The sequence below is a fragment of the Peribacillus sp. FSL E2-0218 genome (assembly GCF_037992945.1).
GTDB lineage: Bacteria > Bacillota > Bacilli > Bacillales > DSM-1321 > Peribacillus > Peribacillus simplex_B.
This window is the reverse complement of the sequence record NZ_CP150304.1, coordinates 1,879,287-1,935,727: the sequence shown is the minus strand read 5'-3', so window position 1 is coordinate 1,935,727 and position 56,441 is coordinate 1,879,287. Positions and strand designations below refer to the sequence as shown.

The 56,441-nt window shown below is 37.3% G+C and carries 72 protein-coding genes (2 of these 72 cut by a window edge); 13 read left to right on the top strand and 59 right to left on the bottom strand.

Features of this window, described 5'->3' with window-relative positions; all coding sequences use genetic code 11:
* From MHI53_RS09365 to MHI53_RS09260, 22 genes are all read right to left on the bottom strand, one after another.
* Nucleotides 1-2,885, bottom strand: partial view of a peptidoglycan DD-metalloendopeptidase family protein gene (locus tag MHI53_RS09365; RefSeq protein ID WP_340373301.1) — the 5' portion only. The gene continues 1,444 nt to the left of window position 1, outside the view; the window shows 2,885 of its 4,329 coding nt (coding positions 1-2,885); it begins with the start codon at nt 2,883-2,885; its stop codon lies off the left edge, out of view.
* A 221-nt stretch (nt 2,886-3,106) separates the two neighbouring features.
* Nucleotides 3,107-3,469 (bottom strand): hypothetical protein, encoded by a 363-nt coding sequence (locus MHI53_RS09360; RefSeq protein ID WP_340373300.1) that lies wholly within the window; start codon nt 3,467-3,469, stop codon nt 3,107-3,109.
* 145 nt (nt 3,470-3,614) lie between these two features.
* The gene (locus MHI53_RS09355) at nt 3,615-4,298 is read right to left on the bottom strand and encodes a hypothetical protein (protein WP_340373299.1); all 684 of its coding nucleotides are present in this window, start codon (nt 4,296-4,298) and stop codon (nt 3,615-3,617) included.
* A gap of 126 nt (nt 4,299-4,424) precedes the next feature.
* Nucleotides 4,425-4,607: a hypothetical protein gene (locus tag MHI53_RS09350; RefSeq protein ID WP_340373298.1), complete on the bottom strand. Its 183-nt coding sequence runs from the start codon at nt 4,605-4,607 to the stop codon at nt 4,425-4,427.
* 3 nt (nt 4,608-4,610) lie between these two features.
* Complete coding sequence (locus MHI53_RS09345; protein ID WP_340373297.1) at nt 4,611-5,222, bottom strand: major tail protein; 612 nt, start codon at nt 5,220-5,222, stop codon at nt 4,611-4,613.
* A 43-nt stretch (nt 5,223-5,265) separates the two neighbouring features.
* On the bottom strand, nt 5,266-5,640 hold the full coding sequence (locus MHI53_RS09340) for a DUF3168 domain-containing protein (RefSeq protein ID WP_340373296.1): 375 nt from the start codon (nt 5,638-5,640) through the stop codon (nt 5,266-5,268).
* Nucleotides 5,640-6,032 (bottom strand): hypothetical protein, encoded by a 393-nt coding sequence (locus MHI53_RS09335; protein WP_340373295.1) that lies wholly within the window; start codon nt 6,030-6,032, stop codon nt 5,640-5,642. The genes MHI53_RS09340 and MHI53_RS09335 overlap by 1 nt, the downstream gene beginning before the upstream one ends.
* Nucleotides 6,029-6,376: a head-tail adaptor protein gene (locus MHI53_RS09330; RefSeq protein WP_340373294.1), complete on the bottom strand. Its 348-nt coding sequence runs from the start codon at nt 6,374-6,376 to the stop codon at nt 6,029-6,031. The genes MHI53_RS09335 and MHI53_RS09330 overlap by 4 nt, the downstream gene beginning before the upstream one ends.
* On the bottom strand, nt 6,357-6,620 hold the full coding sequence (locus MHI53_RS09325) for a head-tail connector protein (protein WP_340373293.1): 264 nt from the start codon (nt 6,618-6,620) through the stop codon (nt 6,357-6,359). The genes MHI53_RS09330 and MHI53_RS09325 overlap by 20 nt, the downstream gene beginning before the upstream one ends.
* A gap of 6 nt (nt 6,621-6,626) precedes the next feature.
* Nucleotides 6,627-7,994: a phage major capsid protein gene (locus tag MHI53_RS09320; protein ID WP_340373292.1), complete on the bottom strand. Its 1,368-nt coding sequence runs from the start codon at nt 7,992-7,994 to the stop codon at nt 6,627-6,629.
* Between the two features lies 1 nt (nt 7,995).
* Nucleotides 7,996-8,574: an HK97 family phage prohead protease gene (locus MHI53_RS09315; protein ID WP_340373291.1), complete on the bottom strand. Its 579-nt coding sequence runs from the start codon at nt 8,572-8,574 to the stop codon at nt 7,996-7,998.
* Entirely contained in the window at nt 8,543-9,754 is a 1,212-nt protein-coding gene (locus MHI53_RS09310; protein WP_340373290.1) for a phage portal protein, read from the bottom strand. Before MHI53_RS09310 ends, MHI53_RS09315 begins: the two co-directional genes overlap by 32 nt.
* Nucleotides 9,755-9,767: 13 nt before the next feature.
* Nucleotides 9,768-11,489, bottom strand: a complete 1,722-nt coding sequence (locus MHI53_RS09305; RefSeq protein ID WP_340373289.1) for a terminase TerL endonuclease subunit — start codon at nt 11,487-11,489, stop codon at nt 9,768-9,770.
* 53 nt (nt 11,490-11,542) lie between these two features.
* Entirely contained in the window at nt 11,543-12,016 is a 474-nt protein-coding gene (locus tag MHI53_RS09300; RefSeq protein ID WP_340373288.1) for a hypothetical protein, read from the bottom strand.
* 42 nt (nt 12,017-12,058) lie between these two features.
* Nucleotides 12,059-12,496, bottom strand: a complete 438-nt coding sequence (locus MHI53_RS09295) for a P27 family phage terminase small subunit (protein WP_340373287.1) — start codon at nt 12,494-12,496, stop codon at nt 12,059-12,061.
* Between the two features lie 85 nt (nt 12,497-12,581).
* Nucleotides 12,582-12,986, bottom strand: coding sequence for an HNH endonuclease signature motif containing protein (locus MHI53_RS09290; protein ID WP_340373286.1), 405 nt, complete (start codon nt 12,984-12,986; stop codon nt 12,582-12,584).
* The gene (locus MHI53_RS09285; RefSeq protein WP_340373285.1) at nt 12,983-13,348 is read right to left on the bottom strand and encodes a hypothetical protein; all 366 of its coding nucleotides are present in this window, start codon (nt 13,346-13,348) and stop codon (nt 12,983-12,985) included. Before MHI53_RS09285 ends, MHI53_RS09290 begins: the two co-directional genes overlap by 4 nt.
* 572 nt (nt 13,349-13,920) lie before the next feature.
* Nucleotides 13,921-14,703, bottom strand: coding sequence for a hypothetical protein (locus tag MHI53_RS09280; protein ID WP_340373284.1), 783 nt, complete (start codon nt 14,701-14,703; stop codon nt 13,921-13,923).
* A gap of 195 nt (nt 14,704-14,898) precedes the next feature.
* On the bottom strand, nt 14,899-16,161 hold the full coding sequence (locus tag MHI53_RS09275; RefSeq protein ID WP_340373283.1) for a hypothetical protein: 1,263 nt from the start codon (nt 16,159-16,161) through the stop codon (nt 14,899-14,901).
* A gap of 174 nt (nt 16,162-16,335) precedes the next feature.
* The gene (locus tag MHI53_RS09270) at nt 16,336-16,599 is read right to left on the bottom strand and encodes a hypothetical protein (RefSeq protein WP_340373282.1); all 264 of its coding nucleotides are present in this window, start codon (nt 16,597-16,599) and stop codon (nt 16,336-16,338) included.
* The gene (locus tag MHI53_RS09265) at nt 16,592-17,140 is read right to left on the bottom strand and encodes a hypothetical protein (protein ID WP_340373281.1); all 549 of its coding nucleotides are present in this window, start codon (nt 17,138-17,140) and stop codon (nt 16,592-16,594) included. The genes MHI53_RS09270 and MHI53_RS09265 overlap by 8 nt, the downstream gene beginning before the upstream one ends.
* A 90-nt stretch (nt 17,141-17,230) precedes the next feature.
* Nucleotides 17,231-17,689, bottom strand: a complete 459-nt coding sequence (locus MHI53_RS09260; protein ID WP_340373280.1) for a hypothetical protein — start codon at nt 17,687-17,689, stop codon at nt 17,231-17,233.
* Between the two features lie 187 nt (nt 17,690-17,876).
* On the opposite strand from MHI53_RS09260, the gene MHI53_RS09255 reads away from it, so the two are divergent.
* A complete protein-coding gene (locus MHI53_RS09255; RefSeq protein ID WP_340373279.1) occupies nt 17,877-18,044 on the top strand; it encodes a hypothetical protein in 168 nt (55 codons plus the stop codon).
* A 348-nt stretch (nt 18,045-18,392) separates the two neighbouring features.
* Here MHI53_RS09255 and MHI53_RS09250 read toward each other — a convergent pair whose 3' ends face one another.
* The 6 genes from MHI53_RS09250 to MHI53_RS09225 all read right to left on the bottom strand — a co-directional run bounded on the left by MHI53_RS09250 (nt 18,393) and on the right by MHI53_RS09225 (nt 21,513).
* On the bottom strand, nt 18,393-18,599 hold the full coding sequence (locus tag MHI53_RS09250; RefSeq protein ID WP_340373278.1) for a hypothetical protein: 207 nt from the start codon (nt 18,597-18,599) through the stop codon (nt 18,393-18,395).
* Between the two features lies 1 nt (nt 18,600).
* Complete coding sequence (locus MHI53_RS09245) at nt 18,601-18,819, bottom strand: hypothetical protein (protein ID WP_340373277.1); 219 nt, start codon at nt 18,817-18,819, stop codon at nt 18,601-18,603.
* A gap of 41 nt (nt 18,820-18,860) precedes the next feature.
* Complete coding sequence (locus MHI53_RS09240; RefSeq protein ID WP_340373276.1) at nt 18,861-19,112, bottom strand: hypothetical protein; 252 nt, start codon at nt 19,110-19,112, stop codon at nt 18,861-18,863.
* A 264-nt stretch (nt 19,113-19,376) separates the two neighbouring features.
* Nucleotides 19,377-20,381, bottom strand: coding sequence for a hypothetical protein (locus MHI53_RS09235; protein ID WP_340373275.1), 1,005 nt, complete (start codon nt 20,379-20,381; stop codon nt 19,377-19,379).
* Nucleotides 20,382-20,494: 113 nt separating this feature from the next.
* Entirely contained in the window at nt 20,495-20,938 is a 444-nt protein-coding gene (locus tag MHI53_RS09230; protein ID WP_340373274.1) for an ArpU family phage packaging/lysis transcriptional regulator, read from the bottom strand.
* 56 nt (nt 20,939-20,994) lie between these two features.
* On the bottom strand, nt 20,995-21,513 hold the full coding sequence (locus MHI53_RS09225; RefSeq protein ID WP_340373273.1) for a hypothetical protein: 519 nt from the start codon (nt 21,511-21,513) through the stop codon (nt 20,995-20,997).
* A 319-nt stretch (nt 21,514-21,832) separates the two neighbouring features.
* On the opposite strand from MHI53_RS09225, the gene MHI53_RS09220 reads away from it, so the two are divergent.
* Nucleotides 21,833-22,297, top strand: coding sequence for a hypothetical protein (locus MHI53_RS09220; protein WP_340373272.1), 465 nt, complete (start codon nt 21,833-21,835; stop codon nt 22,295-22,297).
* A gap of 1,084 nt (nt 22,298-23,381) precedes the next feature.
* Nucleotides 23,382-23,783, top strand: a complete 402-nt coding sequence (locus tag MHI53_RS09215; RefSeq protein ID WP_340373271.1) for a hypothetical protein — start codon at nt 23,382-23,384, stop codon at nt 23,781-23,783.
* A 31-nt stretch (nt 23,784-23,814) separates the two neighbouring features.
* Here MHI53_RS09215 and MHI53_RS09210 read toward each other — a convergent pair whose 3' ends face one another.
* The 14 genes from MHI53_RS09210 to MHI53_RS09145 form a co-directional block, all read right to left on the bottom strand.
* Entirely contained in the window at nt 23,815-24,036 is a 222-nt protein-coding gene (locus tag MHI53_RS09210; protein WP_340373270.1) for a hypothetical protein, read from the bottom strand.
* Entirely contained in the window at nt 24,029-24,166 is a 138-nt protein-coding gene (locus tag MHI53_RS09205; protein WP_340373269.1) for a DUF3983 domain-containing protein, read from the bottom strand. The genes MHI53_RS09210 and MHI53_RS09205 overlap by 8 nt, the downstream gene beginning before the upstream one ends.
* Complete coding sequence (locus MHI53_RS09200; RefSeq protein WP_340373268.1) at nt 24,156-24,344, bottom strand: Fur-regulated basic protein FbpA; 189 nt, start codon at nt 24,342-24,344, stop codon at nt 24,156-24,158. Before MHI53_RS09200 ends, MHI53_RS09205 begins: the two co-directional genes overlap by 11 nt.
* Before the next feature lie 36 nt (nt 24,345-24,380).
* Nucleotides 24,381-24,920 (bottom strand): ERCC4 domain-containing protein, encoded by a 540-nt coding sequence (locus MHI53_RS09195; RefSeq protein WP_340373267.1) that lies wholly within the window; start codon nt 24,918-24,920, stop codon nt 24,381-24,383.
* A 2-nt stretch (nt 24,921-24,922) separates the two neighbouring features.
* Nucleotides 24,923-25,363: a hypothetical protein gene (locus MHI53_RS09190; RefSeq protein ID WP_340373266.1), complete on the bottom strand. Its 441-nt coding sequence runs from the start codon at nt 25,361-25,363 to the stop codon at nt 24,923-24,925.
* 294 nt (nt 25,364-25,657) lie between these two features.
* Nucleotides 25,658-27,997, bottom strand: a complete 2,340-nt coding sequence (locus tag MHI53_RS09185; protein WP_340373265.1) for a phage/plasmid primase, P4 family — start codon at nt 27,995-27,997, stop codon at nt 25,658-25,660.
* Nucleotides 27,998-28,016: 19 nt separating this feature from the next.
* The gene (locus MHI53_RS09180) at nt 28,017-28,262 is read right to left on the bottom strand and encodes a hypothetical protein (protein ID WP_340373264.1); all 246 of its coding nucleotides are present in this window, start codon (nt 28,260-28,262) and stop codon (nt 28,017-28,019) included.
* A 75-nt stretch (nt 28,263-28,337) separates the two neighbouring features.
* The gene (locus tag MHI53_RS09175; protein WP_340373263.1) at nt 28,338-28,817 is read right to left on the bottom strand and encodes a DUF669 domain-containing protein; all 480 of its coding nucleotides are present in this window, start codon (nt 28,815-28,817) and stop codon (nt 28,338-28,340) included.
* On the bottom strand, nt 28,817-29,509 hold the full coding sequence (locus MHI53_RS09170) for an AAA family ATPase (protein ID WP_340373262.1): 693 nt from the start codon (nt 29,507-29,509) through the stop codon (nt 28,817-28,819). The genes MHI53_RS09175 and MHI53_RS09170 overlap by 1 nt, the downstream gene beginning before the upstream one ends.
* 15 nt (nt 29,510-29,524) lie before the next feature.
* On the bottom strand, nt 29,525-30,121 hold the full coding sequence (locus tag MHI53_RS09165; protein WP_340373261.1) for a hypothetical protein: 597 nt from the start codon (nt 30,119-30,121) through the stop codon (nt 29,525-29,527).
* 4 nt (nt 30,122-30,125) lie between these two features.
* Nucleotides 30,126-30,674: a host-nuclease inhibitor Gam family protein gene (locus MHI53_RS09160; RefSeq protein WP_340373260.1), complete on the bottom strand. Its 549-nt coding sequence runs from the start codon at nt 30,672-30,674 to the stop codon at nt 30,126-30,128.
* On the bottom strand, nt 30,671-30,844 hold the full coding sequence (locus MHI53_RS09155) for a hypothetical protein (RefSeq protein WP_340373259.1): 174 nt from the start codon (nt 30,842-30,844) through the stop codon (nt 30,671-30,673). Before MHI53_RS09155 ends, MHI53_RS09160 begins: the two co-directional genes overlap by 4 nt.
* 102 nt (nt 30,845-30,946) lie before the next feature.
* Entirely contained in the window at nt 30,947-31,168 is a 222-nt protein-coding gene (locus MHI53_RS09150; protein ID WP_340373258.1) for a hypothetical protein, read from the bottom strand.
* Nucleotides 31,169-31,183: 15 nt separating this feature from the next.
* Nucleotides 31,184-31,357, bottom strand: a complete 174-nt coding sequence (locus MHI53_RS09145; protein ID WP_340373728.1) for a hypothetical protein — start codon at nt 31,355-31,357, stop codon at nt 31,184-31,186.
* 52 nt (nt 31,358-31,409) lie between these two features.
* On the opposite strand from MHI53_RS09145, the gene MHI53_RS09140 reads away from it, so the two are divergent.
* Nucleotides 31,410-31,634 (top strand): YozE family protein, encoded by a 225-nt coding sequence (locus MHI53_RS09140; RefSeq protein WP_340373257.1) that lies wholly within the window; start codon nt 31,410-31,412, stop codon nt 31,632-31,634.
* Here the strand turns inward: MHI53_RS09140 and MHI53_RS09135 are convergent.
* Nucleotides 31,631-31,858, bottom strand: a complete 228-nt coding sequence (locus tag MHI53_RS09135) for a hypothetical protein (RefSeq protein ID WP_340373256.1) — start codon at nt 31,856-31,858, stop codon at nt 31,631-31,633. The genes MHI53_RS09140 and MHI53_RS09135 overlap by 4 nt on opposite strands.
* Before the next feature lie 160 nt (nt 31,859-32,018).
* Here MHI53_RS09135 and MHI53_RS09130 point away from each other — a divergent pair, with 160 nt between their 5' ends.
* Entirely contained in the window at nt 32,019-32,327 is a 309-nt protein-coding gene (locus MHI53_RS09130; protein ID WP_340373255.1) for a hypothetical protein, read from the top strand.
* Between the two features lie 582 nt (nt 32,328-32,909).
* Here the strand turns inward: MHI53_RS09130 and MHI53_RS09125 are convergent.
* Both MHI53_RS09125 and MHI53_RS09120 read right to left on the bottom strand, forming a co-directional pair.
* Complete coding sequence (locus tag MHI53_RS09125) at nt 32,910-33,170, bottom strand: group-specific protein (protein ID WP_340373663.1); 261 nt, start codon at nt 33,168-33,170, stop codon at nt 32,910-32,912.
* Between the two features lie 9 nt (nt 33,171-33,179).
* Nucleotides 33,180-33,437 (bottom strand): helix-turn-helix transcriptional regulator, encoded by a 258-nt coding sequence (locus MHI53_RS09120; protein ID WP_340373254.1) that lies wholly within the window; start codon nt 33,435-33,437, stop codon nt 33,180-33,182.
* A 181-nt stretch (nt 33,438-33,618) separates the two neighbouring features.
* Here MHI53_RS09120 and MHI53_RS09115 point away from each other — a divergent pair, with 181 nt between their 5' ends.
* From MHI53_RS09115 to MHI53_RS09105, 3 genes are read left to right on the top strand one after another with little or no spacing between them, the layout of a single operon-like run.
* Nucleotides 33,619-33,981, top strand: coding sequence for a helix-turn-helix transcriptional regulator (locus tag MHI53_RS09115; RefSeq protein WP_340373253.1), 363 nt, complete (start codon nt 33,619-33,621; stop codon nt 33,979-33,981).
* Nucleotides 33,982-33,996: 15 nt separating this feature from the next.
* Nucleotides 33,997-34,461, top strand: coding sequence for an ImmA/IrrE family metallo-endopeptidase (locus MHI53_RS09110; protein ID WP_340373252.1), 465 nt, complete (start codon nt 33,997-33,999; stop codon nt 34,459-34,461).
* Nucleotides 34,454-35,611, top strand: coding sequence for a site-specific integrase (locus MHI53_RS09105; protein WP_340373251.1), 1,158 nt, complete (start codon nt 34,454-34,456; stop codon nt 35,609-35,611). Before MHI53_RS09110 ends, MHI53_RS09105 begins: the two co-directional genes overlap by 8 nt.
* A gap of 116 nt (nt 35,612-35,727) precedes the next feature.
* On the opposite strand, the gene glnA is transcribed toward MHI53_RS09105, so the two are convergent.
* From glnA to hflX, 4 genes are all read right to left on the bottom strand, one after another.
* The gene (gene glnA, locus MHI53_RS09100) at nt 35,728-37,062 is read right to left on the bottom strand and encodes a type I glutamate--ammonia ligase (RefSeq protein WP_340373250.1); all 1,335 of its coding nucleotides are present in this window, start codon (nt 37,060-37,062) and stop codon (nt 35,728-35,730) included.
* A gap of 38 nt (nt 37,063-37,100) precedes the next feature.
* Nucleotides 37,101-37,505, bottom strand: a complete 405-nt coding sequence (locus MHI53_RS09095; RefSeq protein WP_061142355.1) for a MerR family transcriptional regulator — start codon at nt 37,503-37,505, stop codon at nt 37,101-37,103.
* Nucleotides 37,506-37,692: 187 nt separating this feature from the next.
* Nucleotides 37,693-38,961, bottom strand: a complete 1,269-nt coding sequence (locus MHI53_RS09090; RefSeq protein ID WP_340373249.1) for a methionine gamma-lyase family protein — start codon at nt 38,959-38,961, stop codon at nt 37,693-37,695.
* Nucleotides 38,962-38,973: 12 nt separating this feature from the next.
* Nucleotides 38,974-40,218, bottom strand: coding sequence for a GTPase HflX (hflX, locus tag MHI53_RS09085; protein WP_061142363.1), 1,245 nt, complete (start codon nt 40,216-40,218; stop codon nt 38,974-38,976).
* 176 nt (nt 40,219-40,394) lie between these two features.
* On the opposite strand from hflX, the gene MHI53_RS09080 reads away from it, so the two are divergent.
* Nucleotides 40,395-41,003 (top strand): trimeric intracellular cation channel family protein, encoded by a 609-nt coding sequence (locus MHI53_RS09080; protein ID WP_061142357.1) that lies wholly within the window; start codon nt 40,395-40,397, stop codon nt 41,001-41,003.
* Nucleotides 41,004-41,044: 41 nt separating this feature from the next.
* Here the strand turns inward: MHI53_RS09080 and spoVK are convergent, their stop codons facing one another.
* From spoVK to MHI53_RS09055, 5 genes are all read right to left on the bottom strand, one after another.
* Nucleotides 41,045-42,001, bottom strand: a complete 957-nt coding sequence (spoVK, locus tag MHI53_RS09075; protein WP_061142358.1) for a stage V sporulation protein K — start codon at nt 41,999-42,001, stop codon at nt 41,045-41,047.
* A gap of 411 nt (nt 42,002-42,412) precedes the next feature.
* Entirely contained in the window at nt 42,413-42,646 is a 234-nt protein-coding gene (gene hfq, locus MHI53_RS09070; protein WP_034313436.1) for an RNA chaperone Hfq, read from the bottom strand.
* A gap of 3 nt (nt 42,647-42,649) precedes the next feature.
* Nucleotides 42,650-43,633, bottom strand: a complete 984-nt coding sequence (gene miaA, locus MHI53_RS09065; protein WP_340373248.1) for a tRNA (adenosine(37)-N6)-dimethylallyltransferase MiaA — start codon at nt 43,631-43,633, stop codon at nt 42,650-42,652.
* Between the two features lie 279 nt (nt 43,634-43,912).
* Nucleotides 43,913-45,235 carry a GHKL domain-containing protein gene (locus MHI53_RS09060; RefSeq protein WP_340373247.1) on the bottom strand — a complete coding sequence of 441 codons (1,323 nt, stop codon included), beginning with the start codon at nt 45,233-45,235 and terminating at the stop codon, nt 43,913-43,915.
* A gap of 663 nt (nt 45,236-45,898) precedes the next feature.
* On the bottom strand, nt 45,899-46,354 hold the full coding sequence (locus MHI53_RS09055; protein WP_061142361.1) for an SMI1/KNR4 family protein: 456 nt from the start codon (nt 46,352-46,354) through the stop codon (nt 45,899-45,901).
* Between the two features lie 698 nt (nt 46,355-47,052).
* Between MHI53_RS09055 and MHI53_RS09050 the strand changes: the two genes are divergently transcribed.
* Together MHI53_RS09050 and MHI53_RS09045 are read left to right on the top strand one after the other, a co-directional pair.
* Entirely contained in the window at nt 47,053-47,496 is a 444-nt protein-coding gene (locus tag MHI53_RS09050; protein ID WP_340373246.1) for a DUF1641 domain-containing protein, read from the top strand.
* A 39-nt stretch (nt 47,497-47,535) separates the two neighbouring features.
* Complete coding sequence (locus tag MHI53_RS09045; protein ID WP_340373245.1) at nt 47,536-48,717, top strand: NAD(P)/FAD-dependent oxidoreductase; 1,182 nt, start codon at nt 47,536-47,538, stop codon at nt 48,715-48,717.
* 71 nt (nt 48,718-48,788) lie between these two features.
* Here MHI53_RS09045 and chbG read toward each other — a convergent pair whose 3' ends face one another.
* The 5 genes from chbG to MHI53_RS09020 are packed head-to-tail and all read right to left on the bottom strand — an operon-like array spanning nt 48,789 to nt 52,883.
* Entirely contained in the window at nt 48,789-49,520 is a 732-nt protein-coding gene (gene chbG, locus MHI53_RS09040) for a chitin disaccharide deacetylase (RefSeq protein WP_340373244.1), read from the bottom strand.
* Nucleotides 49,517-50,860 (bottom strand): 6-phospho-beta-glucosidase, encoded by a 1,344-nt coding sequence (locus tag MHI53_RS09035; protein WP_061142791.1) that lies wholly within the window; start codon nt 50,858-50,860, stop codon nt 49,517-49,519. The genes chbG and MHI53_RS09035 overlap by 4 nt, the downstream gene beginning before the upstream one ends.
* Entirely contained in the window at nt 50,857-51,204 is a 348-nt protein-coding gene (locus MHI53_RS09030) for a PTS lactose/cellobiose transporter subunit IIA (protein WP_061142808.1), read from the bottom strand. Before MHI53_RS09030 ends, MHI53_RS09035 begins: the two co-directional genes overlap by 4 nt.
* A gap of 16 nt (nt 51,205-51,220) precedes the next feature.
* Nucleotides 51,221-52,570, bottom strand: a complete 1,350-nt coding sequence (locus MHI53_RS09025) for a PTS transporter subunit EIIC (protein ID WP_061142790.1) — start codon at nt 52,568-52,570, stop codon at nt 51,221-51,223.
* Between the two features lie 4 nt (nt 52,571-52,574).
* Nucleotides 52,575-52,883: a PTS sugar transporter subunit IIB gene (locus tag MHI53_RS09020; RefSeq protein WP_340373243.1), complete on the bottom strand. Its 309-nt coding sequence runs from the start codon at nt 52,881-52,883 to the stop codon at nt 52,575-52,577.
* 285 nt (nt 52,884-53,168) lie between these two features.
* On the opposite strand from MHI53_RS09020, the gene MHI53_RS09015 reads away from it, so the two are divergent.
* Nucleotides 53,169-53,885, top strand: coding sequence for a GntR family transcriptional regulator (locus MHI53_RS09015; RefSeq protein WP_061142807.1), 717 nt, complete (start codon nt 53,169-53,171; stop codon nt 53,883-53,885).
* A gap of 673 nt (nt 53,886-54,558) precedes the next feature.
* Nucleotides 54,559-56,441, top strand: partial view of an asparagine synthase (glutamine-hydrolyzing) gene (gene asnB / locus MHI53_RS09010; protein ID WP_340373242.1) — the 5' portion only. Its footprint extends 7 nt past the window's final position; the window shows 1,883 of its 1,890 coding nt (coding positions 1-1,883); its start codon is at nt 54,559-54,561; the stop codon falls past the right edge of the window.

Below are 56,441 nucleotides of genomic sequence, written 5' to 3'. Positions count from 1 at the left end.
CAACCCTTCCCATCCTTATAAGCAGGAATGGATTTTAAAAACAACTTGGTATCAGGACCACTCATGACCGAGGTAGCACGAGGTAAATTAACCAAGGTATCTGTTGCGGGCGACAAAGCAAACTTTCCGTTTGGAAAGCTCAACAACTCAGGCATTCCACCATCACCAACAATAGCTGGCCCATCCTCTGGATGTCCGTCTGTACCTTTTGCATATTGTGGAACTTTCCAAGGTTTTAATTGGTTTTTCTTATCCACTCCTACCAATCCCATGACCCAATTAACACCATCAATTACGCCATTCACACCTTTTCCAAGACCCGATACCATTCTATTAGCAACTAATACAACACCAGCTTTAATCAGTCCACCTGTTTTTTTCAGGCCATCTGACATCCTTTTTGGCATGCCTTTTACCGTTTCGACCATATCCGAAACGTAGCCTTTCACACTTTTCTTAACAGAACCGAATATTTCTGAGATGCGAGATTTTAGACTAGTAAAACGGCTTAGCGTGTTTGTCACTGCGTTTTTAATAGGCGTATAAATAGCATTCTTAATGGCATTCCATATAGTTTTTGTTAAATCACGAATGCCGCTGAAAATAGTATTGATGGTATTTTTTAAGGTAGTGAAACGATTTTTAACTAAATTCCAAATCGATTGAATGATTGTTTTGAAAAATGTAAAGATGCCATTCCAAATGGTAGAGATAATATTTTTTATGGAATTCGTAATTATATTCAACGTATTATTCATAGAAGTAAATTGATTCTTCACAAAATCGACGATCCACTTTATGACCCTAGAAAATACGTTTTTAATACTGCCCCAGATGCCCTTAAATGAGTTGAGTAGCAACTTCCCTAGTGAAAGAATGCCTTTCAGCATCTTACCCCAGAACATTAATTGCACGTAATTCCAAATGAATGTTAAAGCACCGAAAAATACTTGTTTGATGCCTTCCCACATACTACCGAAGTTCCCTGTGAATAGACCGGAAAATACCTTTACTAATCCCATTATGATATTTAAGGCTCCAGAAATGCCGCCTTTGATATTACTCCATACAGATTTGATGATTGTCAGCACAAGAGGCATGGCCAATTGAATGACCTTCACAATAGCCCCGAATACAACTTTGATAATTTTGCCTATATTTGAAAGAGCATCCATGATGACCTGTCCATTTTCATCCCAGAACTTTTTGAGGATATCTAGTTGATTCTTGAAAAATGAAATGATCGCTTGGATGGCAGGTTGGATTGCTTTTAACGCATTCTTAGCCAGTTCTTTTATTTTTCCAAGCAAATTGTGGACGCCGTTACGGAAAGTCTCTGAGTTTTTATAGAGGAGGATAAATCCGGTACCTAATAACGCTAAAACCCCAATGGTTATACCAACAGGGCCTGTTAAAGCAGTAAACCCTAACCTTAGCCATTTTAACAAGCCACCAGCTTCAGCTATCCTTTTAAACAAAGGACCTATCTTCAAAGCAAGGCTTGCAACTAGTCCTCCAAACGTACCCAATCCTATCAAAACCGGGCCAAGTCCAACCGTTATCACAGCTCCAGCAATTCCAAATTTTTTTATAAGATCTTGTACGCTAGGTGTTAAATTATCGTAGGCTGCTTTTACTGATTTCACTTTGTCTACAACCCCAGAAAATAACTCTCCGAATTTAACACCAGCTTTTGCTGAAAAATCACCCATACTATCTAGACGACCTGTGAAGTCTGCTATTAAAGGTTTTAACTGAGAAAAGAATCCTCCGCCTTTTCCGCCAGCGTCCAAAAATGAAGCACCGAGTCGACCAACTGCTGCCCACATATTAGCGATCCCAGCAGTAAATGATTCTTCACCCATTTTTCCAGCTGCTCCGCCAATGTTTTTTTCAATGGCATTCATCAGCATTTCGGAGGATACTTCGCCATCGGAAGCCATTTTAGATACTGCTCCCGCTGCTACTCCCGCTTCTTCCGCCAACCATTGGTATATAGGCAGCCCTCGATCAGATAACTGCTGCAGCTCTCCATTGTAGGCTTTGTTCGACGTTTTCACTTTGTTTAAAATAGAACCCATCTCGCTCATACTTGACCCCGCTATTGCTGCTGCATCTCCTGTTAGCGATAAATACGTGGTTAAATCTTTCCCCTCTTTCACGCCTGCAGCTACGGCATTGGCCGCGGTAGTGGCGGCTTCATCCATCCCGAATGATGTACCACGGACAGCATCAAGGGCCGATGTCATGATTTTTTCTACACCTTTTGCATCATGACCAAGACCGGTCAATTTTGCTCTGGCCGTATCTATGCCGACCAGGCGATTAAACCCTTTAACCAGCGTTATGCCCGCTAGTGCTGATGCTGCTCCTACAGCAGGTAAAGTAAGTTTCTGGGTTAAACTTTTTCCTACATCCTTTGTTTTATCTGATATAGATTTCAAACCACTTCCGAAATTAATAAGAGAATCGCCAGCTTTTGTCCAGCCAGAAGAAGCAACCCGTTGTTCTTCTTTCAACTTTTTGAGTTCTTCCCTTACATTCCCTACATAGCGTTCTAAATTATTGAGAGCAGCCACTTCAGCGTTATAGCTGCTAGCCGCCTTATCCGCCTCTTTGGACCCTTCTCCATGTTCTCTGACCATCTTTTCGTACTCAAGTTTGGCTTGTTTCGTGACCTCTTTTTGGACTTCCAGTTTCCGATTCAATCCAGTTAAACGGGTTTCATATTTTCCTATTGAGCGATCACTGCGATCAAAAGCAGACAGGTTTGCCTTCATTTCACTGTTTACGGATTTTAGCTTGTCTTTTACCCCGGTTAGGCCACGGTTGAGGGCTGTGGAGTCAAGATCTAGTCCAATGGAAAGTCCTTCTATCTTCTCCATCCATCCCCCTCCCTTCCCATACCAATAAAAAAATCCTTAGCCTCCGAATGCGGAAATTAAGGATTTTTCTTGTTTTGGTTTATTTTTTTCACGTATGATGTCGAGTAAAAAATGGTAAGGCATATTCAATATCTCATTGATATCCTTCCCTTCTTTTAAAAGATCCAGGATGAGGATGTCCAAGTATTTTTTTTGCTTGGCTGGAGAAAAGTCCTCATCCGTTAACGTTTCTTCGCCAGGAACTTTTTTGTTTCATCATTCTGGCTGCCTTGTGCCACAAACATAATCTGTTCCTGAAGGGTTTGAATAGCATCCGGAGCATGGAGCCCATTGAATAATTGTTCTTTGGTGAATTGCTTGTTATAAACCTTGTTGGCGACAAAATCCAATAATTTTTCAATTAAATCCCTTTCCGAGCCAGCACTTTTTCCTTTTTCACTTTTGTCAATCGCTTCTGTCATATCAAGCGCTTCGTACACAACAGAAAAAGGGATGAACACAGGAGTCAGGTATTTTTCTGTCACAATCTCCCCCTCTTTTACTTCTTTCACCAATTCGATCATATTGCGTTTTAAGTTTGCCATTTCAAAACATCCCTTCATTTTTTAAATTAGGCTTTGTTAAAGCCTAATTTTGATTTTTTGAACAAATAAAAGAGACCACAATTTGCGGTCTCATTAGTGGATCTCTTTAAAAACAAAACGACTCCGTAAATAGTCATATTTTTGTCTAATATTCATCCTCAATCTTTTGAATACATGTTTCTATTATTTCCTCAAATAACTTGTTTCTTCTTCTACCTTTATTTTTTTCTAAAACAAATAAAGCTATTGATACTAAGATAAAACATAGAAAGAAAATGTTACTTATAGTCGCTAATATTTCAGGATTTAAAGACGAAATATCACTGTTTTCTTCGGAAGTTACCTTCCTAAATAAAGGATTAGATATAGAGCCAATTATTATAGTTGCAATAATAGGTATGAATAATCTAAAAATTAAATCCGATAAATAATTATTATTCATGGTTTTCAAGAGGGCCTTAATTAAGAGTAACTTGTTCTTATTATATTTAACATATGTTAGTAATCTTTTTTGAGTAACTTCTAAGTTAATTAAAATCTTCTCATTTTTATTTATTTCTTTACCCATAATTTCTCTTACTATATTCTTATCGTTTTTATTATCAAGCCAATCAAATAAGCTCTTGGATTTACTATCCTTTAATGACTCTTTGAAATATAAATAATAGAAAAAATGAACACCGCCTGAAATTAGAATTATTGTAAAAGCATAGTAGGCAGACGCAGGAGTTTGTACAAAACTAGCAACAACTATCGGCAAGAAAAAATATAGCAAAAAAATAATTACATGAAAAATTATGCTGAGGAGTCCATATAAAATTTTCTTCACTATCACTATAATCCCCCTAACCGTTTTTCCTCTATTATTGTTGTACACTTACCCGTTTACTTCCTCCTTAAACAATCTACATACCTTAATAGCCTTTAATTAAGAGCAGGCTGTATCGCCCGCTCCTTAGATTTCTTTAATTACTGGTTTCTTCAACTTGTTTTCAGAGGACAATAATTCCTCTAAACGTTCAGCCTCCACCTTTTTATTGGATGGTTTTGGAAAGGCATCCCCTTTACGATAGACCTTCCCTTTGTCCTGAAGGTCTTTGAATTCCTTTATAACTTGATATTTCTTTTTTTCACTCATCAATTACACCCCCGGCAGTGTGCCAGGATAAGGTTTTCCAAATACCTTTTTGAATAGGGAATCTCGGTTATCTGTTTCCCCTTTTTTGTCCGAGCCGAACAGAACCGATTTTTCCGATTTAGCCCCTTCCACAAAACGTTCCATAAATTCTCCCTTTACTTCATCATTGGTAAACTCTTTTTTGTCTTCTTTGGTCTTACCAGAAATTTTAGACCGCATGAACATTCCTTTGGTGAGTCCTACCCACTCCTTAGAGCCATCCTCATAGGTCTTGGTAAAAACAGCAGCGACATAAGGAGGCACATCATCACTTCCAACTGACGATAGTCCATCCACTTGTTCCAACCCAAATAAGATATTTTTGTCCTGTACCGGTACTTTATGAAACTGCGTGGATACAGTTATATTTCCACCTGAAATGGCTATTTCCGCGGTACGGTTATCCCCAAATGCCCTATTTGCTTCTTGTGGCATTTCTATCTCGATTTCTTGTAAAAACTTTACCCTTGTAATTTCTCCCGTCTTAAACGATTTTTCATCTTCATCAGTTAATACCGCATAATAAAATTCATCCACACCAGTGGATGCTTTATAGTTTTTCTCTTCTGGCAACATAATCACTCCTCTTTAAAATTAAAATAGACACTCTATAAAGTACCTAATCGTCTCGATAGATTTTTCCTCGATACCTTCTAGCATCACGAAAGATGCCTGTACCTTTATCCCATTCATCTACACCTGATCCTTGCGAAAATCCAAACTTCCACATGGCATCACGGATTTGTCCGGATAACTCTCTTGTTGTGGCTCTCTTTTTTGACCACACGTCTATTTGTAATAGACACTCATAGGTCAGCCACGTATTATCCGCAAAATCTTTAGGGAGAGGGACATCTAATGGATCAATGATGATAAAAGGTGCCGTCACATCTCCCGTTTCAGGAAACTCGTAAAATTTGATTCTTCCATCCACGGTTTCCTTGATAGAAGGGTCTGCCATTAGCACATCATAAATTATTTCTAATACATCCATTACAACCCTTCCTTTATTGCCTTTTTAATTGCACTTCGATAGGCTGACTCGGCATTTCTCATCGCTCGTACGATGGCACCCTTACCACGCGGGCTCGGGTGTCGTACTGTGCCAAACTCGTTTAAATGAATGATCCGATAACGATCTTTCGGACCACGCCAATGAATGGTAATCGTCCTCACACCACTTATCCATACTGGATCTGATATGGTCATTTCTTCAATGGATGCCCCAGTATCTTTAAAGGATTGAAATTGAGATTTTAGCTCCTTGATAAATACTTGGGCTCCTTGTTTCAATGCCTTATCACTTAGCTGCTGCGCCTTCCATCTCCCTAAGCGTTTTTCTAATTCAGCCATCACCGCTTTTTCCCCGTGTATTTTTACACTCATGTTCTTACCTCAGCAACGATCCTTATTTCCCCTCGATTTTTAAAATCAGGAGCAACGTGTTTTATATTAAAGTGCTTATCTTTATAAATAGGAGCACTGACAGATACATAATGCTTATTCGTTGGTTGATAAGCCCCTCTTGGATCTCGAATTTTAATAGTGATATCATTTAAAGTTCCATTTGCCTTAGCTAACTCTAAATCCTTCGCCCATACTTCTTCGATAACTGCCCAACATTCATAAAGCACCGATTTCATTTTTTCTCCTGGCGTTGGACCATCATTTCCTACATACTCGTAGAAAGTAGCTCTGTACTTCCATCGATTAATCAGTCTCTTCGGCATCAGCGAATACCTCCTGTAAAAAGAAAGGAGTTAGAGCATTTAAGGCATCTCCTAATTCCTTTTCAGCCACACGGTACTCATAAAAGATCCCAGCGACCATGATGACTAAATACTCCGTTTGCTTTCCCGTAGCATTCTTTACATAAGTTTTAGCTTGCTCTAAATAAAAAGAGAGCATAGATTCATCCATGCCCTCATCCCAATAAATATGGTTTTTTAGTTTATTTATAAGCTCTTCATTCATAAGACATTAACCTTTAGCTGGTGCAGCTTCTCCAACTTCATACCGGTATGCTGTAGGCTCTAATGGAGAATAAATCAATTGACCGTCTAACAAATTGTAAACTTGGAATCCAATTTTATTTGTTCCGCTATATTTCTCAATTAACTTCTGTAATTCCATAGCCCCAATAACATCTTGAATATGGAATGATGCAAAATCACCAAAATAGAAAACTGGAACAGCTGGATCATCTGTGTTTGCTGCATCTGTATAATCTAATTTATGACCAAGTAGACGATATCCCATTCCGTCTGGTGCTTCATAAAGGAGTGGGCGGCCATTAGCATCAAGCAATCCTTCTAAAGCAGTAAATGCTGCACGATTAACAATCCACATAGATTTCTTTAATACCGCAGTAACAGGTTGACCTTTAAATTTGACTAACTGTTGGTACAGTTTAGAAGCTAAACCACCTGCTTCCAAATCAACTGTTTCTGTTTCATAGAACGTAACAGCCTTTTTAGCAAGCGCTCCAGGATTCTCATTTCCTGCATCATCACCGTTAAACATGTATCTCGTTTCTTTTTCTACATATGCCTTTTTCAATTCTTCCACAACAATTTCTTCGATGTTAACACCAGACATTTTCATCAATTTTTTTGTTACTGTTGCTAAAGCATCAAATTCTGCTGGATCAAGAAAAATCTCATCAAATTCAATATCAGTTTCAGCAATTTCTTGAGTGCGTTCTTTCTTATTTACATTAGCTTTAGCCTTTTTAACAAGCACCGGATACTTCACATTACCTTTTGTTCTATGGACAGAGCCATATTTACGTAATAAATTTTCTTCTTGAGCATAAGTAATAATTTCAGTAGCAATTACTTCTGGAATAGTTACAGACCCATTTCCAACTTCAATACCAAGTGAACGTGCTTCTGCTTCATTAATTTTACCAACCACAAAGTTAGCAAATGCAGAACGAACCTCTTTTTCACGTTGCTTCGTAGATTTAGCATTACGAGTAGACAAAGCTGTTTGAATTGCAGTCATTGCATCAGAGCGCTGTTCGGAAAAAATACCTGCCGAACGTTGACCTTCGCCCTCGTCTTCCCCTTCATCTCCTGAGCGACCTTCTCCACCTTCACCAGAACCTTCATCACCAGTACCACCCTCTTCTCCTTCTGAACCACCTTCTCCTTCTTCACCTTCATCATCGCCAAGGTTAGCTAATGCATCAGCAATTTCTTGCGCTTCATCCGCCAGCTCCTGTACTTCTGTTTGAACAGCCTCTAAATCCTCGGGGCGAACTTCATTCTTTTCTAATTTACTACGCAATTCTGTTAAGCGTTGGTTATTTCGTTTTTGCAATGCTAATAATAGTTTTTTATTCATTTTATTTTCCCTCCAAAGTATTATTTATTGTTTTGATAATAGACATCCTTTGTTCAAGTGATTTATCTTCCTCTTTACTTCTTACCAGTGATGCCTCGGTACCATCGTAAGCCGGAATAGAAACTACCGATATTTCAAACAATTCGACTTCATTCACCGTTCTAACATACGGTTCCGCCGAATAATCCCAAGTCTCTTCAGTTACCCAAAAACCAAATGAACATTGATTGATATCACCTCGGGACATACTCTCAGATAAATCACGAGCGAGTGTCGTATTCGGCAATTCAATTTCAAATTTTAATCCTTGTTCATCCTCTTCGAGTTTCAATGTGCTGCTTTTAGTACGCCCCAGCACGTTATCCCAGTTATGGTTAAATAAAGCTCGAATATCTCCGTTTTCAGAAAGAGAACGGGAGAAAGCTCCTGGAGCAATTATTTCAGTAAACCAATCCCCGATTATTGTCGGTGAATTAAACACAGCTGCATAACCAATTATCACTGATGGAGTATCCTCAGTAGCATCACGAGTTGTAAATTGGGTGATGTCAAATGTCCTCATTGCCTTTTGCTTTGCCATTTCCATCACCTCCCTTCAAGCTATCATCTGTAGCTTTTTTCTCTCCTATTTTCGATAGATCATTAGATATATAGATTGCTTGTGCTTCTGGTGTATCTTGCTTAGGAAAACCAAGCATTTCAGCAACATTATCTGGTGATGTAATTCCAGTACGAACAATGTTATAACCGATGTTTGTTTTAGTGCTGTAGCTTACAAAATCCAGAATGTTAATTTTTAGTTTGATTCTTAATTTGGAATCACAACCAAAAAAAAGAAGACTCAAATGGTCCTCGAAATTCCTCATTATGGGTTTAACTGCTTTGTTGTGTAAATACATCATGGCCTTTTCTAAATCAGACTTTAATAACGACATGTACGTGTCCACGTTTATACCCATGAACTTCCCTAAATCCTTCTTATAGACATTTAGATAGGAAAGGGTCTTTTCGTCCTCTATAGGGCTTTTAAGCGTGTCTATCTTGTACCCCTTTCCTAAAGGAATCATTTTTACAGACCGAGATTCGTCTATTTGTTCCAACTGATCCAATATCGCTTTAATTAATTTCGATTGGGCCCCATTCTGTGGGTTGATATGGGCATCCAATTCCAAAAGGAAGGCTAACAATCCACCCTTCTTATATTTATCTGTAAGGACCTTTTCTGCGCTTAAAACACCTTCTAATGTTTCTCTGCCTAATTGCATTAAGCCGACACCGTTAAGATGGTTGGTACCGATATTTTTTATATGCCGGATCATAAAGCTAGGAATCTCTGAACCACCAATCTTAAAATGCTCTATGAGTCTATCGTCTAACTCCGTATACACATTGGTAGCAAGGTGCATTTGATTACCGTCCAATATTGGAAAGACTTCTCCTTGCAATAAATAAGTATTGGTCATAAGTTTCTTGAATTCGGAACCTGTTAAATAATTATTTGGATTCTCTAGAGTTTTTAATACCTTATGTTTTTTAATTCCCTGGCCGTTCTCGTCTTCCACAACAAACTCGGCCAACATTATTTGATTACTGATATCCTGCATCAATTCGTAAACGTCACTTGACTCTAAAATACTTTCATCATTCACGTAACGACCACCAAAACGAATAGAGCTTGAATATACATCTTCTGCCCTTGTCCAACCCCGCTTCTCTGCTTGCTTATATAAGAAATTTGATACTCTATCCCTTAATCCCAATTTCTATCACCCCCTATCTATAAATTTCACCAATCAGTTCATCCATTCCATTCTCATCTATATCATCCATGACCATCATGGTTTCTTTATGAGCAACTAAAAAAGCGACATATCCATCAATTTTCTTTTTGGATTGTCGCTTAGACGGACCTTTCATTCCATTCATATTCGTGATAACTACTAGATTCAAAGCACAGTAAATGAATAAAGGATTGTCCGTAAACAGTCTCCCTTCATAAATTAATCGCTCTGCATCATCAATCATGGCATTCATGACATTGGGATACTGGTTAACTACAATACATTCCAATCCAAGATTTTCACATTTCTCAATTAGTTTTTGAGACATGGCAGGATCATAATTTAATTGTCGTATGTCATATAAATCCATACATTCTTTTATATAATCCAGTACCTGGTCCTGATCTATCATTTTCCCATCACAGAACTGAACGTAACCTTGCTCAACCATTTCTATGTAAGGTACATTGTCCTCTTTTTCTCTGAATTCAATATCAGCATTAGGGATAAAATACATTTGTTTTACTTTCAAAATAGCTTTTCCTTCCTCATCATAGGTTGGAAAATTTAAATTTACACACGTTAAGTCGGTTGTCTTTGATAAGTCCAATCCAATATAACAAGTTTCCCCAGTTAAATCCCCTAGGTCATCCACAAGGACATGAGCAACCTGATCTTGTTCAAAGAAATTATCTGCTCCATTTACAAAAACATTCAAGTGCTTGGAAAGAAATTCAGCTTTCTTATGAGCAGAACGTGCTGCAGAAATGAATTCCGTTTCTAGGGCACTCATTGTAACGGAAACACCAATGTTTGGATTGACCATTTCCCACACTTTACGGTCTGTCCAATCATACTTCTTATTTGGTTCGTAAATCATGACAAAACTTGCATCATTATCGTCATTTTTCATGACTTCTTTTGCTTCACGATAAACACGCATCCCAACACTGGACGAGCCTTTACCAGCTGTCGAGATATTAAACATAATCGGTTCATCCCGAGAAATCTGAGCCGATTTAAAGTTATCGTATTGCTCCATGTTTTCCTGTTTGTGCAGCTCGTCATTTAATACGAAGTGTGGATTGGAACCTTCTATAGAATCTATATTTTTACTCATAACAATAAAGGTATTTGAGTAAGCTAAATTGTTATGAATGTAATCGTATGTGACACTTGATACTGTTCCTTTTGGGCCTTTATAAATTTGGGAAACATTCAATAGTGCATCATGATTAAGGATGGTGGCAGCAAATGGTTTAGCTGCAAATTGAGCTTGGTTATAATCACTAGCACAACAATAACAATCTGCACCAAGTACTCCCTCGCCATACATTGAATACCCAAGAGCACCAACCGCAAGTAAAGTCTTCCCGTTCTTTTTAGGAATTTGAATGTAAGATTCCCTCGTAACGCGTACCACCCTACCAGCTTCGTTATAATGTACCCATCCATAAATCCACGAGTACGCAAACTTCTCCCAATCTTCCAGAATAAATGGTCGACCAGCAAGACTACCTTTTGTGTGCCGGACAAAAGTTTCTACCCAATCCATCATTTCATTTGCCCGGTCTACGTCAAACCAAATATCTTTACGCTTCTTCCACTTGTACCATCGATCTACCATCAACTTGATAGTAGTAGGAAATTTCTTAGGATATTTTCTTACTTTCTTGGCGAATAGATCCGCATAATTTACTCCTCGTTCAATCACATAAATCCACCACCTCCAAGACAAAATAAAAAATCACACTTTTTAGATGTGACTTAAATCAATTCTTCTTTTAATTCGTTTTCCTTTTCTATATATTTATCTATTAAAATCCAAATATGTTGAACGTTTTTATTAGCTGCTATGGAAAATGAATTATCTTGATTATGAAACTCTCTTTCCAAATTTCCTGCACACTTAAATATATATTCATTACAATTTGACCTTAATTGTTTTGCAAATTCATTTTCTTTATTTAAATTTACCCAAATGAATATTTTATGATTCAATAATGCCATTTTCATTTCTTGCCTTTTTGCAAAGTCTTCAACTTCTTCACATTTCCTTCCTAAATCTAAAACACTAGTAATGTGATGGAATAATTCGTTATGCATTTTCCTTCTTTCTTCTAAAAACACTGTAATTTTACGGTCTTTCTTCTTAATCCCGAAAGATATAAGGCCATTGATAACTAAATAGAGAAACGTTCCTACCGAAACACCTAGAGTAGTATAATCAATCCAAGTCATACACATCTCCTCCTAATCGTTTTAACTAGATTATATCAACGATTAAGCTTTATTTCTCCATTTGTTCCTATGGGCTGTCAATTCATCCTCTACAGGTTCAGGTTTTTTCATTTCTTCACCTTGTCTAACAGATGAACCACCAGTAACAATTTTCCCCGCCTTAGATTTATTAGTTAATCCAAGTAGATTAAGGGCTTTCGTTTTCTTTTCAGACCAAGTTTCAACTTGTTGCGCTAATGGATGTTTTGAATTATTTGTGGCTCCTGCTTTGTTGGTGTGACGTTGAGTTGGAGGGAAGCCTTTTTCCTTCCAATGCAAATGCATGGTTGTATAAATTTCATAGATATCAAGATAGGATTCTAATAATGGATCCAAAGTGAGTGTGTAAATATCAGCATCCCTCATGATCTTTAAAATACGTTTTTTTTCAGCTTTTGTTTTAGCTGCAACTATCTTTTCTCGCTCTTTTTTGGTAGCCAATATTCACACCCCTCTTTATTTTTTTGTAATTTTGTCCAACGATACGTTTGCCTACCATCTCCCCGGTCTTCCTTAAGCAAATAAATTAATTTTTGGTAGGGGGGGCTTTAAAATAACCTGGGTAAACTTTTGGTGTTTCCGCCTTATCCTTATTTTCCTCTTCCATGTGGCATGAAGGACAAAGAAGCATTAAGTTATTTGGATCGAGTTTCAATAATGGATTTTTTTTAATGGTCACAATGTGATGAACTTGCGCTTGCTTACCAAAAACAAACCTTCCGCATTTCTGACAGCAACCACGTTCTCGCTCATATATGAAAGACCTCCTATGTTTCCATTCCTTTGAATTATAGAAAGGTTTATTTTGGTTATGGTAAATGGTTTTCTTATTTTGCTTTCTCTTAATGGATCCCTTAGATCTCTTATGTTCATCACAATAGGCTCCACGATTTATCTTGTTTGTGCAACCGTTAAAGTCACAATATTTCATTCTTCATCATCAGTTGACCAGTTCTCGAAGATGTACTGAGCCATATCATCACGCTTTGTTACATCCTTAGGAATCTTAATCTCCTGTTGTTCTGCAAGTGACCTAAGCTCTTTAATCGTCATTTCATTAAGCTGGTAACTTGTTTCTCCATCATTTACACCATATGGAGTTGTATCCACAAAATCATTGTTAATCACCGTCTTATCTTTACCTTTTGCTAAATCCATTCCATATATCATAGACTTTGGATTCTCTGTCACTTCAAAGCTAGGCTTCTGTCCTTTAGGTACAAATAAAACTTTCTTTTCTTTTGCATCCCAATACTCCGTACCAGCTACTGTTTTTCTTGTTTCAACTATCATGATTTATTTCTCCCTTCTTCTTCTATGCCTCGGTCTTGTACTAAGTCAATGATAGCAACTCCTTACCATTGTGTTCTTGAATTCTTTATTTGAGTCTTTATTTAATAGCGATGATGAGAATTAATAAAAATATTCTTCATTTGAAATCTCCAATGTTTTTGTGTATATTAAAAATAATTGAATATCGGAGGTGGCCACGATGCTAGTAATTCTGAAGCTTAATTTTCAAGAGCTTCTTTTTGTAATCGTTCTGATTCATTTCCTTTTTTAAAAGGAATGAAGGCAATGCTGGAAACAGTATTGTCCTAGAGCGAAACAAGTAAAATTATTAGTAAGTGGCTTTTTCATTGCTCTTTTTCTTTTAATACCCCAATAATATCGTTTACCTTTTTTAGCTCCCCTGCTATAACTCCTTAAGTGACGTCAGTTTTCTAATGAATACACTCATTTTCTTTATTTATTCACGACAGAGGAAGATACAAATAAAATTATATTTAATTACCTTTTCATCCTATTCATCCTCTTCATCACCTTCCTTCTCCAAAATAATAAGCACCCAATGAATGGATGCTTTAATAATTTATTTCATCGATCAAATCCAAATAATGCTCAGTAAGCTGATAGTACAAATCATTAACGACCTCACTAAGCAGGTACAAATATTTTCTCTCACTCTTATACAGCTCAATTTTTAATTCTTTAATAACATCTTTTTGATCCTCATCTAATTTAAGATTAGCCCAATTAATATTTACCACATCTACTCCATCGGCGCTGTATTTTTTAATCAAATCTTCAGTAAACTCGAATAACGAATATTCTACTTTCCACATATTCTCTTGATATAAGTCAGTCATTTTTCTTCTGGACTCAAAAAACATGCGATAAGATTTAGAGTCAACATAAACGATGTCTTGATTTATATCCTCGAATAAAGCTGATGTATATTTTTTATGCTTCTCTGTTTTAGTAATTCCATAGTTTTCATTAATCTCAAAAAATATATTTGCTTTTTCTCCAAAATTCAAAGCTAACATATTATCAAAATCATCTTTTGCAGATTCTAAAGATGATAACAGCTTTTCTATTCTGAAAAGTTTACCTGGATAATCTTCCTTTTTCTTTAGCTCATTATTATCTTTAATAGTTAATTGTACTCCTAAAAGAGTTAAAATACCGGATATTACTCCACTGATAATGGCTCCCCAAAAAGTTCCTAATAAGCTGATCCATGTGTTTACATCCCCTTTTACAGGAAACACATGTAGAAACATTAGTATATTTATTACAATTGGGAAAGCGATCATTAACCCAAATATAATAAAAAATAATTTTTTTCTAGTTTTTCTATCCATACTTAACCTCCCATAGAGAAAAATTATACACTATTTAGAGGTCATTTCCTTCTTTATCAAAAAAAGACAACACCTTTTGAGTGCCGCCACTTTTCTATATCCTCAATGATATAAATTTAACATATAAGAAACCAAATACTTCCGTCCAATGCCAATAATATGTCTTTAATCTGCCATACTTTATGTAATTGTCACTTAGACTTCTAATTTACTTTTTAATTCCTTGGTTATTGAATACTGAATATCTAAATCAATAGTCGTAACTTCATTAATTATAAGATCTTCTCCTTTTGTATAATTAAAAAATGCAAAATTTTTATATTTTCCACCCTTTACTCCAGCATATTGAACTCCTTTATATCCAATATTTCTAGAGCATTCAGCAATGTAATTAGTTAGAGAATAATTTGAATTATAAATACCAATGTAATCTGAGCTTTCTCCTACAAATCCATTGAATTTACTAAATAATTGTTGAATATTGAGTATTTTTAACCCTTTGTTTACTTTCACTTTCGCTATACATAGGTTTTGAAAATTATTAGGATAAATTTCATAAGGAATAAAATTAATATCAGTACAACAGTAAAGCACCGAACTTCCAACTGTATTATATCTCCCGTGAGATGCAACACCTTTTGGCGGCTCCCACATCTCATCTATAGAGAATGGTTTTGATAGTTTGTGTTTTACTCTACCCCTAAATAATGTCCAAGGGGCTACAATCGTCTCGGAGTTAGGGGATTTAAAATGAAACTCTAACATTTCATATATTTTTTTCCCAACACTATGTTTAAATGCCAAAAGCGGAAAGTCCTGTATAAAATTTACGAATTCTTCTAACTCTGTAATTGACAGTCTTATTCCATAATATTTTGCAAAACTGTTGATTTTATTAAAATCTATATTCCTATAGAATGAATCGACTTCCTCCTTTGTATATGCTTTATCATCTGATTTAAGAGAATTGTAATAAGGATTGCCAATAGATATAGAGTCATATCCAGCACCACAATTTTGGCATTTCAAATGTTTTATTATTTTATTTTCTAATTTATAATTACCAATTGGATGATCAAATAAGTTTTTAATTTCTGTTCCAAGATTAAATAAATAATCGTCAATATCTTCTAATCCTTTAGCTGATTCCAATAGTTCAACATATTCACTAAGTAAACTATTCATCTTTTCACCTTCGCATTTACTACAAAATTCAACCTGCTTTGAAATATTCTCTGCGATTAGGCGAATTGATATCTCTTCAAATCGATCACAATAAATATATAGGTCACCTTCTTTTACTGGTTTATTACACTTACAATAAATTTCCTCGTCATATTCAGCTATATCAAATACAGCTTGAATTTTATTATTATCAAGGTTTTCAAGAAGAAAGTTTCTTAGATCTTTATAATTTTTATTTTTAAAACAACTTTTACACTGTAAATTATAGAACATTCGTTATACTTCCTTTTTATCATTATATTCATAATATAGAAGCATTTTTATAAATGCTCATTATTATTATAAACTTCAATCTTAAGAATAAAAGCAAGCTTGTAAAACATTCTCTCCTTTTGTCGATAATACCTTCTTTCTCCGAAAGAAAAAGCACCCAATATAATTTGGATGCTAAAACAAAATTCGACCATAAATTTGTTTATCAACTTCTTTAATAATTACTTCTAGACACTGTAATAAATCATCTGACAGTGTTTTGATTTTTTCATAATGTGAATTAAATGCACATGTTGCTTTCAAACCAGCTACCTCATACATTATTTCTCTAGCCATTTGTTCATCAAATTTATTTGACACTAATTCTTTAACAAATTTTTCATTATTCTCTAACAAGTAACTAGCAACCATATTCCTTCCAGCTGGCCAATTATCCACATTCTTCCGCGTAGTATCTATCTATAACTTTAAATACATTATAAGTAAAATCATCCTTTAATTTGTCATAGTATACTATTAATTCCTCTAACTTATTCAAATCATTTTTCAGTTTTGGATTTACTGATAGGAAACGGGAATCAGTTTTTATAGTTGTCCATTCAGTAAATGAATATGCTTTATCGGCATAAAACGTTTCAACCGTTAAAGTATTAGGATAAGGTTTACTTTTCAAGTAATTATCAAAACCTAATAAATCCTCATATAACGGCACATAGATCTGTACCTTTCTCTCTTTCATTTCCTGTTTTTTTATCTCTCTTACTTTTACTCTTTCGGCGCCAAGGTATGAGAGAAAACCTGAGACTAGTGACCCTACTATTACTCCTACCCAAGCAGAGGTTCCTGGTTTACTAATATCTAGTCTCTGAAAACATTTATAAATTAAAAAGAAAGAAAATGAAGCTATAAGTAAAAATAAAACGCCCTTTAAATATTTTAATGTAACTATTTTAAAAAAATAAGAATGCTTTCTAGCCAATTTCTAGCCCCCTTTCAACCAGTAATTCGACAAAAGGAGATAATTTCCTGCAAAATTAAAAGCACCCTCATCTTGGATGCTGAATAATAACTATATTGTTTTTTTTGTTAAAAGTTCATATTCTTTTATTACATTAAGGTGCTTTCCTGTTTTTATCATTTCAATAATTTCTGTATTATTACTTGCCATGGCTTCTTTTAAATCTTTTGGTAGAGGAATTGCTCCATATTTTATTAAGTAAGCAATCATATATTTATTTTTATTTATTATGGCAATTTCTAATGCTGATTCTCCAGTTCTCGCTATAAAATTCCCACCATACCCCCTTTGTTCTAACTTATTTTTAATAGCTTCAACATTATCGTTTAAAACATAAAGAATAATATCATTATTAAGCAGTTTTTCCTGTTCCATAATATTTTCTATTGTTTTATCTTTACTAATGCGTTTCATTACAGAAAATATTATAATCATAAAAATTATTATTGGCCACTTATACTCTTCCATAAATGATTGAAACTGTAAGTGAAATTCATATGTTGATGACATGCCGATATTCTTCTCCCTTAAATAATTATTTTTTTATAATATCGGCGATTTTAAGGTTTTAGTTAATCTGTTGTAGAAACTCGCTCAATTCATTTGTCAATCTCTCCATTTTGCAAAAATAACAAAAGCATAATGTTTATTATAGACTCAATACTTATTAATCAATTTAGTTCCATAGGGTGCTCTAATGTTTATTGGGACTTTAACTTTAGGACAAGTTTATTTTTTACTGTTTGATTCAACAAATGAAATGAACCACCTGGCACAAACAAATGGAGCGGAAAAGAAATTCCCTCCCCAGCTAAATGACAAATACAATAGGATATTAGCTGTCAAAACCCTATTTTCAGCTTGAGGTAAATCAACCAGATATACAAGTCCACCTAATCCCGCTGTAATAAAAAATAATACTAAATTTGTAGACATCCAATATCTTGTTGAGATTAAAAAGAAGAATATGAAAAAAAATAATGCAAACACTAACATTTCTGTTGGGTAATAATTGATTAGCCAAAAAATATCTATCACTTAATTAATCACTCCATTGTTAACTTTAGATATTATATCGGCTTATCCTCGTTTTTTTCTACAAAAAACTCCTCCCCCCGGATAGGCGCTTAAGATATAATCAACAAAGGACGGAATGCGTAACAATATTCTTTGAGGTAGATAATGTAAAAAAAGCACCTATATTAATGGCTGCTTAGCTCTTAACTTCAATACTGATACTTTGAATGTAATCCATATCATGCGAATATTCTTCTTTAATGTATTCGAATACATCTTCATAAGTATATCGGTCAACTTCTAAAGGGATAATTTTTCCGCTCTTATGGTGTACTTTAATAAAATATGTAGAAGCCTCTACTTTTTCACCATTAGAAGGATCTTTGACTAATGCTTTTCGCATATTAAATTTCTTCTCCCCATTCATCAGTTTCCTTAATTTCTTGTATAGTAACAAGAATACAATTATCTAAAGAAAAACGATGATAAATACTATAAGCTTCATATTCAACTTCTTTATTGCCGAATACAATCTCTTTAATCTCTTCTTTATTTTCAGCAGCCAAGGTCCTATTTAATTTAAGGTTTTCAGATAAAGTATAAGTAACAATATAATTTTTCATTCAATCACTTCCTTTTGATTTAGCATATTAATTCCCTTCTATTAAACCTTTTCGATTTCATAAATAACCGACTCAATGCTTGGAATCATATATGTATGATTTTCATTTCTGTGAATATACTTTGATATATTGTTTTTGATTACATATTTTATTTTATTATTATCTGGCAAAAAATCATAGTCTGCCAAAACTACAATATTACGGTTTTCCTGTAAAAATATTTTTATTTCTCTAGATGTATATACTTCTCCTGTTACTAAATCCTCAGGTATTTCATCTTCATAATATGTCATTTATTCACCACCCTTCGCCCTAATTATCAACGAAAGGAAATAAATGGACAAATACTATCGTTCGTCAAATACTGACATGAAAAAGACGACACTCAATAAGTGCCGCCCCTTTTCTTTATTCTTGATGATATAAATTTACCATGCTTATATTCAAATAACACGATTTATTCCCGTCTTTTTTTCGATTTATTTCCTTCTTTTTTTTGTAATAATTTCGCCTTCTAAAATTATTTTATAATCAAACAAGTAAATCATAGCTTTATATTAATTGCGGGTAAATCCACCGCCTTCTTCAACTGTTAAATCTGTATTCGTATCCCCATCACCATCTACCCATATAGTAGTTCCATCTTCCAAAGTACGATCAAAAGGTCTAACGAATTCTTGTTCACCAGATGGCAAATCTGTTGATAAATCAATAGAATCCAGACCATCTAAGACGTCTAATGCATCCCCCACTGCTCCTATACCTACTACTGTTAATCCAAGCATAGCTCCACTTTTCCATGCTTTCTTAGAATCACCAGTAGCTATACCATTGACCAAATTTGCACCATGTCGAATTGGTGCAGTAATAATAGAAAAAGTTGTTTCAATTATTTTTCCAACTACATCAAACTTAACATTTCTTTCGTTTCTTCTAATATTTTCTTCACACTCAACAATATTTAAAGCCAATTCATTCTGTATTAATTTACATTGTTCTACTATTTTACTTAAATAGATTATTCTCTGAATGAAGATATCTTTAAATAGCTCCTCAAACCCATAATATCTAGAGTCACGCCGAAGTATTAATTTGGTATATGCGGCATTTCTTTCTTGAACTTGATAATACTCCTTCACTTTAATAAGAACCGATTTTTTCTTAAGTAAATCCTTTATATTTTCTAAAGCTTCCTTTTTAAGATAAATTTTATTACTTTTATAGTATTCTAGTCTTTTATCTACAATTTTCGAATCAATAATAACCTCAGGTTCCTTCATAAACTGACTACTTTGAATATTAATGTAATCAAATTCTTTTGTATAAGATCTATCCATTTTAATTAGTATCTTACGTAATTTATATAATTTATATCTACTCAAATCTTCTCTTTGGTAATATCTAAAGATTAACCTTTTGTAGTTTATTCTTTTCCTTTTAACTGCATTTTTTTTTAGTTCAGTTATTTTCATAAATAATAATAATATTAGTAAGCAAATTGCAGCTATCCCTGCTAATGAAAAAAATATTTTACTCAACGGTGTATAATCACTACTATACATAATAGCCCTCCAATGGTTACATTTTCCTAAGATATATAATTATACACCAACAACACGTCACTTTATAGTCATTTATAACTAATTAATTGCAATTTTTTCAAATAATACATTAACTATTTCTTAGTGATAGCAAGATTTAAGTTCAATGCTATTTTATAAAAAGCTTTCCATCTAATCTTTGAATATTTCTTTTCAGAAATGGGTGGCTGAAATTTAAAGCAATACACATTATAGTCAGACAAGTACTCTGCATCCTCTGACATATATCTTTCCTCAATAAGAAAACGTTCCATATTAGGCAGTCTTCGAACAGCCCATTCAACACGCTTACAATAATCTCTGCGATATTTCTGCTGATCTGCATTATAGATGGCAATGGAACCTGTTTGATCGCTAGTCATATTAGTTGGACCATGAAATCTTTCCTCCGAACTGGCAGTAACTGAAGCCTCGCGTTCCTCGAAGATTAAGTACTTATATAATCGATATTTCTCTAATTCAGCCTCCACAGCCGTTTGAGTGGCTTTTCGATCCAATTCAGGTAATTCAAAACTCATGATATTCCTCCATTTTCTAAAGAGGTTCCCCAGGCAGGAGCCCAGGGCCAAACAAATTATTCTAAAGAATCGTCATTACTTAGGGTAACCTGGGCAAACGAATCATCGTCGCTACCAGGGACACCCTGATTTTCACTCTCTTCGTCCTGGGCCACATCATCCAAAGTCATCTGATTTGGAGAAACAATCGCCGTACCATCTTGACCAATTTGATATTCGATACCTTCGTGTTCTTCCTCCTCATAGAAATCGTCTACAGACATTTGGGACGGTTCCATAAACAACGTGACGCTTTTACCAGCGTGTGGATACAGCTTAATTACCTTGTCATCTGAATCGCCTTTAATATTAAATTTAAGGGTGGTTTTCTTAGAGTCCTTCTGTACAGATACAAATTCCGCATTGAATGTTCCAGCTGTACTCTCCTCCACATTTAAAATAACAATAGATCCAGCTGAACCGATAAGCTCCTGAGTATTTGGCAGCTCATTACCTTGCACATGAAACTCCAGAACTTCCTTTTTATCATCCTTTTGCATTTTCTTGAATAATACGTTCAATTTCGTGTTTGACATAGTAACGGCACCCTTTATATTCAGATTAGATTTGAATTTTTGTTTTCCTTTAACTACAAAGCGTTTCTAGCCTTAGAAAATCTTTCAGTAGCAGCTTGTTGTCTTGATTCTTCATTTATTTTTGGTCGTCCACAATTCTTCTAAGCTTGGCTAGTTCTTTCATACCTCTGTTCCTAAATTCCTTTTTTTTCATAATTAATTACCCTCCTTATGCAAAATTAATTTAAATTAAAACGTTGTTTTAAATTTTTTAATCTTTATTGTACTAATCTCTTTTTCTCCTAATAAACTTATAAAATAACTTTTTAGGAGGGATGTAATGTTTAATCGATCCTCAAGTAAAAAACAGTATTTAGAAAAACCAATCATTTGTACAACAAATGGTGCAACCTACCAAAAGTTCCAACTGTATAAGGAATCGGAAAAACGAAATATTATGATCATTAAAGATTATGGCGATGACCGCGGCGTTACAGATAAAAGTGTAGCTTTATTTGAAGCCGTTAAAGATCAATTCGACCGTTTTACAGAAGCTAAAATTGATAAAGAAATCAGTAAAAACAATAATCTGATTTATAGTGCCCTTATACTTAAAGACAAAAATGGAAATGAACTTCATCTATCAGGGTGTAGTAGTGGTTACTCTGGGACAGGACCACATGGCACTGAAGAAGTTTTAAATAAAGCTGGCTTCGATATAGATAGTAGGTTTATATTTTGTGCAAAAGAATTCCATCTAGATCACCCAATTGAAGAAAAAAAATATTATGGTGAGCGTTTATAAGTTACTGAATCCAGGTTTTATCCTGGGTTCATTTTTATTTCCTGTTGTATTTATAATGATAAAGCTCCTTCATCGCCAAACGAGCTGCCTTGAAATGTGCCATCTTTTATTTGAATTGATTTTTTAACGGTCTCTTTCTGACTTCTCACCTTATTGCCCGTTTGGATATAGGAACTTTAAATCTCATCCAGCAAAGGTTTTAACCGTCTTGTTGAACGGTCTTTTGGCCATCTAGAATTCTCCTGAGCTCGGCTAGTTCTTTCATGAGTTGGCTCCTTCCCTGGTTTATTCGTATTGCGACATTCTTTATTTACTTGTCTGTAAGTCAATGTCTGGAATGATTTCTTCCGGTCTAAATAACACTTTATAGTGGTATGCATCTTCGTACTTCGCATCTGTTTGTTCTACAAAGTAGCTTACGTTATCACTCAATCCAAGGTAATGCTTCTTGTATTGACCTTCTCCAACTTTGCAAGTGACAGTTAGCTTCTTACCACTTTCAGTATTAAGTGCATATAGCCTTTCAACAGTAAGAAGATATTTGTCTGTTATACCATTGAAAAATACTACTCTTATCTGTACTTCAAAAGAATCTGCTGTCTTTGAAAGATTCTCAGAAACCGTATCTGCTTCTGTCGTACAACCTACCAAAGATACAATGATGTAACGCCTAAAACAAACAACGCAATTTTCTTTTTCATCTTCATCAACCTTTCGATTTTTGTTGCATCACCGTTTATTCGTAATGTGAAGTTAAACATTAATACTCCTTAAGAATAGTAAAAATATAAATTAATGTGGTATCCTATTAATTAGCAAAATTATACAAATAAGGAGTGTGTAAAGGTAAATGAACGACGACCAATGCCCTAAATGTAATCCAAACAATAATAAGAAAGGTGCTCTTGGAACCGGGTTTAAATTTGTTCGAATGTTTTCCTATGATAATTCTAGGAATAAACTGTCCAAGATTGTTTCTTACTATTGTTAAGATTGTGGCTACATACTTAGTTCTTATTTGAAAAACCCATCTAATTTAGATTAATAAACTGACATGGGTAACTAGAGAGTGGAGGTGATTCTATTGGGACAATACACTGGCGTATATTACACATTAGCAATTATCTTTTTAGTAGTAATTTCTAATAGGTTTATATTTTGGTGGATAAAAGCCACAATAGTAGCTTATTATTCTGTGATTACTTATATCTTTATCACAACTAAAAATAAAATTGATAAACAATATGAGAATATCCTTCCTGTACCGGACGCTTACTGGGATAAAAATTCAGGTTGGGTTGATACTATGGCTAGTTATTATTTCTGGCCTTTGGTGGTAATTCTTGTTTTTATTTATTTCAAATGGTATACAAGCAGACAAAGCAGAATAGCTAAAGGATGGGTTGTGGTAAGTTTCATTCCATCCACTTTCATTTTTTTATTTTTTACTTTTATGTTTGTGTTTGCATACGGGTACAGACCATAAGGTTTGTACTTTTTTATTGCACAGTTTGCGTCTACTGTACGACTCTCATCAGCTTAGCGATCCAAGGAGAAGAAAAATCTTCTACTTGGAATCTCTTTTGTTCAAAAGAATAAATATTAAGGACTTCAGATTGTGGATTTTCCTGTTTAAGAGGGGAAACAACTTCAAATCCCCTCACTAATAAATCCTTGATAGCTTGTTCTGCTTCATGTTTATGTTGGCGGCGGATAACAACCGGCTGAACCTTAGCCATGAATATCAGCCCCTTCGTTACTTTTTAAATAACCAGACTTAACAAAGATGTTTCTCCAAGCACGATTCAAGCGATCTTTTTCTCTTTTGGCTAGATACTTTTTTAATCGGCGCTTTTGTTTATCCGTCATGTTTTTCCCTCGCTTTTTCAGCTTTATAGATATCCTCCAATTCGCTCAAAGTTAATTCATAAAGTTGTCTGTTATCCGGCGTTTTTAAATATCCCATATTTAAAAGCTCAGATTTATAAAAATCCCTTTGCAGCTCTATCGATTTATTTAATTGATTAGTAGATACAGTACCTATCATAAAAATCCTCATTTCAGTAGTTCTAACTTTTTAAGATCAAAAAGCACCGGTCCTAAGATAATGTTTTGCCTGATAATAAAAATGGTGATATATCCAATTCCCACTGAATTTTTGATCTAAATAAACAATTTCAAAGTTGTATTTTGCTTTGAAAGTATTTAGTCTTCCGAGTAAAGCTAATGGATTATATTTGGATCGATATTTTCCTTTCAGCATTTTTTCATATCCGTTCAAATCCTCCACAATTAAAGTAAAGGGAATGTCTTTAGAACGAATTAATTCATTTTCAAAAGCTGTTTGTGTATCTTTTTGAAGATTTCCTGTAATTTCGTCGATATGAGCTTTACGTTCTACTCGACTGCTTAAATAAATGTCGCGCCCTATTCCCAAATCTGGATTTTTGGGTATCATGCAGCCATAATCACCAGTGTCCAGTTTTTGAATTCTTACTGGGATATCTTTTTGGCGCAAATAATCCAATATATGACCGTTTACATTTTCACGGGTATCAACAACGATCGTTATTGTTTTTAAGATTTTATTTAATTCCGCATCTGAGTAATGGTAGGAAATCAATTTCATTCACCTGCTTTATTTTGCTTTTTGGCATAGTTGACAGCACGTATGTATAATTCTCTAGCCATTTTGTTAGATTCATCATATTCATATTGTCGAAAATCTTCGTAAATATCTTTCCATCCATTTCTAGCAAGTGAACACATCCATTCATCAAATAAAGCAAATGTGCCATTTTCATTGCATAACCAATCATTTAATTTTTCGTTATGCTGCCATCCGCAGATTTGATGAACCATTTTCATAAGAGTGATCTTTTCAGCACTAGCGTTATTCCATGAATTAAACCATTTCTCAATTGCTACGTAATCTCGTTCTGCAACTTCCATCACTTCTGGCGGAATTAATTGTTGATTTTTTATCGCTATCCGGTCATCCGATTCATCAAAATAGATGTTTGCACCCGATTTCCATATTTGGCTTAGGATCATTAGTACTTGCATGGAAATCACTCCTTCGAGTTATTGAAAAATCATGAAGTTATTCAAAAAACAGAAATAGTTATTAAAGAAAAACCCTTTAACCCTAAGAGCCACAAGGGATTGAGACGGAAAGTTATTATTGTTATCGGTATTTGGGTATTACTGCTCCTAATAATACTTATATATTTTTTTATTTTTTTAATTAATAGAAAACCAAATAACTAAAGTAACTAAATAACAATAAAAGTTAACCCAAACCCTTGGTAATACTAGTTTTTCAAAAAGTTATTTAAAGTTATTAAAGCATCAAAACAGTTATTTAATGACCTTAAAAAAGCTGTTTTGTTCAGTTTCAGTAACCTCTTTAGTAACTGGCATTCTTTCTTTCAAGGTAATTCCTGTTAAATACGTTTTATTGCCAGCACCCTTCAATTTACCGAAACCTTTTGTTTCTAACATTCGATAAAATGATCTGTTCCCTAATGTGCGTTCACCTGATTTAAAGCACCAATTGTCATAAACGTTGTATAATTCTTTCGCTTCGATTTTGATTGCTTCATTTTTCGGCTCATCAATGTAACAAATTTCACCCAAGAATGGCGCTAAAATATCCATTTCTTCTTTGTAGTTACCTGTTGCATCTGTTACGACTTTCGGGTCTTGCAGCCCTAACCTCTGCCACTTCAAGCAACCCTCAATCGCCCAATTTAAAACCCCAGACATTTCAAATGACAATTTTTCCTCCAACTTTTTATCACGCTCATGTGGTTTTAGATTTAGAGTAAATGGGATGATTTTTACACGTCTCCAAATACCATCGTCTACTCCTCCAATAATCGGCTTATGATTTGTTGTAAAGAAAACCTTAAATTCTGGAATGAACTCAAAATACTCTTGTCTTAAAAACCGAGCTAAAATTGGTTCTCCACCAGTAATTGTCTTTACAAGAGATTCCTGCAATTTTTCGCCTTCCTCTGACTCTACGGCCGAAACAAACCTTGAATTTACTAACCTGGCGATATCATTATTTGCACCAGTATCTTTTTTCTTAATGAACGTATCTGATTTTGTTTGAGATCCGTAATCGCCCATTAACTTTTTGATTGTATTTACAAATGTCGATTTACCATTTGAGCCATCGCCGACTAAGAAATACATTGATTGCTCTGATATGTCCCCTGTTAGCGAGTAGCCGACAAGCCGTTGCATATATTCAATCAATTCTTTGTCACCCTTAAATATTTGATCTAAGAAATTTGACCAAGTTGGATGTTTGGCATTTTCATTAAATTCAACATTTGAGATTTTCGTTATTCCAAGCTCACGATCATGCGGCTGAAGATACCCAGTTTTCAAATCAATAATTCCATTTTCAACATTTAATAAAAATTTATTTTTGTCGAAATCTTCACGTTCAGCTGGAACAAGTGGCATTAAATCTTTAATGCTATTCATTCGAATATTTCTTCTTTCACACATCCGGGCCCATTTTGATTCTGATTCATCCTCAGATTTATAAAGGCTGCGCAAAACTTTGGCTGTTATGCGCTCAATTTCTTTTTTATTGTCTACCTTCCACCGTTTCCCATCCCATATGAACCAACCTATATCGCTAACGTATTTAATGACATGACCATATTCATATGCAATCCGTTCTGCGTTACCAAGTTCAGTTAAACGGAATTTCTTTTTTGGCTTATCCACTACAACTTCTTTCTCAACATTGTGGAAGTCAAAAGAGAATTCTGCGAATTGTTCCTTGTTATCTAATATTGTTGTAGAGGTGGCAGAAATGGCTGTTGCTATCGTTCGTTCGCCATACGTTTCATTTGTATCTCTAAAATGGATAACATCCCATTTATCACGCATAAGAGCTGATTCACGAAACATAGTATCCATTCGTGTTGCGGATTTGCCAGTCCAAAATGCAAGGTGATTACATAGGGATAGATCACTGGCAGAATGATCGTTATTTATCAGATTCCCATTGAATAATGAACGTATTTCATCTCCGTTTTTGCTTCGGAAGATTCTCCCCCATAAAGCATCGTTTGTAATAGTGATTTCGTCTTTCTCAAATTCAGCTAAGTTGACCCGGCCTTGGATATCACTGTCATCGAAATATTGCTCAAATACTTCAGCAATTTCATCTGTACGCTCATATACGTCGTTGGAATTTTCACGATTACCAGTGAAACTGAAGTAACGCCCATATGAGTAAATTTCTAAACCGTGTTTAGTGTTCTTTCGTCCGGTCCCTAAAACAGTTTGTGGTAAGTTCCCTTTAATAATGATGTGGACTCCTGTACCAGAAGGAGAGAACTCCGTATAACTGTCTAACGTATCGATAATTTCAGTTGAAAGGGTATTAGTCTTTCCATCCACAACACACTTATCGATATCGATTCCGATGTAATTGTCCTGCCGGCTAAATACAAACCCTATGCCGTCATAGTCGCCTTCTAAGTAGAATTTGACTGCTGTTGCAAATGTTGACCAAGTACGTCTATTATTCGCCTGGGCCATATCTCCATTTACTTGATATGGCACCTTTGTTGGTTTGTTATTTCGCGTTTCTGATCTCCACAAAAGCCATTGAGGAAGGGCTTTTAATTCGGCAGGGATTTCGTTGAAATTGTATGGATTGTCTTTCATTTTGCCCTCCGATTACTTGTTATTCTCCTAAATAATCTTCAATATCTGCTCCTAATGAATTACAAGCTCGTTGTAACGCTTCGCGCAGTTTTTGGTTTTCTATTTGTAAGTCTTCGTGTTCCCCCATTAAAGCAATCAACATTTTTGAACCAGGTGGGTTATCAACCCAATCCTCTCCATCACGTAAAAATTTCACATTATATGCTTCTGTTAAAACCACATTGTATTTTCCATTTTCAACAGAAATATTGTAAATAAGATCCATCATTTTCCCTCTTTTCACTGTTTTTGGGTATAAAAAAGAGAAGCTAGTACAATACCAACTTCTATATTAAGTTTTTTAGAATGGTAGATCATCGTCACCAATATTAATTGTCGGCCCTGCTTGTTGTGGAGGACTAACCTTAGATGCATCAAAGAATCTAGCTTTAGCATATTTTTTTGATTTATCTTTTTTATCTTCTTGATGCTTAACTGTAATAACCAAATTTTTATTAAAAAGCTGTTTTGCCATATCATCAGCATCTTTAAATGTAAATCCATTTGGGAAGCCGCATGCTTTGATTAGACTGTTGACGCGTTTAATGTTGTTTTCTTTATACTCAGGATCATCATTGTGGAAATATAAAGTGTTATACAAGATTTTTGCACCCTGATGAGCTTGTGGGACATCTGAACGCACCTCAAAGTCTAGATTTAATGTTGGGTGGCCCTGGAAATCTTGTGCATTTGCATTAATAATGATTGCCTCGTATTTACCTTCTGCTACTAACTCAAATCCTGTGCTTACGTTTTCTTCATCAAATTTAAAGAATGACATTATTTATTTCCCCCTGTTTTCTCATTTATGGATGACATTAATAATTCTTCTTGCACGCAGCCTTTACGATCATCAAGATGATTCTTAGCAAATATGCTCTGGTTACCTTCCAACATAAATCCGCGGGTCCCGTCTGCTTTCCTAATTAATCGAGCGACAACATGAACAATCCCCATTACGTGATTAACGATTTTATCCCGAATATCAGGAATGAATTGGTTATATTGCTGCCCATCATCTTGGATAATGCTGCGAGTAGTTTCCCAGGCAGTGTAAATGACGTTGGCATCTAATCCATTGAATGTTTCAATAACCTTAAGCAAATGGTTGTCGAATAAAGCGTAATCTTTTAATTCTGGCATTCCACTTTTTGTTTTTTCTCCCTTACTCATCAACCAAAGCTTTTGATAATGTGTGAGATTGTCCACAAAAATGTTATCGTAATTAGCGATATTGGCTTTTGCATGGGCATAAAAATCTAAAATGCTTTGGTGAGGATCGCTCGAGTCAATCTTGGCAACATCGACATTTGAGTAGCCTTGTAACACTTGGCTTGTACCGTCAATATCGAGAACCAATGTCTTACCAGGTAACAATCCGGAAACTGTTGTTTTACCATCGCCAGGCTTTGAATAAATGATGACTTTTGCTTTTTCGCTTTTTTTAATTGCAGATCCATTGGTAGTTTGCATTTTCAAACCCCCTTCCTATTCTTTAGAATCTATTTCAGCAGCTTTATTTTGTAGACTCTCTAACATTTCAGGGATATTAAGCCGCTGAATAATATCAAAAGATAACTGTTCTTTAAGATTGTTTTCAAGCGCTTTAACGATTGTTTCCTCTGCATCTTTTCTTGCAGTTTGAATCATTGTACTAACTTTAGACGTAAGCTCTTTTGCAAGATAATTTTCAATAAAATATTCACTGATGGACAACTTTCTATCACTTGAATACTTAGCTTCCCTACCATCTCCATCAAGTGTTTTTTCTGTAAGATACCGTTCATATCTAATGCCAATGAACTCGCTTATCGGAATTAGCTTTACTTCAGATCCCCAACTATTTTCTTTGTATGGTATTTTCAAATCATCAATTTTCTTTTCAAGAGCGCCGTAAATGAAACTATCAACAACCTCATTTGCTTTTTCCTCAGCTTCACGCTCGATTTTCGCTAAGATTTTTTGTTCTGCTTTTTGAATCAATCTATCCTGCAAACCACTGATAACTTCACTCTTAATTAAATCATCGAGATTATCTCCTTCATCCAACCAATTAACATCTAATTCGATTTTTACGATTGCCATATTATTAAACCTCCACACTATAAGAGATAGATTCTGGTTTTACGATTACACCAGGTACAATCTGGCCGTTCTCATCTACAACAACCTTTTCACCACTGATTTCCACGATCTTCAATGACTTCTTCAAGTCAGCCCATTTCACACTATTCTTGATGAATTCATCCATTTCGTTTTCAATCACGTATTGCAGGATTACTTCCTCATCCGCCTTATCCGGTGCCTCCTTCGACTTACGGGTCTTAGATTTGCCATAAGGTGTGCTGATAGTTTTAGCCTTGGGATCATCAGCCAATTGCTGAGCGTGATATAAGGTAATAAGTGATTCGAAAAAACTGGTGCTGTTCGTAATGGATGAAAGTTCACCTTTCTCCCATTCGGCAATACGATCACGTTCCACGTTTGCCAGCTGCTTAATTTCCTTCTCTTTTGACTTAAGAGCAGAAAGTTTACGAAATGCCCAATTTAGGCTGTTGATGTCCGTAATCTCAAAATTAGTTTCCTGTGATTGGATTTCCTCAACTTCCATAAGCTCGATTTGTTGTAATAAATTCATTGGTTTTCCTCCTTCAAATTGTTTTCAAGCGTTTCATATATTTCAATTAAGTCATCATAGAAATGACTTCCGCCAAGAGCCGGTTCATGTTTTTCAAGCAGGTTATAGAGACTCTCTAATTTAGGATTAGCAGGACTAAAAACAGTATTTTTCTTTGTTTCGAAATACATTTATTTGTCCTCCTGTTGCATTTTTGGTTTAAAGATGTATAGAATGTTTATAAGCGTTTGTACATTTTTTTCTGGACTCCTGTCTGCAAACAGGGGTCTATTTTAATTGGGTGTTGTCGAGGGATATTCATACTTCACACCGACTACAGGCAATTGTATTTCTGTGATAAGCTCGTCCTTGCGGTTAAACAATTTAAATACTCCATCATGCTCGATAATGTCATCCACAGTTTGTCCGCCGAATTCTTTACCTACCGTAAAGGTATAAATAAATGGGTGGGTAGCTTCAGCAACTACATCAAATGATTTGATTGTTTTTTCCAATTGAGTCACCTCCCTTTATAGGTCCAAATCAATGTCTTCAAGACCTGTCCAATATTCATCACCCATATTGTCTGATACACGAATTTCAGTACCAGTTGGATATTCCTTTGCATCCACAATTGTTAATTTACGAGTAACTGATCCAGTTTTACCTATAAGATCAGTTCTTGTTTTAGCTTCCATTTCCAATTAATTCACCTCCTTTTATCTCCTTTCTGCTAAAATACTGGTAGAAAGGTAGGTGATAATATTGTTAACCTACAAAGAATGGTTATTATTATTTAAAGGTGTTAAATTGCCTATAGGTGATATTGCTATCGAAGTCGAATTAGATAATGAATTCCCAAATACCAAGGATTACAAAGTCCTTCATGAATTCGTTAAATTCAACTACTCTGATAGCTTTATGAGAGTTTTTGAATACAGTTTCAAAATGTATTACGAAAGTACTCAGAAAAACGTTTAATACTCATGGTACTTTCTACGACCGGTAATTACGTCTGCTAGACCATCTTGACCAATAACATTTCTTTCTTTTAATCTTTGAGATGCTTCGTTCACGACTGCCGTCAACAGTTCTGAACGTCGTATCTCGCTAACATCACACTCTCGCATACCATTAGCTACTGCATATTCAACAGCTTGCTCAAATGCTTGCATTAGATGTGCAAATACGTCTTTTTCTTCCACATTCATCACCCCTATTTTTTTGACTCCTTACATAAGCACGATAAATTTCCATGAAACGGTCTACCTCAGTCATTGCTAACCATTCTTTAGAATTGATTTTCAACTTCCTCACCCCTAAACTTGGTATAATATCCCTATGAAGGGAGCTGTTAAAAATTAAATGAATCTTTCTATTTACTTAAAGCTTTGGATTGCATCTACTTTTGGAAAAGTTAAGATAAAACCGAATTACAAACACTTGGAATTTTTGAAAGATAGTCTCTACATCATTCCTAAATTAGACGATAAAGCTCCACCTTCTCCCGAACCTGGACCATACCTTAAAGATTGGTATGATATAACTAGCAAAGGCAAAGAGTCTATGTGGGGGAAAGCTGAACTTATACATACAAAGTGGCTTTCATGGATTGCTATTGGTATTAGTCTTATATCATTAGCCTTTAGCATCTACACGCATTTAACGAAATGAAGCAACATAAGGACGAATGTGCCTAATGCAAAAAGCAATGCACCCAGAGAAAAATATAAATTCCTATTAGTTGCTTTTATTCTTCTGTCTAATTCTTCCTCTGAAATCCAAATTCCAGAGGATTCTTTTTTAAGACCTGACATCCTGCTCACCTCCCCTCAGGTATTTATGCCAAAAACCTTTCAGCAATTTCTGCATTGTGGGTAAAAGAGAAAGCCGGTTAGGCTTTTTTATGATTTTGATAATTTGTTTTTCACTTCTTTTGCGTGTTCTGGGCATACGTCGCAATCTGCCCATATCCTAACTGCACAATTTGCACAAATTTTTTTGACACAGGTAACTGTGATTTCCCTGAAATTTGCACTGGTTATGATTCCTGTACCTGTTGCAAAATCACACAGACGGATGTGTTCATGTTTATTACATATTTCACAAAGCTGATTATCCATATCTACTCTGATTGACCTCCCTTCAATCTCCCTGCGGTCAATGAGCTGCCGCACATGCATCCTCCTATTAACAACACCAAAGCTAATAACCGTTAACCATAACTTTGCTAAATTGATAAATAAATAAACCTGACTATCTAGTTTCAATCCATAACAACAAAAATTCCTTAGCTTCCTTAGCTGGAAAATACCACTTGCCCCCGATCTTTCTTTTAGGGAAGTCTGAATTAAAGAAGAACTCTTTTTGTATTGTGTTCCAAGACATACAAGTTCTTCTTTCCAGTTCTCTAGAGTCCCAAAAGACAAGTTCAGCATCAATTTCTTTCAATCTTTCTTTAATTTTTTCAAGGTAAATTTTTTTGAATTCAATTTCATTGATTTGAACGTTTAAAATATAATCACCTCATTCCAATCGTTCCTTTTTAGGAACGTCAACTTCAAAAAAAAACTTTGTAGGTATTGCATAATATTCAGAAAGTAACCTTGCTTCCCGTAATGAAAAGTCCCCTCCTGTACCATTTAACTTTTGGTTTATAGCACTTTGGCTCTTTTTAAGTAAGACACCAAGCTCCTTTTGAGAAATATTGTTTTCCACCAAGTATGCTTTTATTTTTCTATAGGGTTGATGTCTGCGAGAGGTGCCTACATTTATATTTGCCATTTTTTCACCTCGCTCTCAAATCGTTCCTTTTTAGGAACATTTTTAGTATAGGTTATTAAATTTTATATGTCAATGAATAATATTCCTTTTAAGGAACAAACACTTAGAATATATTGCATTAAAGGAACTAATAAGTTAGTATATTAGATATGAATAATATAGGTGAAGGGGATTTTAATTTATGTACTCATTTGGATCTATCCTTAAAAAATTGCGGACATCTAAAAAGATAAGTATTGAACAGTTAGCGAAACAAATTAATGAAAGGTATGAAACAACGATTAGCAAAAGCATGATTTCTAGGTACGAAAATAATTTAGCAGAACCAAAAATGGATATAATCCGGATTTTCGCTGATTTTTTTAATGCATCACCTGAATACATCATGGGCATAAAAGAAGAGGATCCTACTATACAAATCAAAAAAAATAGCAAGGCAATTGAAACTATAGCTGCTCATTTGGATGGAAAAGAAGTTACAGAAGAGAAAATGAAGGACGTTTTAAAATATATTGATTTTATCTTTCAAGATGATAACAAATAAGAGGAGTGCTACTTGATGCATTATCATAAATTACTTACGGAATATGCAGAGATTCCAGTGAAAGAAATAGAACTTCAATATGGCTTTAGAGGGTTATACAGGAACGGACATATCATAATTGATAAACTCCAAACAAATGTACAAAAAAGGTGCGTTCTGGCAGAAGAATTAGGGCATCATTTTAAAACGGTTGGAAATATTATTGATCAAACCAAGCTAAATAACGTTAGACAAGAGAAAATAGCTAGGCGGTGGGCTTACAACAAACTTATACCTTTGCCCTGCTTTGTTGAAGCTTATGAATATGGTTGTTCAAACCGCTTTGAAATTTCTGAATTTTTAAATGTTACTGAGGAGTTTTTACAAGAAGCTTTAGAGAGATATATTGAAAAATACGGCACTTATATTTATCACAAAAATCTTATCATTCAGTTCAATCCACTCAATATTTTTGAAAAGAGGGAGAAAAGATATGGCTAAATATTATAAATACAAAAAGAAAGGCCAAAACAAAGATTTTTGGGAATATCGAATTTACTTTCATGATCCATTAACAAGAAAGACTAAAGAAAAATCTAAAAAAGGATTTGAAAGTAAAAAAGAAGCCCAACTAGCCGCAGAAGAAATGGAAGGAATGATTCGTGAAGGGTTTGAAATAACACCTGAATCATTAAAGACGTATTTGAATGCCTGGTTAAACGAATATAAACGGGGTACAGTAGCTAAAAATACATTTGAAATACACAAGCGTAACGTTGAAAATCATATCATTCCATACTTTAAAAACATATTACTTAAAAATATAAAGCCGATAATGTATCAAAAATTCATTAATGAGCTAACAGAAAAGAAATATAGTAAAAGAACAGTAGAAATTATACACGGTACCATGTACAATGCATTAGAAAAGGCCCGATTGTTGGGGAAAATCAAAATGAATCCTTGCTCTGGAGTTACAATTAAAGGTGAACATAAAATCAGCGAATTAAAATTTATCGAGTCGGAACACATCTCTAGCTTTTTAAAAGCAGCCCATGAGTATGGCTATATTTATTGGATATTTTTTAAAGTACTAATTGAAACTGGTTTACGTAAAGGTGAAGCAGCTGCCTTACAATGGACAGACATTGACCTTAAAGAAAAAAGAATTATTATTAATAAATCCCTTGATTTTCAAGAAGCAAGTAAGGATCAAAGTAAAATCTTTGGCAATGTTAAAACGTATCATTCAAAACGTGTAATTACAATTAGTCAGTCCCTTGCAAATGATTTACTTTATCATAAGAAGTATCAAAACCAAAACAAATTAGCATTGCAAGAAGATTACTACTATGACCTAAATTTAATACTATGCAGAAATGATGGAAACTACATGCCGAAATCAAGCCTTTTTAATTCATTTACTCGTATCTTAAAAAAAGCTGAGCTTCCCCCCCTACCTATTCACTCTACTCGTCATACGCATGCAGTATTACAATTAGAGGCTGGCGCAAGTATGAAATACATCCAAGAGCGTTTAGGACATGGCAGTATGCAAATCACGGCAGATGTATACTCTCATATTAGTAAAAAAATTGAACATGACACAATGGATAAATACGAGGCGTATATGAAAAATGTCCTTGAATAATTTTTTTGAATTTTTCTCGGGCATTTATCGGGCAGATACTAAATGCCAACATTTTTTTGAAAGAATGCCCGAAACAAAAAAACCCTGACACCAGAGGTGCCAAGGCTTTAAAGCTATTAATACATGGACATATATTGTTCGCGTTCCCATGGGTGGACTTGCGTGCGGAACATATCCCATTCGATTTCTTTTGCTTCGATGAAGTGTTCAAGCAGGTGTTCGCCTAACGCATCTTTGATGACTGGATCGGCTTTCAATGTTTCCAATGCAGCATATAAAGTGGCCGGAAGGTCAACGATGCCTACTTCTTCACGCTCTTCTTTGTTCATGACATAGATATTGCGGTCAACCGGAGCTGGAGGAGTCAGGTCGTTCTTGATTCCGTCAAGACCAGCTTTTAGCAGGACAGCAAGTGCCAGGTATGGGTTTGCTGCTGGGTCGACACTGCGTACCTCTACGCGCGTGCTCACTCCACGTGAAGCCGGGATACGGATTAACGGGCTGCGGTTTTTAGCGGACCATGCAACATAGCAAGGCGCTTCGTAGCCAGGTACTAGACGTTTGTATGAGTTAACAGTTGGGTTCGTTACCGCTGTGAAGCTTGGAGCATGCTTGATGATCCCTGCGATAAATTGCTCAGCTGTTTTGCTTAATTCCAATTTGCCTGATTTATCATAGAATGCGTTTTCGTTGCCTTTGAATAGGGAAACGTTACAGTGCATTCCAGATCCGTTAACACCGAATAATGGTTTCGGCATGAATGTGGCGTGCAAGCCATGTTTGCGGGCAATCGTTTTAACAACAAGTTTGAATGTTTGTATGTTATCACAAGCTGAAATGGCATCGGCATATTTAAAATCGATTTCATGTTGTCCTGGAGCTACTTCATGGTGGGATGCTTCAATTTCAAATCCCATTTCTTCAAGCTCAAGAACGATATCACGACGGCAGTTTTCCCCTAAGTCCGTAGGTGCAAGGTCAAAGTATCCGCCTTTATCATTCAATTCCAGAGTAGGCTCCCCAGCTGCGTCCAGTTTAAATAAGAAGAATTCTGGTTCAGGTCCTAGATTGAAATCCGTGAAGCCCATTTCTCTAGCTTCAGCAAGAACACGTTTTAAGTTTGCACGGGGATCCCCATCGAAAGGTGTTCCATCGGTATTGTAAATGTCACAAATCAAGCGTGCCACTTTGCCTTTTTCGGAAGTCCAAGGGAAGATGACCCATGTATTTAAATCAGGATATAGATACATATCGGATTCTTCGATACGTACGAATCCTTCAATGGAAGATCCGTCAAACATCATTTTATTATCAAGCGCTTTTTCCAATTGACTGACCGGGATTTCAACATTTTTAATTGTCCCTAAAATGTCAGTAAACTGTAAACGAATGTACTTAACATTTTCTTCTTTCGCTAAACGAGTGATGTCTTCACGTGTGAACTTTGCCAATTTTTATTCCCCCTAATAATCATTCATAATCATATTTTTTATTGGAAAAAACGGGACATATCCCCTTGCCGAAGAGACGTTCGGTGCTTGCTTCCTTGTAAGAGCTCGGCACGCAGAAGCTTGCGAAGCTCCTCGTCACTAAGGTCATGTCTTATTTTTTCCGCTTGTTCTAAATCTTGTGTCTTGGGTAAATTCTGTTCCTTTACAGTGAAAATCTTTTTGATGCCGGCCAGATTGACTCCTTGTTCGATTAAATCCTTAATCTCAAGCAGTCGATCGATGTCATTCAAAGAAAAAACCCGACGATTTCCATCTGTTCTCATAGGAGTAATTAATTGATGCTCTTCGTAATACCGAATTTGGCGTGCAGACAACTCAGTTAGCTGCATGACGATTCCGATGGAAAAAAGAGGCATCGAACGCCGAATGTTGTTGCCGCTCATTCTTAGCATCCTCCTTTAGCTTATCTTAATCTTATCTTATATTATGTTATTAAACTTGTCAAGATGATGTTACATTTCATGACATGTTTTAAACAAAAAGTGGCTTTCCAAAACTGAACAAATATTATGACTATTGATTTTTGCAGGAATCCAATCACTTGGATTCCTGTTAAGCGCATATCTCTATTTATAATTGGATCAGTTTTTTGTCCATCAGCGCATTCACTGCAGTCAATACAGCGATTTTCACATGGGCATACGTCAATCCGCCCTGGACATAGGCTACATATGGAGCCCTTGTCGGCCCATCCGCGGTAAGCTCGATGCTGGCACCTTGGATGAAGGTCCCTGCAGCCATGATGACATCGTCTTCATAGCCCGGCATATAGGCAGGATATGGCGTCACATGGGAATTGATCGGTGAGGCATATTGGATTGCCTGACAAAAGGCGACCATCTTATCACGATCATCGAATTGGACTGATTGAATCAAATCGGTGCGCTTTGCATCCCATTTCGGATAAGTGTTCATCCCGACTTTCCCCAACAATGCAGATGTGAAAATCGCCCCTTTAACAGCTTGTCCAACGACATGCGGCGCAAGGAAGAACCCTTGGTACATCTCCTGCAGGCTATAAAGCGATGCACCTGCTTCGGCTCCTATTCCCGGAGACGTCAATCGGTAGGAGCAAGCTTCAACTAAATCTTTTTTACCTACAATGTAGCCACCGGTCTTCACTATCCCGCCACCTGGGTTCTTGATCAGTGACCCTGCCATCAAATCCGCTCCGACATGACATGGTTCCTGCGTTTCCACAAATTCACCGTAGCAATTGTCAACGAATACAACGATTTCCGGATTGATCTCTTTTACGACCGAAATCATTTCCTTGATTTCAGCAATCGTAAAGGATGGGCGTGTCGCATATCCCTTCGAACGTTGAATGCCGATCATCTTCGTATGCGGTTGAATGGCTTGTTTGACAGCCTCGAAATCAACGCTTCCAGATCGCGACAACGGAACGGAGTTGTAGCTTATTTGAAAATCCCGCAATGAACCGATACCGGTTCCCCTAATGCCGACAATCTCTTCCAACGTGTCATATGGCTTTCCGGTTATGTATAATAACTCATCGCCTGGGCGCAGGATGCCGAAAAGGGCAGTTGAAATGGCATGTGTGCCAGAAATGATTTGGGAACGCACCAATCCTGCTTCCGCCCCAAACACTTCGGCATAAATCAATTCCAACGTATCGCGCCCTATATCATCGTAGCCATAACCCGTCGTAGGGATGAAATGGGAATCACTCACTTTATGTGCTTGGTAACTTTGCAATACACGAAATTGATTTTCTTCAATTCGTTCGTCCACTTGCTTATGTAATGGAGAAATCATTGCTTCCACTTCTTTGGCAATGTTTTGCAACATTTCTCCGTTCGTTAACTGCTGATACATCAAAATTCCCCTTTATAACGAATATTTCTCTAGCTGCCCTGTCAATGGATGATCAGCTAGACAAAAACCTTTGCATTCATATCTTTCCGAGTCTTCATTAAAGGAGAGAGTGCGCAAGATGGTTTCATTTTTCAGCTGTGATAATAGTTTACCCTCACTCGAAGGGAGAAAAACATAATAAGGAACCATTTCCTCAATCACGTACTTTTCAATTTCTTCCATGATTTGATTCAAATCCGATTGTTCATAGGCACTGACCAATAATGAAGGGTGGCTGGACGTTCTTACAAAATCGGCGTGGGTCCTGTCTTTCTTATTATACAATGTTAGTTGTGGAATGGAAGGGACTTCTAAGTCATTTAGCAAATCCTGCACCGTTTTCTGATGGTTAAAATAATCTGAACTTGAGGAATCGACCACATGCAGCAATAAATCCGCTTCTTTCAATTCTTCCAGCGTCGAGCGGAATGCTGCGATTAGGGAGGTCGGCAAATCCTGGATAAAGCCGACCGTATCCGTCAAGAGCACGGTGAAGCCGCTTGGCAGGATCGCCTTTCTCGTCATGGGATCAAGAGTCGCGAACAGCTGGTTTTCCTCGAAGGAATCCGCCTCCGTCAGGCGGTTGAACAATGTCGATTTACCCGCATTCGTATAACCGACAAGGGCGATTTGAAAAGCCTTGTTCCTTTTTCTTCTGTCGCGATAGCGTTCACGATGCTTCACTATTCCACTTAATTGTTGCTTGATTTCATCAATTTTCCCGCGGATATGGCGACGATCGCTTTCCAGTTTCGTTTCTCCCGGGCCCCTCGTGCCAATTCCGCCTCCAAGCCTGGACAATGCCGTCCCCTGTCCAACCAAACGCGGTAATAGGTATTGGAGCTGAGCCAATTCAACTTGAAGCTTCCCTTCCCTGGAACGTGCGCGTTGCGCAAATATATCGAGGATAAGCTGTGTCCGGTCAATGATTCTTGCTTCTAGCTGTTTGGAAAGGTTTCGGATCTGACTCGGGGATAATTCATCGTTGAAGATGAATAAATCCGGCTCCAGCTCTTCTTCAAGGTTCCGAAGCTCCTCCACTTTTCCTTTTCCTATATATGTAGCCGGATCGATGCTTGTCCTTTTTTGGGTGATGGTCATCAGCACCTCGCCATTCGCCGTCTTCGCCAACGAGGCCAATTCATCAAGTGAATATTCGAAACGTTCATTTTCCTCCGTTGTCTGACACCCTATCAACACGGCCTTTTCCTTCATCATTTCTTCCAAAAACGCCCACCACCTATATTAAGATTTCAGTTTATCATAACAAAAAAAATGAACAGATAAAACTTTACGGAAAACAAAGCTTTACCCGTTTTAAAAATTTCGATAACATGCTAAAATCAAATTTGACTTTACCATCAAAATAGAAAAGACATAGAGGGAACATGCAAATGACATGGGAAGTATTAAGTTTCATAGGTACGATTGCTTTTGCCATTAGCGGCACCATCATCGCCATGGAAGAAGAGTATGATATTTTAGGAGTGTACATTTTAGGAATCATAACCGCGTTTGGCGGAGGTGCAATCAGGAACCTGCTGATAGGCGTCCCCGTTTCAACCTTATGGGACCAAAGCTTCTATTTCATCATCGCTTTACTATCCATTACCATCGTTTTTGTTTTTCCTACCATCCTATCGAAACACTGGGACAGATGGGGGAACTTCAGTGATGCCATTGGACTTTCAGCCTTCGCCATCCAAGGGGCGATGTATGCGGTAGAATTAAACCATCCAATTAGCGCCATCATTGTATCAGCGGCATTAACCGGATGCGGCGGCGGAATTGTCCGTGATGTGTTGGCCGGCCGGAAACCATTGGTCTTCAGAAAAGAAATTTACGTAGTTTGGGCCATCATTGCAGGCATGGCATTAGGAAGCGGTGTATTGTCCCAGGCATGGCAGCTATATACGCTCTTTGCGATCATTACCATTTTACGCGTCCTATCCTACACCTACAATTGGCACCTTCCCAATAAAAAATGGGTGCCGAAAACATAAATTTGAAAAGCCCGCCATATCCGCGGGCTTTTCTATGTGAATCATTCTTTCTCATCATCTTCAAAAATCAAGTCTTGGCCGGTAAGGGTCAGTAAATCCGTTCTTTCGAAGGAATCCTCCAGCAAAAGCCGCATCGCCTGTGCCCTGATCGACTTTTCAATCACGTTGCGTATATAGCGGCCGTTAGAAAATGAAATAGAGCTGCGATATGATCGCAGGATGATCAAGTGTTCCTTTAATTTCCTTTCAGCCTCACGATTCATGATATATTCACGCTCCTGCAGCATCCGGTCGGCTATTTCCATCAATTGATCGATCGTATAATCCGGAAAATCAACTACGAGCGGAAACCTGGAATGAAGGCCGGGGTTAAGGCTGAGGAAATAATCCATTTCCCGTGAATACCCGGCAAGAATCAAAATGAATTCGTGCTGGCGATCCTCCATATGTTTGACAAGGGTATCAATGGCCTCTTTCCCAAAGTCCTTTTCGCCGCCCCTTCCCAAGGAATATGCCTCATCGATGAATAAGATCCCGCCAATCGCTTTCTTTATTAAATCCCTCGTTTTTTGGGCAGTATGACCGATATACTCTCCAACTAAATCCGCCCTCTCCGCTTCGATTAAATGCCCTTTTGAGAGTACATTCATTTTTTGAAACAACTTCCCGATTAAACGCGCAACCGTTGTTTTTCCCGTTCCGGGATTTCCTTTGAACATCATATGCAATGCTTGACGGCCAGTCTTCATTCCTTTAGCCTCGCGCTGTTTGTTGATATAGATCCACGCATATATTTCTTTGATCATCCGTTTCATTTCTTCCATCCCGACCAGCGATTTCAGCTCCTCTTCGATTTCCCTCAGGGCTGCATGCTGGTGAGGTATTTCCTGTACCAAAATTTCTTTTATCGGCAGATCCTTTTGTAGCGTTTTTCTATTTTCCGCATTAAACACGATATTGATTTGCCCGTTATTTTTCATACGGATCGGTTGTTCCAATGCATTCACCTCTCCATCTTGGACCCTTGACTCCACGATTGCATTCTATTTCCGATTTATGATGGGAATGCTTATGTAACATAAGCCGAAACTTTCCCCCGTCGGGAAATTCCCTTATTTCTTTTCGTGAATTCAGAAAATGCCAGGGTAAAATGCCAGCTTTCCTTTTCAACGGTGCATGATCACGACTGAATTCTTCCATTGAAACTATATTCCGACAAACTTCCTTCCAATTCGCCCGTTTAAACGGGGAATTGTCAATTCCTGCGGTTTCCCGGAAAATAATCGTCCCTAGATATATATTCAAAACACGTACGTAACATTATCGATTATTTGAAAAAACGAGCAGTGCATACAAAAAAAACAGGCCGCCATTAGCGAAACCTGTTTTTCACATCCTTATATATATGACTATTCCTTCACTTCGTAATCAATTTGAACATTACGTTGTGGAGCGAATGTAGAAATGGCATGTTTATAGACCAATTGCTGCTTGCCTTCCGATTCAAATAATACCGTAAAATTATCAAACCCTTTAACTTGCCCCCTGATCTGGAACCCATTCAATAAAAATACCGTTACATAGGTGCCGTCTTTTCGTAATTGGTTAAGAAATTGATCCTGGATATTTACTGATTGTTTCATGTATTAGTCCTCCTCTTTTCTCTCTAAATTTATGTATTCGCCTTCGTTGAAAAGCTTTCCTGCTATAAATCCAGATATTTCATGTATTTTTTTCGGAAATCCCTCTAGATCGGTCATATTAAACCAGATGACATCCATCTTATTCCTGAACCAAGTCAATTGCCTTTTTGCATATCGACGGGAATTTTGCTTTAAAGTCTCGACCGCCTCATCCACTGAAGCCCTTCCATCAAAATAATCATAAATCTCTTTATAGCCTATGGCCTGAATGGATTGGCAATCCTTCAAACCTTGATCATAAAACGACTGAACCTCATGAATCAGCCCTTCATCTACCATTCCATCAACTCGTTGATCGATACGCTGATATAATTTTTCACGTTCCATCGTCAAGCCGATGATGCACGTCTCATATTTCAATTCCGTCGGCTGATCATCGAGCTGCTCGCTCATCGTTTTACCTGTGCAATGAAAAATCTCAAGTGCCCTGATTACACGCCTTACATTATTAGGGTGAATCCGCTTCGCACTCTCAGGATCAACCTTCCGTAATTGGTCAAAAACCGGATCGATTCCTGACTCTCTTATTTGTTTTTCCAAACCTTCTCGATATTCTAGGTCGGACGGGGCTTCTGAAAACTGATAATCATAAATCACCGATTGTATGTATAATCCTGTTCCGCCAACGATAATAGGGAGCTTCCCCCTGCCATGGATATCCTCGATGCAAGCATTTGCATGCTCCTGAAACTCTGCGGCACTAAAAGGTTCATCCGGCTCCTTGATATCAAGTAAATAATGAGGAACGCCTTCCATTTCCTCCATCTTGATCTTTGCAGTTCCTATGTCCATGCCTTTATATACCTGCATGGAATCGCCGCTGATAATTTCACCATTAAATAACTTTGCCATCTCAATGCTCATTTTTGTCTTGCCAACAGCAGTCGGTCCAATGATAACGAGAAGCTTTCCTTTTTGTTGTTTCACATTCTCACTGCCTTATATGATTTTTTCCCTATCTTAACATAATCTCGTTGAAAGCAGCTAAACATCTACCCATTCTGTCCATTTCCCATTGTTTTATTCATTCCTCCTTCCTGTGAAGTCTGTTCAAGAGGCATTTATAAAATGGAGCCCTTCCATATAGCTGGAGTTTAAGCGGAATCTAGGGGGATTCTTTGAATGAAGACACAAAAAAGGATGATTACGCTACATCAGCAATCATCCTTTTTCGGCATGGTGCACAGACCTGCCTTCTTAATCCATTCAGATCGGTCTCCCATTCACTGGTATCATCATCAATACGGAAGTTTCCTTCTCATTCGATTGCACCAGGATCTCTCCATCATATCTGTTCACCAAGTCTTTTACGATGAATAAACCTTGACCGCGAACCTTGCCCTTTTGGGGCTTTTTGGTTGAAAATCCGCTAATGAATATATTTTCCTGATCGAAGGGCGCTATCATAGGCCCGGTGTTCGTGATCCTAAAGGTATACTTTTCCTCATCAGCTATGCAGGCAATGTTCATTCGGCGCTCATTCTCTGGCAATTCAACCGTTGCTTCAATCGCATTATCGATGACATTTGATAATAATTTAATCAAATCGATCGTTTTCACCCTGTTAAACGAGTTAGGTGAAACATCGATTTCAATATCGATGTTATAATTTTGGGCCGAGAGTTTTTTTGTCTCCAACAGTACAGACAGGCCCGGATGACTTACATCCAGCTTCATCGATTCGAGGGAATGGACCTCTTTTGATAGACCTGTTAAATAATCGAGGGCTTTATCATTCTCCTTCAATTTAAGGAGACCATGTATAACCTGAATATGATTGGAAAAGTCATGCCTTAATGAACGAACTGAAGCTATGAGCGATTGAAATTCCGATTGATACGTATCCTCCGTATCCCCGACTTCACGCGTCAGTTCTTTTTGATACCACTTTTGAACGACAAAAAAGGTAACCAGCAGCATGATAACAAAGCCTCCATTATAAACGAGGATGGCAATACTGCTTCTTAATACCTTTCCATTAATGGAGTTTATATTCTCGGCACTTACATCGATCCCTAAAAACCCTATGATGGAGCCAGCTTTATTTTTGATTGGCACTCCCACAGTCAAATAATCGCCATACTCCGGATCATCCAGTATCCCGGTAATGAAGCTTTTGCCTTGATAGGCCTGTCTGACCTGCTTTGGAGGGACGGTACACACTCCGCCTATGGGAAAATCCCCTTTATGATCTTTAGAAAATCCTGTAATCATAGCTTTTGACACTTTCGGATTATCGACCATGATGGTGTAAACATACAAAGCCCCGATTTTTTCTCTTGCATCTTCTAAGTACGCTTTAATATCCTTATATTCCCGGCTCTTTACTTGGTTATCGAGAAATCGCTCATAGGCCTCTACATCCATGGAGTCGGCAATGGATCTGGCAGCTACCAAGTTTTGATTTGCAACTGATTTTTGAACAGAATTTTTAATGCTTAAATAAGTAGAAAACATATTCAGAAGAATGAAAGCGATTAATAATAGGATGGTCAAATAAAAAAATGCCCTTAACTTTTTATTTTTCATAGATTTAAACGTACCTCGTCTCTAGCAGTTAAAAGTTAACGAACCTATTCTGAGTTTACTATATACAGGAACAAACATATAGAGAAATATCCACGTCTCACTTCAACAGCAGGTAAATAAAACTATAAGTTTTGAAATAACTAACAAAATACCCACATCTTTTTTGGTTCTTTAACTTTTTTACATGCTAATCTAAGCGGAATGTCTATATTAATTATTTCCATTAAAATATGTTATTTCCAAACGAATATAATTTTACTATATATTTATTTTAAAAAGGAAAAAAAGAAGAAAATTAATTATATATTTTTCTTTTCAAATATATAATTTTACCCTTTAGATGGAAATATTTCAATATTTTCTCTTTACATCCCATCAAAATTAACGTTTTTCTTCTCGATTGCAACACCAATTCGCAATAAAATATTCATAAAATAGCAATAGGTCATTTGGACCGATATCACGCGGCCTTTAATGAGCACGAAAGAAGTTTCCATTTAACAGAAAATAAAGAAATCCTTATTTAAAATGTCACATATTCCCTTTCAAAAACCATAGACATCGTTTTCTTTCGCAATCCCGTTTCCCACTTCTTTCACTTAGCTTGTAAATTCCAATAAAAAACCTTGAAAGGTCTAAGCCAATCAAGGGGTTCATTATAATTTAGATTTCTTCCGGGATTTTCAATCCTTCGATAAAGGATTGAAAACTCTCGGCAATTTTATAAATATTTTCATCCTGGCTTGAAGGATCCGAATACCAACCTTGATCCCAGAAGTATATTCCCTTTTCCTCTTCGTTATTTATCAGCAAGATCTTGCCGGCACACGTATCATTACCAATGATGATGCAATTTTTATGTAAATCATCTTTATTCTCTTCGTGCCATTTCCGTAAATCCAGCCCTTTATCCTCAAGATCTAATCCGTAGAGAACATTCAAGCAAACGAGGGTATCCAATGTATCTACATAAAACTTGCTGTTTTGCACCTCAGATATGCCGCCATTATACTTAAGGAGGAATTGTTTATAATCTGCAGGAATTTCAAATCCGACAAATTCCTGAAAACCATCCACTGCCTCTTGTGTCGCTTTTCCATATCCAGTAATATTCACCATTCTACCAACTCCATTTCATTATATAGTCGCAACTTCCAACCCGACAATCCCATTCCCGAATCCATTTTCATCGAAGCCTATTGAACATCGTTCCCGTCTTAACTGGAGAATTAAACGTTCTTTTACCGATGAAGTTCCTTGAAGAATAAATTATTCATTAGAATCTTAAACATACCACTTTTTTAAATATACTAACATAATTTTACCATTTTTTTCTGTATTTTCAGATATTTTTTTCATTTCCTGGCCATACTTATCCATAAAAAGGGAAAAGGACGACCTTTTCATCAATAAGTCCATGTTGCATGAAAAAAAGACAGCTATCCTGACGAGGATAAAATCCGGGGAGGGTTTGTAAAAATGTGAATGCAACAAGCAGACTTATGAAAAGGGAAATATGTAACGGCCCCACTCTATGAATATAATAAATATTACGTTTTGCTTGATACTTCCTTCTATTATATTTGTATATATCCTAAGAAATCTCTTTATAAAGGCATGGTAATAAGAAGTGCTGCAAAATTACCCCAGAATGGTAGGTACCTCCCATTACCTTCCGATCACTCTTCATTAACAAGCTAAAATTATAGTCATATCAAGTAAAATTCATTTGAAATTAACAGATCAGAGTCGTATGATTAGTAGTATCGGCGGAAAAATATAAATAAAATTAAATTTAGATTAAAGGGGAATTAGATATGGTAGATGTAATGTCAAAATCAATACTTGAACATGATGCACTTAGTATTTCTGCAAACCAAGAAAAATTGGATATCCTAGATCAGCTTTTAAAGCCTGAGGTTCAGGCATCCCTCAATACTTTAGTCGATCAGCTTCCAAAGCTGACTGAATTAGTGAATATTTTAACAAAGTCTTATGATTTCGCTCAATCGGTGGCAACGGATGATGTCCTGAAAAACGATACCGTCAGTGCGATCTCGGAAATCGCAACACCTGTGGTCGGTTCCGTGAAAGGTCTTGCGGCTACCGCAATCGAAGCGAAGGATCGCGCAGAAGCAAATCATGATGTGATCGGTCTTTTTGGCTTGTTAAAAATGATGAAAGACCCGGAGGCACAAAAGCTTTTCCGTTTCGCGCAAGCGTTCCTGGAAGTCTCTTCAGAACGTAAAAACCAAAAATAATGTCTAACACATACAAACAGTAAGAACGGGGGATTTACTATGTCAAAACAAATCGTCATCTTAGGTGCCGGATACGCTGGTTTACTATCTGCGTTGTCCGTAAGTGAATATTACAACAAGGATGAAGTGCAGGTTACCGTGGTGAACCAATTTCCAACCCACCAAATCATCACTGAATTGCACCGTCTTGCCGGCGGTTCGATTTCCGAGCAAGCTGTTTCGATTCCTTTGGAAAAACTTTTCAAAGGAAAAGATATCGACCTTGCCATTGCAAAAGTGGAGTCTTTCTCCGTTGATAAAAAAGAAGTGAAGCTTTCCAATGGCTCCACTTTATCCTATGATGCCCTTGTCGTGGCACTAGGAAGCCAAACAGGATTCTTCGGCATTCCAGGTCTTGAAGAAAACAGCATGGTCTTGAAATCGGTGAAAGATGCCAACCAAATTTACAAGCATATCGAAGATCGCATTCGTGAATATGCCCAAACGAAAAATGAAGCCGATGCGACCATCGTAATTGGCGGCGGCGGCTTGACTGGCGTCGAGCTGATTGGTGAAATCGTCGATCATTTCCCTAAAATCGCCAAGAAATTCGGCGTGGACTTCAAGGATTTGAAAGTCAAGCTTGTTGAAGCTGGTCCAAAAATCCTTCCTGTGCTGCCTGATCCGCTGATCGACCGGGCCATGTCTTCCTTGGAAGCGCGCGGCGTCGAGTTCTTGACAGGTCTGCCTGTAACGGGTGTTAAAGGCAACCAAATCGAACTGAAGGATGGACAAACGATCACGGCCAATACGCTTGTTTGGACAGGCGGGGTTGCGGCTCTTCCTATCGTCGGCGAATCAGGTCTTGAAGTCGATCGCGGCAAAGCAGCCGTTAATGAATACTTGCAATCGACGTCACATAAGGACGTATTCGTTGTCGGTGACAGCGCCCTTGCTTTCCCTCCAGAAGGCGGACGTCCATACGCGCCAACTGCACAAAACGCATGGCAAATGGGTGAGCTTGTCGGGTATAACCTCTATGCAGCCTTCGAAGGCAAGAAGCTTGAAGTATTCGCACCTGTAAATTCAGGTACGCTTGCGAGCCTTGGCCGGAAGGATGCCGTGGCAACCGTCGGAGCCAATAATACCTCCCTGAAAGGCCTGCCGGCCACTTTGATGAAGGAAGCGAGTAATATCCGCTACTTATCACACATCAAAGCGCTATATAGCTTGGCCTACTAAAACAAAGAATCATTTCAAAAAGGACCATTCATTTGAATGGTCCTTTTTGTGATGGATTTTCGTTTATACATTCAGATCTTAACTTGATTGATGCTGAACCTAAGGGAATATCCTTCCGGCAATTTTGCCTTAGTCAAAATGCTAGTTTCCCTTAAACGTTTATCGTTGTAGGAGGAAACAGTAAATAATTCTTCGTCAAGATAGGCCGGATGAGTCATTATTTCCACACTTGCTCCATCGTTTACCCTTCCCTTTAAGTTCTGAAAGTAATCTTCTGCAACCATATCTCCATAAAAGTCATCAAAGAATAGATCGGTAACGGTTTGCATACCAGAAAAGTGTTCTCCCGCATTACGCACCGGCAAACGGTATTTCTCCGACAGCCTTTGAATGACCGGCAGGAAGGCTTTTATCCCATGTACATGGTGATGACTGTCGAAATGAGTTGGAAACAGCCCGAATTCCAAAAACCTTTCAATCTGCGCAGACCACTCGCGCTCCAATTCAGCCAAGGATATATCATTGGGATTGGCGTATACCACTCCTTGCTTCTTGAAGTACCCATCTTCATCAACCAAGCTCGGCACATCGCTCAATAAAGGTTTCCCCCATGTCAGCACTAAGTGTATACCCACTTTCAAAGAGGGGGTTTTCTTGGCGATTTCTATCGCATGCTCCGTCGCGTTCGCATTCATCATGATCGTCGTCGAATTGACAATTCCATATTTGTGGCTATCCAAAATTCCATAATTCACCGCTTTAGTTAACCCGAAATCATCTGCATTTATAAGAACTTCAATCATGATAAGTTATCCTGCAACTCCTTTTTTTTGAAAAACTGAGGCAAATAGTCTTTGTGCGCCTCTAGCATTTCATCGAGAATAAGTTTTGCAACCCGATCACTTGGAACTAATGGATTAATCGTCAAGGCAAGCAGTGCAGTGTCATAGTCCCCAGTGACTGCGGCTTCAATGGCCACTCGTTCGAACGATTTAATTTGCTGAATCAATCCCCGCACAGCCACTGGAAGCTTTCCGACATTGATCGGCTTCGGACCGTCCTTCGTTATTACACAGCTGGTTTCAATGGCCGATTCATACGGTATGCCTTCAATGGAACCATGATTGACGGTATTGACGGCTTGAATATCGCATTTATCCGTATGCATCGAGCAAATCAGCCTCACAGCAGCGTCACTGTAGTACGCTCCTCCTCGTTCTTCCAACTGCGGCGGCTTGATGGCCAAATCCTTGTCTTTATATAGCTCGAATAGCCCCGCTTCAAGCCTTTGGACGACCTCAGCACGTGTCTCCCCATTTTCTGCATCCTTCAACTCTTGGGCAAGCACATCTCCCGTTTTATAATAGTAGTTGTGGTACGGGCACGGAAACAGATTCAAGGCCTTTAAGAATCCCGGCTCCCATCCCATTGCATGGATATTTTTCATCGTGACGGCTTTTGCAGGATCTGTAATCAGATTGATGATTTGATCTTTGACACTTTCCCCATCAACGAATACATCCAAGCCATATACCATATGGTTCAAGCCGGCAAAGTCGATCCTGACTCTTGAGGGCTCGACGCCCATCAAATCCGCCACACCTCGCTCCATGCCAATCGGGACATTGCAAAGCCCGATGATCTTGGTAATATTACTGTGACGCAGAACCGCTTCCGTTACCATTCCAGCAGGGTTGGTGAAGTTGATTAGCCATGCATCCGGACAAACCTCTTCCATCTCACGGGCTATATCAAGAATGACGGGAATCGTTCTAAAAGCCTTGAAAAGCCCTCCAGGTCCGTTTGTCTCCTGCCCGATGACTCCGTGCTTCAATGGAATCTTCTCATCAAGAGCTCTGGCAGCGAGCTGGCCAACCCGGAGCTGCGTCGTGACATAATCTGCATTTTTAAGCGCTTTCTTTCTGTCCAATGTCAGGTGGACTTCTATATTCACTCCAGCCTTTTCAATCATCCTTCTAGCCAAATCCCCGACGATTTCAAGCTTCTCCTTACCCGCTTCAATATCAACTAGCCAAATTTCACTCACAGGAAGCTCTCCATGATATTTAATGAAACCTTCGATCAACTCTGGCGTATAGCTTGATCCTCCGCCAATCGTAACAATCTTCAACCCCTTGCTCATTCGGCAGTTCCCTCCTTCATAGCAGCTGCATGTATGAATTCTTCACGGATATCGATCATTTCAATCGCAAGATCCTTCAATGTCATCGCTGTCATGAGATGATCTTGTGCATGGACCAGGAGAATCGGGAGTTCGAAATGATCTCCCCCTGCCTCGGCATGGATTAATTGTGTTTGATATTTATGGGCTTGCAGCAGTTCGGATTCCGACTCGGCAATCTTTGAACGTGCTGATTCAAAGTTTCTTTTCTTCGCTTCCTGCATCGCTTCCATCGCAAAGCTTCTTGCATTGCCGCTATATAAAATCAATTGAAAGGATAACTGGTATAATTCTTCTTTTTCCATTTTCATCACTGCTTTCTTATACGCTTAACGTTTCTGAATCTTTTGTAAGCTCTGTTTTATTTTTTGAGTCTATCTTCACCTGTGCATAAACGAACGGTAAATAAATCGCTGTTGAAATGACTAAGTTGACAGCTGCTAATACTGCTCCGGATACGTGCCCCCCAGTTGCCAGGAATCCTCCCACGATTGGAGGCGTAACCCAAGGAATCTTGGCTACAATCGGAAAAACCAGGCCGCTGCTTACCGCTAAATAGGAGATCACCGTCGTGATTACCGGGCCAAGGACGAAAGGAATGAACCACATTGGATTCAGGACGATAGGCAATCCGAAAAGAATCGGTTCATTAATCTGGAACACCCCTGGTGCCCCACCGAGTGCAATCATCTGTTTATACCGTTTCCGTCCTGCAATGATCATGGCAATGATAAGACCTAATGTTGCACCAGATCCTCCTAAATAGACAAAGGCATCCAGGAAAGATCCTGCCAATACCCCGTACTGGTCCATATCTTTGACACCTTTTGCATATAAATCGATATTCTTCACTCCCGAGCTTTCAAAAAGCGGTGTTGTTATCCCACCAAGGATATTTGGTCCGTGCAAACCAATCATCCATAATAAATGAACAAGAAATACTAATAAAATTGCGAATGGTAATGAATCTACAGCACTTTGTAAGGGAGATACGATTACTTTGCTCAGCCAATCATTCAATACCTGACCATCCGTAGCCTTGCGGAATAACAATCCGAACAAGCCCGCGGCAAAGATTGTGGCCATGCCAGGAATTAACTTGGCAAATGACCTGGCAACAGCTGGAGGTACTCCATCGGGCAGCTTAATGACCAAATATTTCACTCGTGAAAGCCTAACGAATATTTCAGTCGCAATCAAGGCAACGACGATTCCTGTAAATAGGGCGGTAGCATTGAAATAGTTAACGCTTACAAATCCCCACGCGCCGCCTGTAACGGCTTTATCATCAATGGTTAAAGTGACATTGCCGATTTGAGGCAATAATAGGAAGAAACAGGCCGCGGATACAAGCATCGCTTCAAAGCCATCATCTCCGTAAGATCTTGCTAGTTTATAAGAAATGCCAAATACAGCGAATACCGTCATGAATGCGAAGGTGCCAAACCAAATATCACCGCCAAGTGTATTCCATGCGGGACCGAATATGGCCTCCATCATTCTTCCATAAGGCTTGATGACTTGCCCTAGATTGTTAAACAGGACCGCAAATGACCCGATCATTGTAATCGCTATCATTCCAATCAATGCGTCACGAATCGCAAGCAGATGCCGGTTATTTCCTACTTTTACAGCTCCAGGCATAATATACTTATCAATAAAAGTCATCATATCCTTATTCTCCCTTAATTAAAGTAGTGGCTTGCTTTAGCACTTCTTCACCATTACACAGTCCATAGAACATCGGATTGATGGTTGCGACAGGAATCCCCTTTTCTTTTCCCGCTTCCTGTAACTTGGAAAGGAGATATCTAACCTGTGGTCCTAAAAGAATCACATCGGCCTTATCCATTTCATTGTTCACTTCCGTCGATCCAACCGCCCAAATATGGCAATCGACTCCTTGATTTTTTGCACTTTCCTCCATCTTGGTAACTAATAAACTAGTGGACATCCCCGCCGAACAGCATAATAAGATATTCATTGACATTACCCCCTTTATAATGATTGATTATTCAGTTTTTTATAATATTGATGATACTGCATTTTTGATTATGACACTCTTGCCTTATATCCACCCCTCTACCAGTATTTTGGAAATGGGTATTATTACCTCCATATATCTATTGTAGTTACAAATTAAAAAAATATCAACACAATTTTTTATTTGTTATGACAAATTAACGATTATCAGTTGATTATTGTACTTATCCGAGATAATCTATATGTATATATAGGAATGAGTATGGGGGGAATCACTGTGGAGACCATGAATAAAGAAGCGGCATTGCATTCCATAGTCAAGGAATCGATCATCGATCTCATAAAAAATGGCGAATATGAAACGAATACTAAATTACCGACTGAAGCGGAGTTTTGTAAAATATACGGTGTAAGCAGGACGACAGTCCGTACGGCCTTACAGCAATTGACCGTCGAGGGCTACATCTATCGTGTTCAGGGGAAAGGGACCTTCGTTTCGGAAAATAAAGTGAAGCAATTCCTTACAAGTACAGTTGAAAAGTTCTCCGAGCAAGTCACGATGCAAGGCAAAAATCCTTCCACAAAGGTCATCAGCTTGAAGGTCATTGAAGCAAACGCTACACTTGCCAAGCTTTTCAAACAAAATATTGGAGATCCCGTAAATAAGCTGGAGCGTATACGCTACGTAAACGATGTCCCTCTTCAATATGAAATCGCCTACCTTCCTTGGTATAAAACACCTGGGCTGAATATTGAGGCATGTGAGAAATCGCTTTTTGAAGTACTTGGAACACAATTCAATTTAAAAGTGAAAAAAACGGTCGAGCATTTGGAATTTTCACTTGCCGATGACTCCATATCCGATAAATTGGAAGTACCCAACGGTTCACCTTGTTTTTCCTTGGAAACCTACACATATGAGAGTGACGGTTCAGTCATCGAATTCTCCAAAACTCTCTTCAGGGGCGATCGTGCACACTTTGTCATTGAACGGAACTACTGAACGAAAAAACAAAAGCAGACAATCGATTGAATGTCTGCTTTTTAATGATTTAACTATCGTACTTGTTCCAGAATTTCATTGCTCTGAATCGGAATAATGCAAGTTGCCTGCAACATAACGCAGTTTATTTCCTTTTCGATGAATGGATCTCCAAGAATCTGTAACGCTCTCTTTCCTGCTCTTCACCCTATAGGCGCAAAAACCTTAATCAGCCTATCGCCCGAATTTTAGTTACTACAATATGGAGATGTGCATTAATCCCTTCCGCTTTAATCATTTCCTGCGCATGGGGTTCCCATGTCATTGTCCTGATTGCCATGATCGGATATTTTGGACCTTTCTCCTTTTTGGCCCCTTCTAATGACCATGAGAATTTCGATCATGTGTAACAGTAAAAATGGACCTCTATTTTTCAAAAAGCTCTCCTTCTCAAAGATTATTTTGGTTTCTACGAAGATACCCTTCTCTCCCTGCCGATTTTGGACCATCGCCTTCCCCCTAAAACCTTTACAATTTAATTCATTTTTGGATTATATTTGACAAATTTATCATAATAATCTACTCTAGTAAAATAGATACAATATATCTATATAATTATATTTTTGTGAATCTATTTTACTATCCCTTTATAAATGAAAAATATAATCAATTAATAAATAGGCAGGTGGATTTCATGTGCGGTTTTGTTGGATACATTCAAACATATCCAAAAGCCATAAATTCAAATATGGTAGATACGATCAAGAAAATGAACACTATCATCACCCATAGAGGTCCGGATGATGAAGGATATTTTTTTGATGATTACGTGAATTTCGGATTTAGAAGATTGAGTATAATCGACATTGAGAATGGCAACCAACCTCTTTCATATGAAAATGAAAGATATTGGATCATCTTTAATGGCGAAATCTATAATCATATTGAATTGAGAAAAGAGCTTATTGATGGCGGATATGAGTTTACGACGCATTCTGATACGGAAGTAATCCTGGCACTTTACAGCAGCCTAAAAGAGCAAGCCGTTCAAAGCTTGCGCGGTATGTTCGCTTTTGTCATTTGGGACAAGATTGAAGAAAAACTGTTTGGAGCAAGGGACCACTTTGGAATCAAACCGTTTTTCTACTGTGAACAAGATGAGGTTACATATTTTGCTTCAGAGAAAAAAAGCATCTTGACGACAATGAGTGAGGAGCTTGATGTGGATTCATTACAGCATTATCTCAGTTTTCAATATGTTCCCGAACCATCCACCTTATCCAAAAACATTAAAAAGCTATTGCCTGGGCATTATTTCACTAAAGAGCCCGGAAAGAAAATGGATATCACCAAGTTTTGGCACCCCACCTTCCATCCTTCCAATATGGAAGATTCAAAAGTCACGAAAGAAATCCAGGAGACTTTAATTGATTCGGTGAACGTACATATGAGAAGTGATGTGCCAGTTGGCTCATTCCTTTCGGGGGGCATTGATTCATCTTTCATTTGTTCCATCGCCAAACAAATCAACCCGAAAATCAAATCTTTTTCCGTTGGGTTTGAAAGAGATGGATATAGTGAAATAAACGTTGCACAGGAAACGGCTGCCGCCTTACATCTAGAGAATATAAGTTATATCATAAGCCCTGAAGAATTCCTGGCCGAACTTCCCAAGATCATTTGGCATATGGATGACCCTTTAGCGGACCCTGCTGCCGTCCCGCTATATTTCGTCGCGCGGGAAGCTAAAAAGCACGTCAAAGTCGCCTTGTCCGGGGAAGGAGCAGATGAGTTATTCGGCGGATACAATATATACCGGGAGCCGCATTCCCTGCGGATGTTTTCCTATATTCCAACTCCGCTTAACCATGTGTTAAAAACCCTTTCTTCCGTATTGCCAGAAGGCGTTAAAGGAAAGAGTTTCATAGAGCGCGGGGTTACAGCATTAGAAGATCGATATATCGGAAATGCAAATATTTTCAACGAAAAAGAGAAGAAGGAATTACTCGTGAATTATCAGAATGGGTTAGAAAACGGAAAAGTGACCAGCCCCATTTATTCAAGCTCATTAGACTATGATCCGATTACACAAATGCAAAACATTGACATTCAGACATGGCTCAAAGGTGATATCTTATTGAAAGCTGATAAAATGTCGATGGCGAATTCTTTAGAGGTAAGAGTTCCATTCCTGGATACACGTGTTTTCAACACGGCATCAAAATTGAGCATGGATCAAAAAGTCAGAAATGGAACGACGAAATATATGCTCCGAAAAGCTGCCCGGGGAATCGTACCAGAACATGTTTGGAGCAGAAAGAAGCTTGGCTTCCCAGTTCCGATACGCCATTGGCTAAAGGATGAATTATACGATTGGGCAGTGAAGCTGATCCATGAGAGCCAAACTGATTACCTTTTTAACAAACAACAAATCATGCAATTACTTGAAAATCATGTCAATGATAAAATGGATAACAGTCGAAAACTATGGACCATTTTGACTTTCATGATATGGCATCAACTTTACATAGAAAAGCAAGATGAGCTTCAACCACAAAGGACTTTACAATATGCTGT

Coding starts and splice junctions, on each gene's coding strand:
- MHI53_RS09360 (WP_340373300.1), bottom strand. CDS start 3,469: ATGGCAAACTTAAAACGCAATATGATCGAATTGGTGAAAGAAGTAAAA.
- MHI53_RS09350 (WP_340373298.1), bottom strand. CDS start 4,607: ATGAGTGAAAAAAAGAAATATCAAGTTATAAAGGAATTCAAAGACCTT.
- MHI53_RS09345 (WP_340373297.1), bottom strand. CDS start 5,222: ATGTTGCCAGAAGAGAAAAACTATAAAGCATCCACTGGTGTGGATGAA.
- MHI53_RS09340 (WP_340373296.1), bottom strand. CDS start 5,640: ATGGATGTATTAGAAATAATTTATGATGTGCTAATGGCAGACCCTTCT.
- MHI53_RS09335 (WP_340373295.1), bottom strand. CDS start 6,032: ATGAGTGTAAAAATACACGGGGAAAAAGCGGTGATGGCTGAATTAGAA.
- MHI53_RS09330 (WP_340373294.1), bottom strand. CDS start 6,376: ATGCCGAAGAGACTGATTAATCGATGGAAGTACAGAGCTACTTTCTAC.
- MHI53_RS09325 (WP_340373293.1), bottom strand. CDS start 6,620: ATGAATGAAGAGCTTATAAATAAACTAAAAAACCATATTTATTGGGAT.
- MHI53_RS09320 (WP_340373292.1), bottom strand. CDS start 7,994: ATGAATAAAAAACTATTATTAGCATTGCAAAAACGAAATAACCAACGC.
- MHI53_RS09315 (WP_340373291.1), bottom strand. CDS start 8,574: ATGGCAAAGCAAAAGGCAATGAGGACATTTGACATCACCCAATTTACA.
- MHI53_RS09300 (WP_340373288.1), bottom strand. CDS start 12,016: ATGACTTGGATTGATTATACTACTCTAGGTGTTTCGGTAGGAACGTTT.
- MHI53_RS09290 (WP_340373286.1), bottom strand. CDS start 12,986: ATGAAATATTGTGACTTTAACGGTTGCACAAACAAGATAAATCGTGGA.
- MHI53_RS09285 (WP_340373285.1), bottom strand. CDS start 13,348: ATGATAGTTGAAACAAGAAAAACAGTAGCTGGTACGGAGTATTGGGAT.
- MHI53_RS09280 (WP_340373284.1), bottom strand. CDS start 14,703: ATGGATAGAAAAACTAGAAAAAAATTATTTTTTATTATATTTGGGTTA.
- MHI53_RS09275 (WP_340373283.1), bottom strand. CDS start 16,161: ATGTTCTATAATTTACAGTGTAAAAGTTGTTTTAAAAATAAAAATTAT.
- MHI53_RS09260 (WP_340373280.1), bottom strand. CDS start 17,689: ATGTCATCAACATATGAATTTCACTTACAGTTTCAATCATTTATGGAA.
- MHI53_RS09255 (WP_340373279.1), top strand. CDS start 17,877: ATGTTTATTGGGACTTTAACTTTAGGACAAGTTTATTTTTTACTGTTT.
- MHI53_RS09250 (WP_340373278.1), bottom strand. CDS start 18,599: ATGCGAAAAGCATTAGTCAAAGATCCTTCTAATGGTGAAAAAGTAGAG.
- MHI53_RS09245 (WP_340373277.1), bottom strand. CDS start 18,819: ATGAAAAATTATATTGTTACTTATACTTTATCTGAAAACCTTAAATTA.
- MHI53_RS09240 (WP_340373276.1), bottom strand. CDS start 19,112: ATGACATATTATGAAGATGAAATACCTGAGGATTTAGTAACAGGAGAA.
- MHI53_RS09235 (WP_340373275.1), bottom strand. CDS start 20,381: ATGTATAGTAGTGATTATACACCGTTGAGTAAAATATTTTTTTCATTA.
- MHI53_RS09230 (WP_340373274.1), bottom strand. CDS start 20,938: ATGAGTTTTGAATTACCTGAATTGGATCGAAAAGCCACTCAAACGGCT.
- MHI53_RS09225 (WP_340373273.1), bottom strand. CDS start 21,513: ATGTCAAACACGAAATTGAACGTATTATTCAAGAAAATGCAAAAGGAT.
- MHI53_RS09220 (WP_340373272.1), top strand. CDS start 21,833: ATGTTTAATCGATCCTCAAGTAAAAAACAGTATTTAGAAAAACCAATC.
- MHI53_RS09210 (WP_340373270.1), bottom strand. CDS start 24,036: ATGGCTAAGGTTCAGCCGGTTGTTATCCGCCGCCAACATAAACATGAA.
- MHI53_RS09205 (WP_340373269.1), bottom strand. CDS start 24,166: ATGACGGATAAACAAAAGCGCCGATTAAAAAAGTATCTAGCCAAAAGA.
- MHI53_RS09200 (WP_340373268.1), bottom strand. CDS start 24,344: ATGATAGGTACTGTATCTACTAATCAATTAAATAAATCGATAGAGCTG.
- MHI53_RS09190 (WP_340373266.1), bottom strand. CDS start 25,363: ATGCAAGTACTAATGATCCTAAGCCAAATATGGAAATCGGGTGCAAAC.
- MHI53_RS09185 (WP_340373265.1), bottom strand. CDS start 27,997: ATGAAAGACAATCCATACAATTTCAACGAAATCCCTGCCGAATTAAAA.
- MHI53_RS09180 (WP_340373264.1), bottom strand. CDS start 28,262: ATGGATCTTATTTACAATATTTCTGTTGAAAATGGAAAATACAATGTG.
- MHI53_RS09175 (WP_340373263.1), bottom strand. CDS start 28,817: ATGTCATTCTTTAAATTTGATGAAGAAAACGTAAGCACAGGATTTGAG.
- MHI53_RS09170 (WP_340373262.1), bottom strand. CDS start 29,509: ATGCAAACTACCAATGGATCTGCAATTAAAAAAAGCGAAAAAGCAAAA.
- MHI53_RS09165 (WP_340373261.1), bottom strand. CDS start 30,121: ATGGCAATCGTAAAAATCGAATTAGATGTTAATTGGTTGGATGAAGGA.
- MHI53_RS09160 (WP_340373260.1), bottom strand. CDS start 30,674: ATGAATTTATTACAACAAATCGAGCTTATGGAAGTTGAGGAAATCCAA.
- MHI53_RS09155 (WP_340373259.1), bottom strand. CDS start 30,844: ATGTATTTCGAAACAAAGAAAAATACTGTTTTTAGTCCTGCTAATCCT.
- MHI53_RS09130 (WP_340373255.1), top strand. CDS start 32,019: ATGAATCTTTCTATTTACTTAAAGCTTTGGATTGCATCTACTTTTGGA.
- MHI53_RS09120 (WP_340373254.1), bottom strand. CDS start 33,437: ATGGCAAATATAAATGTAGGCACCTCTCGCAGACATCAACCCTATAGA.
- MHI53_RS09115 (WP_340373253.1), top strand. CDS start 33,619: ATGTACTCATTTGGATCTATCCTTAAAAAATTGCGGACATCTAAAAAG.
- MHI53_RS09110 (WP_340373252.1), top strand. CDS start 33,997: ATGCATTATCATAAATTACTTACGGAATATGCAGAGATTCCAGTGAAA.
- MHI53_RS09105 (WP_340373251.1), top strand. CDS start 34,454: ATGGCTAAATATTATAAATACAAAAAGAAAGGCCAAAACAAAGATTTT.
- MHI53_RS09095 (WP_061142355.1), bottom strand. CDS start 37,505: ATGAGCGGCAACAACATTCGGCGTTCGATGCCTCTTTTTTCCATCGGA.
- MHI53_RS09090 (WP_340373249.1), bottom strand. CDS start 38,961: ATGTATCAGCAGTTAACGAACGGAGAAATGTTGCAAAACATTGCCAAA.
- hflX (WP_061142363.1), bottom strand. CDS start 40,218: ATGATGAAGGAAAAGGCCGTGTTGATAGGGTGTCAGACAACGGAGGAA.
- MHI53_RS09080 (WP_061142357.1), top strand. CDS start 40,395: ATGACATGGGAAGTATTAAGTTTCATAGGTACGATTGCTTTTGCCATT.
- hfq (WP_034313436.1), bottom strand. CDS start 42,646: ATGAAACAATCAGTAAATATCCAGGATCAATTTCTTAACCAATTACGA.
- MHI53_RS09060 (WP_340373247.1), bottom strand. CDS start 45,235: ATGAAAAATAAAAAGTTAAGGGCATTTTTTTATTTGACCATCCTATTA.
- MHI53_RS09055 (WP_061142361.1), bottom strand. CDS start 46,354: ATGGTGAATATTACTGGATATGGAAAAGCGACACAAGAGGCAGTGGAT.
- MHI53_RS09050 (WP_340373246.1), top strand. CDS start 47,053: ATGGTAGATGTAATGTCAAAATCAATACTTGAACATGATGCACTTAGT.
- MHI53_RS09045 (WP_340373245.1), top strand. CDS start 47,536: ATGTCAAAACAAATCGTCATCTTAGGTGCCGGATACGCTGGTTTACTA.
- chbG (WP_340373244.1), bottom strand. CDS start 49,520: ATGATTGAAGTTCTTATAAATGCAGATGATTTCGGGTTAACTAAAGCG.
- MHI53_RS09035 (WP_061142791.1), bottom strand. CDS start 50,860: ATGAGCAAGGGGTTGAAGATTGTTACGATTGGCGGAGGATCAAGCTAT.
- MHI53_RS09030 (WP_061142808.1), bottom strand. CDS start 51,204: ATGGAAAAAGAAGAATTATACCAGTTATCCTTTCAATTGATTTTATAT.
- MHI53_RS09025 (WP_061142790.1), bottom strand. CDS start 52,570: ATGATGACTTTTATTGATAAGTATATTATGCCTGGAGCTGTAAAAGTA.
- MHI53_RS09020 (WP_340373243.1), bottom strand. CDS start 52,883: ATGAATATCTTATTATGCTGTTCGGCGGGGATGTCCACTAGTTTATTA.
- MHI53_RS09015 (WP_061142807.1), top strand. CDS start 53,169: ATGAATAAAGAAGCGGCATTGCATTCCATAGTCAAGGAATCGATCATC.